40 protein-coding genes and 1 pseudogene (2 of these 41 cut by a window edge) are annotated in these 57671 nt (G+C 71.4%); 20 read left to right on the top strand and 21 right to left on the bottom strand.

Annotated features, from left to right (window positions below):
- Positions 1-137: pseudogene (locus ACX80K_RS10535) on the bottom strand (CpaF family protein); its annotated part reaches 790 nt to the left of the window's first position; the annotation flags it as partial.
- A gap of 318 nt (positions 138-455) precedes the next feature.
- On the opposite strand from ACX80K_RS10535, the gene ACX80K_RS10530 reads away from it, so the two are divergent.
- The 8 genes from ACX80K_RS10530 to ACX80K_RS10495 all read left to right on the top strand — a co-directional run bounded on the left by ACX80K_RS10530 (position 456) and on the right by ACX80K_RS10495 (position 11672).
- Positions 456-3383 (top strand): hypothetical protein, encoded by a 2928-nt coding sequence (locus ACX80K_RS10530; protein WP_459271820.1) that lies wholly within the window; start codon positions 456-458, stop codon positions 3381-3383.
- Between the two features lie 36 nt (positions 3384-3419).
- Complete coding sequence (locus ACX80K_RS10525; protein WP_459271819.1) at positions 3420-5942, top strand: GH25 family lysozyme; 2523 nt, start codon at positions 3420-3422, stop codon at positions 5940-5942.
- A gap of 78 nt (positions 5943-6020) precedes the next feature.
- Positions 6021-7343 (top strand): hypothetical protein, encoded by a 1323-nt coding sequence (locus ACX80K_RS10520; RefSeq protein WP_459271818.1) that lies wholly within the window; start codon positions 6021-6023, stop codon positions 7341-7343.
- Complete coding sequence (locus ACX80K_RS10515) at positions 7340-8335, top strand: glycosyltransferase family 2 protein (RefSeq protein ID WP_459271817.1); 996 nt, start codon at positions 7340-7342, stop codon at positions 8333-8335. Before ACX80K_RS10520 ends, ACX80K_RS10515 begins: the two co-directional genes overlap by 4 nt.
- Positions 8336-8391: 56 nt before the next feature.
- A complete protein-coding gene (locus ACX80K_RS10510) occupies positions 8392-9129 on the top strand; it encodes a glycosyltransferase family 2 protein (protein ID WP_459271816.1) in 738 nt (245 codons plus the stop codon).
- A 3-nt stretch (positions 9130-9132) separates the two neighbouring features.
- A complete protein-coding gene (locus ACX80K_RS10505) occupies positions 9133-9606 on the top strand; it encodes a DUF2304 domain-containing protein (protein ID WP_459271815.1) in 474 nt (157 codons plus the stop codon).
- Between the two features lie 58 nt (positions 9607-9664).
- Positions 9665-10552 carry a glycosyltransferase family 2 protein gene (locus tag ACX80K_RS10500; protein ID WP_459271814.1) on the top strand — a complete coding sequence of 296 codons (888 nt, stop codon included), beginning with the start codon at positions 9665-9667 and terminating at the stop codon, positions 10550-10552.
- A gap of 22 nt (positions 10553-10574) precedes the next feature.
- On the top strand, positions 10575-11672 hold the full coding sequence (locus ACX80K_RS10495) for an NAD-dependent epimerase/dehydratase family protein (RefSeq protein WP_459271813.1): 1098 nt from the start codon (positions 10575-10577) through the stop codon (positions 11670-11672).
- 94 nt (positions 11673-11766) lie between these two features.
- Here ACX80K_RS10495 and ACX80K_RS10490 read toward each other — a convergent pair whose 3' ends face one another.
- The gene (locus tag ACX80K_RS10490; protein WP_459271812.1) at positions 11767-12993 is read right to left on the bottom strand and encodes an acyltransferase family protein; all 1227 of its coding nucleotides are present in this window, start codon (positions 12991-12993) and stop codon (positions 11767-11769) included.
- 115 nt (positions 12994-13108) lie between these two features.
- Between ACX80K_RS10490 and rfbA the strand changes: the two genes are divergently transcribed.
- Positions 13109-13978 (top strand): glucose-1-phosphate thymidylyltransferase RfbA, encoded by an 870-nt coding sequence (gene rfbA / locus ACX80K_RS10485; protein WP_459271811.1) that lies wholly within the window; start codon positions 13109-13111, stop codon positions 13976-13978.
- Between the two features lie 71 nt (positions 13979-14049).
- Here the strand turns inward: rfbA and ACX80K_RS10480 are convergent, their stop codons facing one another.
- From ACX80K_RS10480 to ACX80K_RS10455, 6 genes are all read right to left on the bottom strand, one after another.
- A complete protein-coding gene (locus ACX80K_RS10480) occupies positions 14050-16038 on the bottom strand; it encodes a DUF6541 family protein (protein WP_459271810.1) in 1989 nt (662 codons plus the stop codon).
- Between the two features lie 80 nt (positions 16039-16118).
- Entirely contained in the window at positions 16119-16847 is a 729-nt protein-coding gene (locus ACX80K_RS10475; protein WP_459271809.1) for an ABC transporter ATP-binding protein, read from the bottom strand.
- A 3-nt stretch (positions 16848-16850) separates the two neighbouring features.
- Positions 16851-17750: an ABC transporter permease gene (locus ACX80K_RS10470; RefSeq protein WP_459271927.1), complete on the bottom strand. Its 900-nt coding sequence runs from the start codon at positions 17748-17750 to the stop codon at positions 16851-16853.
- A gap of 5 nt (positions 17751-17755) precedes the next feature.
- Positions 17756-19783, bottom strand: coding sequence for a glycosyltransferase (locus ACX80K_RS10465; protein WP_459271808.1), 2028 nt, complete (start codon positions 19781-19783; stop codon positions 17756-17758).
- Positions 19780-20967, bottom strand: a complete 1188-nt coding sequence (gene glf / locus ACX80K_RS10460) for a UDP-galactopyranose mutase (RefSeq protein ID WP_459271807.1) — start codon at positions 20965-20967, stop codon at positions 19780-19782. Before glf ends, ACX80K_RS10465 begins: the two co-directional genes overlap by 4 nt.
- A gap of 147 nt (positions 20968-21114) precedes the next feature.
- A complete protein-coding gene (locus ACX80K_RS10455; RefSeq protein WP_459271806.1) occupies positions 21115-23172 on the bottom strand; it encodes an acyltransferase family protein in 2058 nt (685 codons plus the stop codon).
- A gap of 194 nt (positions 23173-23366) precedes the next feature.
- Here ACX80K_RS10455 and ACX80K_RS10450 point away from each other — a divergent pair, with 194 nt between their 5' ends.
- Entirely contained in the window at positions 23367-27674 is a 4308-nt protein-coding gene (locus tag ACX80K_RS10450) for an FtsK/SpoIIIE domain-containing protein (protein WP_459271805.1), read from the top strand.
- Positions 27675-28205: 531 nt separating this feature from the next.
- Positions 28206-28454 carry a WhiB family transcriptional regulator gene (locus ACX80K_RS10445; RefSeq protein ID WP_055769355.1) on the top strand — a complete coding sequence of 83 codons (249 nt, stop codon included), beginning with the start codon at positions 28206-28208 and terminating at the stop codon, positions 28452-28454.
- A gap of 112 nt (positions 28455-28566) precedes the next feature.
- Here ACX80K_RS10445 and ACX80K_RS10440 read toward each other — a convergent pair whose 3' ends face one another.
- The 4 genes from ACX80K_RS10440 to ACX80K_RS10425 all read right to left on the bottom strand — a co-directional run bounded on the left by ACX80K_RS10440 (position 28567) and on the right by ACX80K_RS10425 (position 37037).
- The gene (locus ACX80K_RS10440) at positions 28567-30045 is read right to left on the bottom strand and encodes a sensor histidine kinase (RefSeq protein WP_459271804.1); all 1479 of its coding nucleotides are present in this window, start codon (positions 30043-30045) and stop codon (positions 28567-28569) included.
- A gap of 136 nt (positions 30046-30181) precedes the next feature.
- Positions 30182-35017: an NAD-glutamate dehydrogenase gene (locus ACX80K_RS10435; protein WP_459271803.1), complete on the bottom strand. Its 4836-nt coding sequence runs from the start codon at positions 35015-35017 to the stop codon at positions 30182-30184.
- Between the two features lie 47 nt (positions 35018-35064).
- Positions 35065-36387, bottom strand: coding sequence for an AAA family ATPase (locus tag ACX80K_RS10430; RefSeq protein WP_459271802.1), 1323 nt, complete (start codon positions 36385-36387; stop codon positions 35065-35067).
- Complete coding sequence (locus ACX80K_RS10425) at positions 36384-37037, bottom strand: CpaB family protein (RefSeq protein WP_459271801.1); 654 nt, start codon at positions 37035-37037, stop codon at positions 36384-36386. The genes ACX80K_RS10430 and ACX80K_RS10425 overlap by 4 nt, the downstream gene beginning before the upstream one ends.
- 182 nt (positions 37038-37219) lie before the next feature.
- Here ACX80K_RS10425 and ACX80K_RS10420 point away from each other — a divergent pair, with 182 nt between their 5' ends.
- Positions 37220-37447, top strand: a complete 228-nt coding sequence (locus ACX80K_RS10420) for a helix-turn-helix domain-containing protein (RefSeq protein ID WP_459271800.1) — start codon at positions 37220-37222, stop codon at positions 37445-37447.
- 89 nt (positions 37448-37536) lie between these two features.
- On the opposite strand, the gene ACX80K_RS10415 is transcribed toward ACX80K_RS10420, so the two are convergent.
- Positions 37537-38094 carry a hypothetical protein gene (locus tag ACX80K_RS10415; protein WP_459271799.1) on the bottom strand — a complete coding sequence of 186 codons (558 nt, stop codon included), beginning with the start codon at positions 38092-38094 and terminating at the stop codon, positions 37537-37539.
- Positions 38095-38212: 118 nt separating this feature from the next.
- Between ACX80K_RS10415 and ACX80K_RS10410 the strand changes: the two genes are divergently transcribed.
- Both ACX80K_RS10410 and ACX80K_RS10405 read left to right on the top strand, forming a co-directional pair.
- Complete coding sequence (locus tag ACX80K_RS10410) at positions 38213-39133, top strand: LysM peptidoglycan-binding domain-containing protein (protein WP_459271798.1); 921 nt, start codon at positions 38213-38215, stop codon at positions 39131-39133.
- A 168-nt stretch (positions 39134-39301) separates the two neighbouring features.
- Positions 39302-39937 (top strand): Rv3235 family protein, encoded by a 636-nt coding sequence (locus tag ACX80K_RS10405; protein ID WP_459271797.1) that lies wholly within the window; start codon positions 39302-39304, stop codon positions 39935-39937.
- On the opposite strand, the gene secA is transcribed toward ACX80K_RS10405, so the two are convergent.
- The 7 genes from secA to mtrA all read right to left on the bottom strand — a co-directional run bounded on the left by secA (position 39938) and on the right by mtrA (position 50233).
- Positions 39938-42646 (bottom strand): preprotein translocase subunit SecA, encoded by a 2709-nt coding sequence (gene secA / locus ACX80K_RS10400; RefSeq protein ID WP_459271796.1) that lies wholly within the window; start codon positions 42644-42646, stop codon positions 39938-39940.
- Positions 42647-42765: 119 nt separating this feature from the next.
- Positions 42766-43983 carry a winged helix-turn-helix domain-containing protein gene (locus tag ACX80K_RS10395; protein ID WP_459271795.1) on the bottom strand — a complete coding sequence of 406 codons (1218 nt, stop codon included), beginning with the start codon at positions 43981-43983 and terminating at the stop codon, positions 42766-42768.
- 94 nt (positions 43984-44077) lie between these two features.
- Positions 44078-44812: a ribosome hibernation-promoting factor, HPF/YfiA family gene (gene hpf, locus ACX80K_RS10390; protein WP_459271794.1), complete on the bottom strand. Its 735-nt coding sequence runs from the start codon at positions 44810-44812 to the stop codon at positions 44078-44080.
- A gap of 105 nt (positions 44813-44917) precedes the next feature.
- On the bottom strand, positions 44918-45958 hold the full coding sequence (locus ACX80K_RS10385; protein WP_459271793.1) for a ComF family protein: 1041 nt from the start codon (positions 45956-45958) through the stop codon (positions 44918-44920).
- 61 nt (positions 45959-46019) lie between these two features.
- Positions 46020-47789 (bottom strand): LpqB family beta-propeller domain-containing protein, encoded by a 1770-nt coding sequence (locus ACX80K_RS10380; RefSeq protein WP_459271792.1) that lies wholly within the window; start codon positions 47787-47789, stop codon positions 46020-46022.
- Positions 47776-49587, bottom strand: a complete 1812-nt coding sequence (gene mtrB / locus ACX80K_RS10375; protein WP_459271791.1) for an MtrAB system histidine kinase MtrB — start codon at positions 49585-49587, stop codon at positions 47776-47778. The genes ACX80K_RS10380 and mtrB overlap by 14 nt, the downstream gene beginning before the upstream one ends.
- Positions 49556-50233, bottom strand: a complete 678-nt coding sequence (gene mtrA / locus ACX80K_RS10370; RefSeq protein ID WP_459271790.1) for an MtrAB system response regulator MtrA — start codon at positions 50231-50233, stop codon at positions 49556-49558. Before mtrA ends, mtrB begins: the two co-directional genes overlap by 32 nt.
- A gap of 310 nt (positions 50234-50543) precedes the next feature.
- Here mtrA and ACX80K_RS10365 point away from each other — a divergent pair, with 310 nt between their 5' ends.
- From ACX80K_RS10365 to ACX80K_RS10340, 6 genes are all read left to right on the top strand, one after another.
- Positions 50544-51929 (top strand): proline-rich domain-containing protein, encoded by a 1386-nt coding sequence (locus tag ACX80K_RS10365; RefSeq protein ID WP_459271789.1) that lies wholly within the window; start codon positions 50544-50546, stop codon positions 51927-51929.
- Positions 51930-51972: 43 nt separating this feature from the next.
- Complete coding sequence (locus ACX80K_RS10360) at positions 51973-52629, top strand: DUF4129 domain-containing protein (RefSeq protein ID WP_459271788.1); 657 nt, start codon at positions 51973-51975, stop codon at positions 52627-52629.
- Positions 52626-53864, top strand: coding sequence for a DUF4350 domain-containing protein (locus ACX80K_RS10355; protein ID WP_459271787.1), 1239 nt, complete (start codon positions 52626-52628; stop codon positions 53862-53864). Before ACX80K_RS10360 ends, ACX80K_RS10355 begins: the two co-directional genes overlap by 4 nt.
- Positions 53861-54958 (top strand): AAA family ATPase, encoded by a 1098-nt coding sequence (locus ACX80K_RS10350; RefSeq protein WP_459271786.1) that lies wholly within the window; start codon positions 53861-53863, stop codon positions 54956-54958. The genes ACX80K_RS10355 and ACX80K_RS10350 overlap by 4 nt, the downstream gene beginning before the upstream one ends.
- A 53-nt stretch (positions 54959-55011) precedes the next feature.
- A complete protein-coding gene (locus tag ACX80K_RS10345) occupies positions 55012-56304 on the top strand; it encodes a DUF58 domain-containing protein (protein WP_459271785.1) in 1293 nt (430 codons plus the stop codon).
- Between the two features lie 97 nt (positions 56305-56401).
- Complete coding sequence (locus ACX80K_RS10340) at positions 56402-57070, top strand: DUF4166 domain-containing protein (protein ID WP_459271784.1); 669 nt, start codon at positions 56402-56404, stop codon at positions 57068-57070.
- Positions 57071-57131: 61 nt separating this feature from the next.
- Here ACX80K_RS10340 and ACX80K_RS10335 read toward each other — a convergent pair whose 3' ends face one another.
- Positions 57132-57671, bottom strand: the 3' portion of a protein-coding gene (locus ACX80K_RS10335) for a uroporphyrinogen decarboxylase/cobalamine-independent methonine synthase family protein (protein ID WP_459271783.1). The gene runs 495 nt beyond the window's last position; only the last 540 of its 1035 coding nucleotides appear in the window; the start codon falls outside the window, past its right edge; its stop codon occupies positions 57132-57134.

Here is a 57671-nt window from a genome sequence, read left to right as displayed (position 1 = left end):
AGGACCGAACGCTCGTCGTAGTCGGCCACGGCGTCGTCGACCAGGTGCTGGACCTCCGCGATCTGGAGGGCAGGATCGAGACCGCGCCTGCGGATGAGCTCGCGCACCTCGCCCTCGACCATGCCCACAGCATCCATCGACATCCCCCATTGGTCGTCGGTCCGCCGTCGGCGCGGTGGCGGTCCTCCGGTTGCCCCTGCTCCGCCTCACCCTACTGAAGGAGACCCGGCCGGACCAGAGTCCCGGACACCTGTGGATACCGCCCGGCTGCTTGGATCTACACCCGCTCCTACCCCAGGGACACGCGACACGCCGGGCGCACCGCAGGCGAAGGCGCAGGTTTTGCCTAAGATTCTGCAGTCACTTCCGAATCGTTAGTCACACAGGTCACATCTCCGTAGTCTTTCCGGGATTTCACTTAGCTGGCTAACGCCCGGATTCTGCTGGAGAAACCCGTGACCCTGCCCTCCCCCGTTCGGCTCCTGTGCGCCGCCCTCCTGTCCTTCGGTCTCGTGGGCAGCGCGGTTCCCGCACTCGCCGACGACGTCCTGCCGACACCGGCGACCACCGCCCCGGCCCCCTCGGCGACAACCGCTCCGGCTGTCCCGTCCACTCCACCTACCTCACCGGCGTCCCCGACGCCGCCGGCGGCACCGACACCCCCCGTTCCGACGGCCCCCGCAGCGCTGCCGACGGACATCCCGGCGAGCGAACCCGCGCCGGCCGCCACGGCACCCGCTACGGCACCCGCGCAGGACGAGGTCACCTCGTTCGTGCCGGACCTGAACTGGAACCCTCTCGCCGACCCCGATTCCAACGCGCGGTACGGCGAGCACTACACGAAGCCCGTCACCCCTTTGAAGGCGGCATCGCCGCTGAGCGCGGACGGCAGTTCGGGCACCGCGGCCATCGCGCCCCGAGCCGGCGAGTTCAAGGTCACGCTGGTCACCGTGCAACTGTCGGGGAAGACAGTTGCGGACACCAACGCGATCAACATGACGGCGGCACGCAACTCGATCACGAGCGCCAATGCCTATTGGAACTCCGCCACCGCCGGACGCCTCTCGATGAGGAATGTGAGCGAGTACCGCCACGTCTCCGCCGCGAAGATCACCGATTCGTACGGCACGATCATGGCGACCGTGACGAAGGAACTGAACTGGCAGTACCGGGCGTACGAGTCCCTCGTGATCTTCGTGCCCCACGCGGACCTCAACTACAGCGGCTCCTGGGGCATCCTCGGTGGCGGTTTCACCGACGGGCCGACCAGCGGGCGCGTCATCATGCCCTACCCCTCCGCGCTGACGAACAACGTCGTGACGCACGAGTTCGGCCACGTCCTCGGGCTGCACCACGCCAACTCGCTCTCCTGCTCCAACGCCCGCTCCGACGTCGCCCGCTCGGGGTCGTCCTGGGCCGACTCGGCCTGCTACTCGGCCGAATACAGCGACACGTCCGACCTCATGGGCTACGCCCAGATCAGCTCCCCCCGGATCAACGCCTTCCTGTGGGAGTACGGGGGCTTCGGCCGCGGCGACGAGATCCAGGACCTGGGCCGGGTGTCCGACAGCCGCCAGGTGACCCTGCGCCCGTGGGCGGGCACCTCGTCCGACCGGGCGGCGAAGTTCACCGACCCGGTGAGCGGCGAGGTCTACTACCTCGAACTCCGGGCACCCGAGGGCTACGACGCCCAGACGGCCGTGAACGGGAACCGCGGGGTGAAGATCACGAAGCAGGACATCCTCGGGTGGTCCGGGAACGCATCCATCGTGCTCACCCCCAACAGCCGCGTCTCGGGCTGGGGCAACGGCTCCCTGACCTGGCAGGCAGGGCAGACCTTCACGGCGCACTCGGGCACCAAGATCCGCATCGACGCCGTCAGCAACACGGACGCCCGCATCACGATCGAGCCCATGCAGTCGTCGGTGACGGTGGCGGGGCCGTTGGTGGCGGCTTCTGCCGCGCGGACGCCCGCGATCGGCGGTGCCGTGTCGGGGCTGGTGTGCGGGATCAGTGGTGGCGGCTGCTACCAGAACTACCAGTACGGCCAGGTGCACTGGACGAAGGCCACCGGGGCGCACGCCACGCAGGGCGCCGTCAACACCGCCTGGGGCAGGACCGGATGGGAGAAGGGCATCCTGGGCTACCCGGCCAGCGACCTCACCTGCGGCCTGAAGGACAGCGGCTGCGTCCAGTCCTTCCAGGGCGGCAACATCTACTGGAGCCCGGCCACCGGGGCCACGCTGACCCTCGGCGCGATCGACGGCGCCTGGAGCGCCCTGGGCCGCGAACGCAGCACCCTGGGCTACCCCACCGGCAACGAGAACTGCGGCCTGACCGGCGGCGGCTGCTACCAGAACTTCCAGGGCGGCCAGATCCACTGGTCCGCCACCACCGGCGCGTCCGCGACCTGGGGCCCCCTGGCCCAGGCCTGGGGACAGGCCGGCTGGGAGAAGGGCACCCTGGGCTACCCCACCAGCAACGAGATCTGCGGCCTGACCGGCGGCGGCTGCTACCAGAACTTCCAGAACGGCCAGATCCACCGCTCGGACACGACCAACCCCTACGCCACCACCGGCACCATCGCCCGCGTCTGGGCCGGCAGCGGCTGGGAGAAGGGCAAGCTCGGCTACCCGACCAGCAACACCATCTGCGGGCTCGTCGGCAACGGCTGCCTCCAGACCTTCCAGAAAGGCAACATCTACACCTCCCCCGCCACCGGAGCAGCACTGACCTCCGGCGCGATCGACACGACCTGGAGCGCGCTCGGCCGCGAACGCGGGAAACTCGGCTACCCCACCGGCAACGAGAACTGCGGACTCACCGGCGGCGGCTGCTACCAGAACTACCAGGGCGGCCAGATCCACTGGTCCCCCACCACCGGCGCCCAGCCCACCTACGGCACCATCGCCTCCGCCTGGGCCAACTCCGGCTGGGAGAACGGCACCCTCGGCTACCCCACCAGCAACGAGATCTGCGGACTCGCCGGCAACGGCTGCTACCAGAACTACCAGAAGGGCCAGATCCACTGGTCCCCCGGCACCGGCGCCTACGCCACCCGCGGCGTCTTCAACACCGCCTGGAGCAAAGCCGGCTGGGAAACCGGCAGCCTCGGCTACCCCACCGGCAACCAGTCCTGCGGACTCACCAACGGCGGCTGCTACCAGGACTTCCAGAAGGGCCAGATCCACTGGTCCCCCACCACCGGCGCCCACCCCACCACCGGCGCCATCGGAACCGCCTGGCGCGCCACCGGCTGGGAGACCGGCAGCCTCGGCTACCCCACCACCGACGAAACCTGCACCACCAGCAAGACCTGCACCCAGAAATTCCAGAAAGGCCAACTCAGCTGGTCACCCACCCGCGGCATCACCCGCCTCTAACCACCACCAGGCGCGTCGACCCCAAGGACTCCTGACATGAAACCGTTTCCCCGCACTTCCCGGTTGGCCACCGCCGCCTTCGTGGTGGCGCTCGCCCTTGCGCCGCTGCCCGCCGTCGCAGCGGAGGTGACCGGTCCGCCTCCTTCGGCACCGGCCACGCAGCCCGAGCAGGCGCAGTCCACTCCGGAGCCGGAAGCATCACCCGGACCCGACGCCACTGCCGGTCCTCCCGCCACCGCGGAGCCGACAGGGCCCGCCGCCCTCCCGACGGAGCCGGGCCAGGCGTCCGTCGCGTCTCCGACGATGGCGGACGCCATCCAGGGATTCGGCAACGCCACCATGGGGCAGGGCCTCGACCGGCTGAGGGCGACCGGCGATGCGCAGGTGCCGGCCGCCCCCGCGGAGCAGGAGTCCGCGACGACCCAGGCGGAGGGCCTTGCCGCCACCTGGCGACCGGCCGGCATCCAGGGGATCGACGTCAGCAGCCACCAGGGAGCCGTCGACTGGCGCACGGCCAGGGCACAGGGCTCCGAGTTCGCGTACGTCAAGGCGACCGAGGGCACGGGCTACGTGAACCCGTTCTACGGACAGCAGTACGGCGGAGCGGCCTCCGTGGGGATGGTCCGCGGTGCCTACCACTTCGCGATCCCGACCACGTCGTCCTCCGGCGCCGAACAGGCGACGTACTTCGTGGAGAACGGCGGAGGCTGGTCCTCGGACGGACGGACCCTGCCCCCGCTGCTGGACATCGAGTACAACCCCTACCCGTCGCTCGGGAACACCTGCTACAACCTGTCGGCAGCGCAGATGGTGTCCTGGATCCGGGACTTCTCCTCGACGATCCGGAACCTCACGGGCCGGGTACCGATGATCTACACGACGACGGACTGGTGGGCCACCTGCACCGGCAACTCGAGTGCATTCGCCGACCACCCGCTGCACATCGCCGCGTACGGCCAGACGACGGCCGGGGTCCTGCCGAACGGCTGGTCGTCCTACGCCGTCTGGCAGTACAGCAGCACCGGCCCGTTCGTCGGCGACTCGAACGTCTGGCGCGGATCGGCCGCGGAGCTCGCCGCCTTCGCGACGAACTCCCAGGTGTCATCGGTGGCGGGGCCGTTGGTGGCGGCTTCTGCCGCGCGGACGCCCGCGATCGGCGGTGCCGTGTCGGGGCTGGTGTGCGGGATCAGTGGTGGCGGCTGCTACCAGAACTACCAGTACGGCCAGGTGCACTGGACGAAGGCCACCGGGGCGCACGCCACGCAGGGCGCCGTCAACACCGCCTGGGGCAGGACCGGATGGGAGAAGGGCATCCTGGGCTACCCGGCCAGCGACCTCACCTGCGGCCTGAAGGACAGCGGCTGCGTCCAGTCCTTCCAGGGCGGCAACATCTACTGGAGCCCGGCCACCGGGGCCACGCTGACCCTCGGCGCGATCGACGGCGCCTGGAGCGCCCTGGGCCGCGAACGCAGCACCCTGGGCTACCCCACCGGCAACGAGAACTGCGGCCTGACCGGCGGCGGCTGCTACCAGAACTTCCAGGGCGGCCAGATCCACTGGTCCGCCACCACCGGCGCGTCCGCGACCTGGGGCCCCCTGGCCCAGGCCTGGGGACAGGCCGGCTGGGAGAAGGGCACCCTGGGCTACCCCACCAGCAACGAGATCTGCGGCCTGACCGGCGGCGGCTGCTACCAGAACTTCCAGAACGGCCAGATCCACCGCTCGGACACGACCAACCCCTACGCCACCACCGGCACCATCGCCCGCGTCTGGGCCGGCAGCGGCTGGGAGAAGGGCAAGCTCGGCTACCCGACCAGCAACACCATCTGCGGGCTCGTCGGCAACGGCTGCCTCCAGACCTTCCAGAAAGGCAACATCTACACCTCCCCCGCCACCGGAGCAGCACTGACCTCCGGCGCGATCGACACGACCTGGAGCGCGCTCGGCCGCGAACGCGGGAAACTCGGCTACCCCACCGGCAACGAGAACTGCGGACTCACCGGCGGCGGCTGCTACCAGAACTACCAGGGCGGCCAGATCCACTGGTCCCCCACCACCGGCGCCCAGCCCACCTACGGCACCATCGCCTCCGCCTGGGCCAACTCCGGCTGGGAGAACGGCACCCTCGGCTACCCCACCAGCAACGAGATCTGCGGACTCGCCGGCAACGGCTGCTACCAGAACTACCAGAAGGGCCAGATCCACTGGTCCCCCGGCACCGGCGCCTACGCCACCCGCGGCGTCTTCAACACCGCCTGGAGCAAAGCCGGCTGGGAAACCGGCAGCCTCGGCTACCCCACCGGCAACCAGTCCTGCGGACTCACCAACGGCGGCTGCTACCAGGACTTCCAGAAGGGCCAGATCCACTGGTCCCCCACCACCGGCGCCCACCCCACCACCGGCGCCATCGGAACCGCCTGGCGCGCCACCGGCTGGGAGACCGGCAGCCTCGGCTACCCCACCACCGACGAAACCTGCACCACCAGCAAGACCTGCACCCAGAAATTCCAGAAAGGCCAACTCAGCTGGTCACCCACCCGCGGCATCACCCGCCTCTAACCACCACCAGGCGCGCCCGGGCACGATCCTTCCAGCGGATTGTGTCCGGGCGGAACGGCCTCGCTATGATCGGGGCTTATGTCCCTGAGTAACCCGGCCGGGTCCGCGGCCGACCCCGCGCACGGGAAGGCCGGACGACCGCGGGCCAGGGGACTCCCGGCCGTGGGCGTGGCGTCGGTGATCGCCGCAGCCGCGAGCTACCTGATCCTCTTCCTCGCCGCCCGTGCACTAACCCCCGAGGAGAACGCCCAGTTCCTCACCTTCTGGGCCGTCCTGTTCTTCGTCCTCGGTGTGCTCGCGGGCATCATCAGCGAGTTCACCCGGGCCGTGCGGTCGGCGGCGACGGGCACCGGCCAGGCAGGGCGGGTGCGGGGGGCGGCGGTCTTCCCCCTCGGACTCCTGATCGGCTGCGGCGCTGCGGCCGTGATCGCTGCGTCGTCGCCGCTCTGGGCGCCGTCGATCCTGCCGGACGACACCGTCCTGCTGGTGGCCGTCCTCTCGGTGGCTGCGATCGCGTACGCCGGTCACTGCTCCGTCGCGGGAGCCGCGGGAGGGTCGCAGCGGTGGTCGCTGTTCGCGGGACTCGCCGGCTCCGAAGCGCTGCTCCGCCTGCTCCTCGTCGTCGTCGTCGCCCTCGCCGTGTCCACCCGGCTCGGGCTGGAGATCGCCAGCGCCGCCGGGGCGCTGACCTGGCTGCTCATCCTCCTGTTCACGCGATCCTCGCGGTCCGCGGTCCGGGCGCGGGCCGACGTCGGCAGGGCCACGCTGCTGTCCAACACCGCCCATGCGATGCTGTCGGCGGCCGCCACGGCGGCCCTCGTCACCGGGTTCCCCATCCTGCTGCGCCTGACCACGTCCCTCGAGCAGTACGCCGGGGCGGCGCCCCTCCTCCTCGCCATCTCCCTCACCCGCGCGCCGATCATGATCCCCCTCCAGGCCTTCCAGTCCGTGCTGATCGCGCGGTTCGTCGGCGTGACGGGCACGTCGCTCGTCCGGGCCATCGCCGGTCCCGCCGCGGGACTGATCGCGCTCGGCGGCGTCGGCGCGGTCGCGGCCGGACTGCTCGGCCCCTGGATCATGCTGGTGTTCGGGCCCGCCTATGTCGTCGCGCCCCTGACCATGGCAGCCCTGACCTTCGCCGGGTGCCTGATGGCCGTCCTGACCGTGACGGGGACCGCCTGCCTGGCGCGCGGCGCGCACGCCGCCTACTCCGTGGGCTGGGTGGTCGCGACCGCGTCGACCTTCCTCGTGCTCCTGCTGCCCGGGTCCCTCGAAGGGCGGGTGATCCTCAGCCTGCTGGTGGGGCCCGTCGTGGGAGTCCTCGTCCATCTCGCGGCCCTCCTGACCCTCGTCCGGGGCGGGAAGGCCGGGTCTCCCCAGGAAGAAGGTACCGCGCAGTGACCTCCGGATCGCCCCTCGTCAGTGTCATCGTCCCCGTCTACAACAGCGCCGCGACGATCGAACGCGCACTGGCCAGCGTCCTCGCCCAGGGCTACGGGAACTGGGAGCTGCTGGTCGTCGACGACGCCTCCACGGACGACTCCGCCCGTCGCGCCCGGACCGTCACGGCGCCCCTCCCCGACCGGCAGGCGCGCGTCCTCGAGGCGCCCGAGAACCGCGGCAGCTCCGCCGCCCGGAACACGGGCCTCGACGCGGCGACGGGCGAGTTCGTGGTGTTCCTGGACGCCGACGACGAACTGCTGCCCGACTACCTCGAGGTGCTGACGACCGCCTGCGACGCGGGGACCGACATCGTGGTGTGCGGTCATGTCGTCGCCGTGGACGGGGCCGAGGACCGGCCCCGGTCGAGCCGCCGCCCCGGACTGATGGACGGCCGGACCGCGCTGCGCCACGCGCTGGCGGACGGCATCACACCGTTCCCCTGGGACAAGCTGTACCGCCGGAGCCTGTTCGAGGGCGTCCGCTACCCGGAGGGCCTCAAGCGCTTCGAGGACATGGTGATGAACCTCTCCCTGTATCCCAGGGCGCGACAGGTCGTCGTCCTGGAGCAGCCCCTGTACCGCTACCGGATCTCCGCCGGCTCCCTCACGTGGGGGCGGGTGCCGTCCCCGGACGACGTCGGGCAGGCCCTCGCGCACCTCGACGACCACCTCGGCGCGGACTTCCGGCGGGGCCCGTTCCGCGCGCCGTTCCAGGCGATGCTGACACTCCTGACGCTCCTCGTGGCGCAGAGCGCCGCAGCATCGGGGGACGGCACCTCGGGACGTGCCGACCTCCGCCGGTACGCCGCGGACCTGCCCCTCCGGCGCCTGGCCGGCTGTGCCCGGGTACGACCCGACCTCGCGGCCGCGGGACTCCTGCTCAAGGCCGCCCCGCCGCTCTTCGGGGCGGTGTACCGGCGCTACGCACGCCGTTCCTACGGCGCGGAGTAGGCAGGGCGCGCGGCCGCGCAGCCGGGCCCCGGCCGTCTTGGTATATCTTTGAAGTCATGCCCACGCCGTCCTACTCCCGCGCGCTCGTCATCATGCCGGCGTGGAACGAGGCCCAGACCGTCGGCAACACGGTCCGCGAGACGCTCGCCCTCGAACAGCGCTACGACGTGCTCGTCGTCGACGACGGCTCCTCCGACGAGACCGCGGCGGAGGCCGCCGCCGCCGGCGCCACCGTCCTGCGGCTGCCGTTCAACCTCGGCGTCGGTGGAGCCATGCGTGCGGGCTTCAAGTACGCAGCCCGCACGGGCTACGACGCCGTCGTCCAGGTGGACGCCGACGGCCAGCACGACCCCCGGGACATCGAGAGGGTACTGCGCGGACTCGACGACGCCGACATCTCCATCGGGGCGCGCTTCGCCGAACGGGGCGAGTACCAGGTCTCCGGGCCGCGCAAATGGGCCATGCAGTTCCTCGCAGGAGTCATCTCCGCCCTGGCCAAGACCCGCCTGACGGACGTGACCAGCGGCTTCCGGGCCGGCAACACCCGGGCCATCGCCCAGTACCTCGATCACTACCCTGCCGAATACCTCGGCGACACCATCGATTCGCTCGTCGTCGCCATCAAGTCGGGCTGCCGGGTGGTCCAGGTCCCCGTGGAGATGCGCGTCCGCCAGGGCGGCACACCGAGCCACAATCCGACGAAGGCGGCCATCTACCTCGGCCGCTCCGTCTTCGCCCTGCTCTTCGCACTGACGCGCAGGAAATCCGGACCAGTTCACCTCGTGGGAGCCTGACTCGTGGAAACCATCGCAGCCTTCGTGCTCGCCATCGTCATCGTGGCCCTCGTCCTCGACCTCCTGCGACGCAAGAAGATCCGCGAGAAGTACGCCGCCCTCTGGCTGATCGTCGGTGCGGCCACCGTCGTCCTCGGCGCGTTCCCGCAGCTCCTGCGGATCGCCGCCGAGACCGTGGGCGTCACCATCCCGTCCAACCTGCTGTTCGCCCTGGGGATCCTCTTCGTGCTCGGCGTCCTGCTCCACCTCTCCGTCGAGATCTCCTCGGTCGAGGACGAGACGCGCGCACTCGCCGAGGAGGTCGCGATCCTGCGCGCACAGCTCGAGGCCCTCGCCCCGGCCCGGACCCTGCCCTCCGATCAGGGTGCAGCCAAGGCCCTGACCGCCCCGGTGGACACCCGCACCCCCGGGCACGGCTCCACGGGAGGGGCCGGTGCGTCCGCTGTGCATCCCCCGCAGAAGCAGAAACACCCCTGACATCGCGCTGCACGGCGGGACCACCCGCCGCACCAACCCACGGAAGGCCGATCGACCCATGCTACTGGACATCTTCATCCCCTACTGGGGCGACCCCGGCTACATGAAGGAAACGGTCCGGAGCGTCCTGGCCCAGGAGTCCGACGACTGGAGGCTGACCGTCGTCGACGACGCCTACCCCGACCTGGCGGTGAAGGAGTACGTCGACGGCATCGACGACGAGCGGATCACCTACATCCGCAAGGACCGGAACGAGGGCATCACCGCGAACTACCGGACCTGCGTGTCCCTGGCCACGCAGGACCTCATGACGATCCTCGGCTGCGACGACGTCCTCCTGCCGAACTACGTCGACACGATCCTCGCCGCGCACCACCGTTTCCCCGAGGCCGCGATCATCCAGCCCGGGGTGCGGATCATCGACGAGGCCGGCACGGTCGTGACGACCCTCACCGACACCGCCAAGCAGAAGCTGGTCCGCCCGCGCGGTTCCGGGCTCCAGCTCGTCTCCGGCGAGGCCATCGCGGCCAACCTGATGCACGGCGACTGGCTGTACTGGCCCTCGCTCGCGTTCCGGACCGACAAGATCCGCGAGGTCGACTTCCGCGAGGGCTTCCCCATCATCCAGGACCTCGCCCTCGTGATGGACATGGTCTACAAGGGCGACCAGCTGCTCATCGAGCCGACCCTGTGCTTCTCCTACCGGCGCCACTCCGCCAGCGCCTCATCCGCCAAGCTCGTCGACGGCTCCCGGTTCGCCGGGGAGCGCGAGTACTTCAGCCTCGCGGCCGGCCAGGCGAGGGAACTCGACTGGAAGCGGGCCGAACGCGCCGCCCGACTCCGCCTCACCTCGCGGGCCCATGCCGCGACCCTGCTGCCCGGCGCGCTCCTCCGCCGCAACCGCACCGCGGCGAAGGCGCTCGCGCGCCACATCTTCGGCCTCTAACGGCCCCTTCAGGAAGGCTTCCATGACCCACGCACCACGTTCCGGCGAATCGGAACAGACAGTCCTCGTCACCGGCGGAGCCGGCTTCATCGGGACCGCGATCTCCGGCGCCCTGGCGGCCGCCTTCGGCCGCGTCGTCGTCGTCGACAACCTCCACCCCCAGATCCACGCCACGGGCGAGCGCCCGGCGGACCTCCACGCCGCGGCGGAGCTGGTCAAGGGGGACATCACCGACGCGGCCGTCTGGGACGGCCTCCTCGCCACGGTGACCCCGGACGTCATCATCCACCTCGCCGCCGAGACCGGCACGGGGCAGTCCCTCGAGGAGTCGACCCGGCACACGATGACGAACGTCGTCGGCACCTCCCAGATGCTCGATGCACTCAACCGCCACCGCAAACTGCCGCGCCGCATCGTGCTCTCCAGCAGCCGCGCCGTGTACGGGGAGGGCGCATGGCGCCGCGCGGGAGCGGACTCGCTCTTCTACCCGGGACAGCGCACCAGCACGACCCTCGACCAGGCACAGTGGGACTTCGCCGGCGCCGAACCGACCGCGATGAAGGCCGACGACGTCTTCCCCGCCCCGGTGAGCGTGTACGGGGCCACGAAGCTCGCCCAGGAGAACATCCTCCTGGCGTGGGGCAAGTCCTACGGCGTCGAGACGGCGATCCTGCGGCTCCAGAACGTGTACGGGCCGGGCCAATCCCTCATCAACCCCTACACCGGCATCATGTCGCTGTTCTGCAGGATGGCGAAGTCCGGCACCTCCATCCCGCTGTACGAGGACGGGGAGGTGCGCCGCGACTTCATCCTGATCGACGACGTCGCCTCGGCGCTCGTGGCCGCGGCCACGTCGCCGTCCGTCAGCGACACGCCCCTGGACATCGGCTCCGGGGAGTTCCAGACCATCGGGACCGCGGCGGCGATCATCGCCGGGTACTACGGCGCCCCGACCCCGCACGTCACGGGCCAGTACCGGCAGGGCGACGTCCGGCACGCCTGGGCCGACGTCAGCGCGGCCGAGCAGGTGCTCGGCTGGACCCCCCGGTACGACCTCGAGCAGGGCATCGCCCGCCTCGCCCGGTGGATCGACTCCCAGGCCGACGTCCGGCCGGCCTGACGCGTACCGACGTACGGCCCACTGAATGAGAGAAGTCCCCGCGCACTGCGCGGGGACTTCTCTGTTCACGGGTCGCCTCCCGGGATCCGGGGTGTCACCCGCCGGTCGCGCGGGTCCCGACGACCGAGGGCTCCTGCGGGACGTGCGGGACCTCCTGCCCCCCCGGGAGGGCCGCCGTGGCCGACGCGGCCCCCTGACCGGGCGCGGGCCCGCCGGGATGCGCGGGGACTGCGGCAGGCCCGGGAGCGGTCTTCCCGTGCCGGCGCACGGCGCGCATCACGGGGCGCTCGACGAGGAGCCAGCTGGCGATGCCCGCGGCGACCGTGAGGACCGCGGCCACGAGCATGTACACGGCCAGCCCACGCTCGTGGACCCCATGGATCGCGAGCAGCTGCTGGATGGGGAAGGCGTAGATGTACACGCCGTAGGAGACATCGTTCTTGCGGATCAGCAGCGGTGAGGGCAGCAGCGTCGAGATCCACAGGATGCCGTAGGCGATGAAGACCGCCGAGGCCGCACCGCCCCAGTTCGGCACCAGGGCCGTGATCGCCACCGACGCCGCCACGGAGACCGCGCCGGGCAGCCAGTGGATGCCGATCCGGTCCTTCCAGGCCTGCACGACGGCGCCGCCGAGGAAGAAGGGCAGGAGGCGGAACAGGAGGTCGAAGTCGAAGTTCCCCTGCGTGTACGCGGTGATGTCCCCGATGGACGCATGGGCGACCACGCTCGCGACGAAGAGGAGGGTCAGGGGCCACGGGGACTTGCGGATGATCGCGAAGACCCCGATGAAGGCGAGGATCGCGTAGCAGTAGAACTCGTAGTAGAGGCTCCACAGTGAGCCGTTCCAGGCACCCGGGTAGGGCACGTCCGCGGGCGTCCCGGCCACGTCGTACGTGACCATCTTCAGCCCGAGGTTGGAGAACACGTAGTTGAAGGGGGTCGTACCGGTCGTCAGGAAGCCGTCGAGGGTGCCCCTGGCGGCGAGATAGCCGAGCGGGGCGAAGACGCCCGCGACGACGACCAGGCAGACGATGAAGGCCGGCATGATGCGGGCGATGCGGTGGACCAGGTAGTCCCCCAGCGAGTGGCTGAACCGGCTCGCGGTGATGAGGTACCCGCTGACGACGAAGAAGCCTGCCACGGCCCACCCGCCGAGGGTGTCCCCGGCGAAGGCGGGTTCCTCCGGCCGCCCGGACAGCGGCCAGCTGTGGTGCACGAGCACCGTGAGGGCGAGCACCAGGCGGATCAGGTTCAGGCTGTTGTTCCGGGTGTCGAACGGTCGGCCGAACCACAGGCCGGACTGGTTTTTCCTCCGTGGCACAATCACTCCATCAGCACGACCGACACTGGGACAACCCGGCCATCCTACCGCAGCGCCCGTGCCGGGCCCGGGGAGCGATTTGGCCGTGCAGTGCCGCACGGCAATAATTCGAAGCATGCGCGGGATAATCCTTGCCGGGGGCACCGGATCCAGACTCCACCCGATCACCTTCGGCGTCAGCAAGCAGCTGATGCCGGTCTACGACAAGCCGATGATCTACTACCCGCTGTCCACGCTCATCCTCGCCGGCATCAGGGACATCCTGATCATCACGACGCCCCAGGACGCGGACCAGTTCCGGCACCTGCTCGGCGACGGCAGCAAGTTCGGTGTCTCCCTCACCTACGTCCAGCAGCCCTCCCCCGACGGCCTCGCCCAGGCGTTCATCCTCGGCGCGGACCACATCGGCCAGGAGACGGTCGCCCTGGTCCTCGGTGACAACATCTTCTACGGCCAGGGCATGGGCACCCAGCTGCGCCGCTTCGCCGACGTCGACGGCGGCGCCGTGTTCGGGTACTGGGTGGCCGAACCCTCCGCCTACGGCGTCGTGGAGTTCGACCGGGACGGCCGGGCGCTGTCGCTGGAGGAGAAACCGGAGAACCCCAAGAGCAACTACGCGGTCCCGGGCCTGTACTTCTACGACAACGACGTCATCTCGATCGCCCGGGAGCTGAAGCCCTCACCCCGCGGCGAACTGGAGATCACCGACGTCAACAAGGCCTACCTCGAGGCAGGGCGCCTGCAGGTGGAGATCCTGCCGCGCGGCACGGCCTGGCTCGACACCGGGACCTTCGAATCCCTCAGCGACGCCTCGAACTTCATCCGCACCGTCGAGCACCGACAGGGACTGAAGATCGGCTCCCCCGAGGAGATCGCCTGGCGCCAGGGCTTCCTCAGCGACGACGACCTGCGCCGCCGCGCCGAACCCCTCATCAAGAGCGGCTACGGGCACTACCTCCTCGGGCTCCTCGCCCGCGGCAAGTAACACCGCACACACACCCGCGGCGGGCGCCTCCAACCGCTGGACCCGCCCGACAGGCGGGTCCCGCGGTCGGGTTACTGGCAGACGACGACCTCGTACAGCCTGGCCGCCCCCTGCTCGTCGACCAGCCGCACCGCGTCGGACGTGGCGAGGTCGGCGAGGCCGGGGTACCCCCGGGCCTCCTCACCGTCGATGAGGTACTGCGTGCCGAAGTCGAGGGCGTAGGAGACGTTCTCGTCCCGGATCGCCTGGCATGCCTCGGCGGACTCCGCGGCATCGTCGAGGCTCCGGGCGAGGACGAGCGCCTGCGGCGTCGACGTCTCGAAGAGGTGGTGCACCAGGGTGTCGCGACCCGTGTAGGCGTAGGCGAGCGAGCTGCCGTTCCACGGGTTGACCGCGATGACCGCGTCCTCGGGGACCTCCCCGTCGAAGCGGTCCAGGAGCGCCTGCTCGTCGGTCGAGAGGATCGAGGACGGCGAATCGGGGATGTAGTGGATCTTCGCCCACGAGACGTACTCGTTCACGGCGCCGGGCTGGGTGGCGGGTACCAGGAGTCCGGCCAGCGCGGCCAGGCCCAGGCCGGCGGCGACACCCTGCAGCACCGGCCGGCGGCCGGAGGTCTCGAGCCGCCGTCCTGCGACGCGCCGGACGATGCGGGACGACGCGTCCACGACGACGACCGCGCCGAGGGCGGCGAGGGCGACCGACAGGACCGGCAGCACCGCGGCCAGCCTGTTGGTGTCCGCGTACCAGATCCCGGTCAGCACGGCGCGCCACGGCCCCCGCTCGATGCTGGCGTCGACGAGGTAGAGGTAGCCGATGACGACGAAGCTGACGATCAGCCAGGCCGAACGGCGGTTCCGTGCAGCGTGGATCAGGCCCAGGAGGGCCAGGGCCGACACGGTGTAGGCCATCAGTCGGTAGTCCATCGGTGCGTTGCCGAGCACCTCGCCCACCGCCCCGGCGGTCGTCTGGTGCGGACCCCAGACGTCGTACGGGACGGGCCGGAGCTTCAGCCAGACGACGACGAACACGGCGAGCCCGAGGACCGTCCCGGCCACCCACGGCAGGTAGCGCCGCGGTGCCGCACCGCTGCGGGCGAGGGAGGCGAACTGCCGGGACACGGACCAGAGCACCACCGGCAGGCCCAGTGCCAGGAGCGTGTTGACGCTGCTCATGTGCGAGAACCCGAGGCTCGCGAAGGCTGCGGCCAGGGCGATCCATACCCGTGCCGGCGCCTCGGTCATGGAGGCGCCCATCCTGCTGGCGAGGACCACGAGGGCCAGTGCGGCCGGCAGGAGCGCGACGGAGAGCATGTAGGGGAAGAGCGGGCCCCAGGCCATGAGCAGGTAGGGGAACGCCATGTACCCGGCGGAGACCACCCCCGCCGTCACCAGCCCCACCATGCGCGGTCCGACGACGACGCGGGCGAGGAAGAGTGCCGAGATCGGCCAGACCACCGCTGCGGTGACGATGTTGACGGCGTTGACGGCCAGGGGGACGGAGGCCCCCGTCAGCTGCATCGCGAGGGCGCCGAAGGAGTGCCAGGCCGCCGGGTAGACCGCGGCGAAGCCGGAATTCCCCGTCATGGTGCCGAGCGTGAGGGTCGAGGCATCGCCGGTCTCGAAGATGTAGCGGACGGCGTTGAGGTGGAACACGTTGTCGAACCGCTGGGAGATGTGCTCGGGGGCTCCGATCATCCGGACGGTGCTCCGGGCGATCAGCACCCCGCCGATCACCGCGCCCGCGACGCCGGCAGCCACCAGTACCCAGCTGTCACGCCGGCGTGCGGGACCAGCGGACGTCCGGGCCGCCAGGCGGGAGATGAGCAGGCCGATCGCTGCGGTCACCACCGTGACGGCGAGCAGGAGCCAGACGGTCCACGGGACCCCCACGACGGAACCGAGCACCGCGGCGACTCCCGCGATACCCACCGAGAACACGGGCGCCGCGCCGAGGAGCGCGAGCCGGCGGAATCCGAGCGACAGGCCGATCAACAGACCCGGGCCGACCATCACGGCGATCGTCGCCGCCAGCACCGGCGCAGTACTCCACCAGGACACAAATCCTCCAAAAATCAGCACAACACGGGATGCCGGGCCCGGAGGCCGGCGGGGCGCCCTCGGCGCCCGGGTCGGTGTTCCTAGCCCTGCCTCAGGCGTTTGACGACCTCGTCGACGGGTCCGTCGAGCAGGACCCGGCCGTGGTCGAGCAGGACCCCGCGCTCGCAGATCTTCGCGACCATGTCGAGGTCGTGGCTCACGACGACGAGGGTCTTCCCCTCCGCGGCCAGCTCCGCGATCTTCGCCAGGCACTTCTTCTGAAACGGTTCGTCCCCGACCGCGAGGATCTCGTCGATCAGGAAGACCTCCGGGTCCGTGTGGACGGCGACGGAGAACGCCAGCCGGAGGTACATGCCCGAGGAGTAGAACTTGACCTCGGTGTCGATGAACTGGCCGATCTCGGAGAACTCGACGATCGAGTCGAACCGCTCCTCGATCGCCGCGCGGTCCATGCCGAGGATCGCCCCGTTGAGGTAGACGTTGTCCCGACCGCTGAGGTCGGGGTGGAAGCCTGCTCCCACCTCGATCAGGCCCGCCACCCGGCCCCGCGTGTGCACGCTGCCGGTATCCGGGCGCATCACGCCCGAGATGTGCTTCAGCAGGGTCGACTTGCCGGAGCCGTTGAACCCCAGCAGGGCCACGGTCTCCCCCTCCTCGATCGTCAGCGACACGTCCGCCAGCGCGTGGAAGCGCTCGGAGAGGTCACCCTTCCGTCCCTTCATTAGCCAGACGAAGGCCTCCTTCATGGACCGGGTGTGCCGGAGGACGAACTGCTTGTTGACGTTGCGGATCTCGATCGCGGTGGTCACGTGTCACAACTCCTGGGCGAAGCGGCCCTCGAGCCGCCGGAAGACGAGCTGGCCGATGACGAGCATCAGACCCGAGGTCACGAGTGCGACCGGTATCCACAGGGACAGCAGGTTCGGGGGGATCGCCTCGGCCCGCTCCGTGGTGGGCAGCCAGAACGCGAAGTGGAACGTCTCGACGGCCACCGTGATCGGATTGAGCTGGTAGATCAGGAAGAACGTCTCGCCCAGCTTCTCGCGCACGAGCAGCCAGGGGTAGAGCACGGGGGACGCCCAGGTGGCGACCATCAGCAGCATGTCGACGAGGTTCTCCGCGTCGCGGAAGTACACGTTGACGGCACCGAACAGCAGGCCCAGCCCGATCGCGAACATCGTCACGATCAGGAACCCGGCGACGGCCGCCGCGAGCTGGAGCACGGTGGGCGACCACCCGGAGAACAGGCAGGCGACGAGGAGGATGAGGATCTGCGGGACGAAGTGCACCGCGGACACCCAGGTCGAGGCGATCGGGAAGAGCTCGCGCGGCAGGTAGATCTTCTTGATCAGCCCGCCGTTCGACACGATGGCGCGCGACGCATTGCCCAGCGCCTCGTTGAAGTAGTTGATGAGCACGATGCCCGAGAACAGGTAGATGGCGTAGTTCGGCAGGCCGGCGGGGTTGCGCTCGCTCTGCTCGAGTCCCAGGAAGACACCGAGGGCGACGTAGAACACGACGAACTGCACCCCGGGCTTGACGTACGACCAGAGCAGCCCGAGGACCGATCCCCGGTAGCGGACACGCAGCTCCTTCTGCACCAGCAGCTTGAGCAGGTAGCGGGACCGCAGGACGTCGCGGAGACCGTGTCCGTAGCCGGGGGCCACGAGCTCTCCGCGCGGCCCCCCTCCGGCCGCCGAGCGGTCCGTCATACTGCTCACTGCGACGACTTCCCCGCGCTTCCGGCCGGCCTGGCGTTCTCGAAGGTCTCGGCCCAGGCCTCCTGCGACGTGAACTCCGGCAGCGCCCGCTGGTACTCCTCCGCGAGGTCGTCCCAGCGGCTCAGCAGCCGCTGGTGGAGGACCACGCTCCGCCGGAGCATGGACTGGAACTTGGCGGAATCGCGCTTGTACCAGGAGGCACCCGACCCGTCGGCCGAGGACACGAGCGCCGAGTCGAGCTGCGAGAGCCTCCACCACCGGGCGTCCATGGCGGGGACGTTGGCTTCGGGGCGCACGCTCGCCTCGGGGCGGGCGGGCCGCACCTGGCGGAGGGCTCCCGTGCCGGCCTTGACGAGCGCGCTCCGCAGGGTACGCGGCGGCGTCGGCTTCAGGCCCTTCTTCGGGGGCTTCACCCGCTTGATGTCGGGGAACTCGGCGATGTTCTTGTTGATGCGCGCGTCGTCGAAGTCGGCGCGGCGCCGGCGGATCTCGGGCAGCTTCGCGCCGATGGTCGCGTGCAGGTGGGAAGGACCGTCGAGCAGGTCCTCGAGCGCGTTCAGGCGGAGCTCGACGGCGGAGTACTGCATCGACAGGAGGTGGCGGACGTCCACCGCGAAGCTCTCGCGCGGCATCCGGCCCCCGCGCTTGTACGGCGAGTACAGCATCGCCGCGAGCCAGCGGTTGCGCTGGTGGTAGTAGGCCTGCCAGTCGATGGTGTCGTCCTTCTCGGTCCAGGGCATGTGCCAGACCGCCGCGCCGGGGAGGGAGACGGTGCGGTAGCCGTGGGCCTTCGCCCGGATCCCGTACTCGGCGTCGTCCCACTTGATGAAGACGGGGAGCGCCAGACCGATCTCGCGGATGATGCTGGTCGGGATGAGGCACATCCACCAGCCGTTGAAGTCGACGTCGACGCGGCGGTGCATCCACGGCGTCGTCCTGAGGTTGCTCGACGAGAAGTCGTGCGCCTCGAAGGTGTTCGACACGGGCCCCCAGAAGTAGCGGTACTCGTTGACCTCCTCGCCGAAGCTGTGGAGGACCGACCGCTCGTACAGGTTGAACATGTGCCCGCCGACGATGGTCGGCCTGCGGGTGAAGTCGGCGAAGTTCGCAGCCCGCAGGATGCCCTCGGTCTCGACCAGCACGTCGTCGTCGAGCAGCATGACGTACTTGCTCCGCCCGTCGTCGACGGTCTCGTGCATGCCGCGGGCGAACCCGCCCGATCCGCCGAGGTTGCCCTGCTCGAGCAGCGTGAACTTGTCGCCGAGCGTCGCTGCGGCCTCGTCGAAACCGTCCTGGTCCCGCACCTTCTGGGTCCCCTGGTCGGTGATGATGAGGCGGTCCAGGACGCCGAGCAGGTCCTCGGACTCCGCGAAGGTGGACAGGTGGCGGACGCAGTAGTCCGGGCGGTTGAAGGTGGTGACGGCGACCGACAGGGTCCCGGCCTCGAACCCCTCGGGCTGCGGCACGGCCCATTCGGCCCGCTGCAGGGTGACGTCCTCCTCCGAGGCGACGAGGTCGAACCAGTACCAGCCGCCGTCGCCGAACGCCGTGATCGGCAGGTCGACGGCCACCGGGCTGCCCGCGTCGACGTGGACGCTCTGGACGCGGTTGGACGTGCCGCGTGCGCTCGAACGGTAGATGACGACCGACGCCTCGGCATCGACCTCGACGGTCAGCCGCACCTGTGCGACGTCGGTGTGCGCCCGCCAGTAGCTCGCCGGGAAGGCGTTGAAGTACGTGCCGAAGGAGACACGCCGGTAGGCGGGGAGGCGCAGGCTCCGCCGGTCGAGGATGAAGTCGGAGCGCTGCGTGCTGTGCTGCGCGACGACGGCGGTCGTCCCCGCGCCGGCGCGGGCCGAGCGGTGCTGGTCGTCCACGACGCGCTGCGCGGCGTTGAAGTCGACGTAGAGGGGCAGGGTGTCGGTGTCGCCGTCGGTCGGGAACACCACGCGGTGGACGGTCTTCCAGAGGACGGCGCTGGTCTCGTCCGTCGCCGCGTCCATCTCCTTGGAAACGATGCTCATGCTTCCACTCCTCCGCTTTCCAGCTTTGCGCCCGACGTGAAGTGGGGTGCGATCTTGTTGTCGAACGCCGACAGTGCGGACCCGATGGCCATGTGCATGTCGAGGTACTTGTAGGTGCCCAGGCGCCCGCCGAACAGCACCGACTCCTCGCCCTTGGCGAGGTCGCGGTAGGCGAGCAGCTTCGCCCTGTCGTCGGCGGTGTTGATCGGGTAGTAGGGCTCGTCGCCCTTCTCGGCGAAACGCGAGTACTCGCGCATGATGACCGTCGCGTCCTTCGTGTAGTCCCGCTCCGGGTGGAAGTGACGGAACTCGTGGATCCGCGTGTAGGGCGCGTCCTCGTCCGGGTAGTTCATCACCGAGCACCCCTGGAAGTCCTCGATCGGCAGGACCTCCTCCTCGAGGTCGATGGTCCGCCAGGAGAGGTCGCCCTCGGCGAAGTCGAAGTACCGGTCGACCGGGCCCGTGTAGACGACGGGCACCTGGCCGAGCGTGGTCGCACGGGAGTACTCGTGGCCCTCGTCGAAGAAGTCCGTGTCGAGGTGGACGTCGATGTTGGGGTGGTCCGCCATCCGCTCGATCCAGGCCGTGTAGCCGTTGACGGGCAGACCCTCGTACTTGTCGTTGAAGTACCGGTTGTCGTACGTGTAGCGGACGGGGAGCCGGGAGATGATCTCCGCCGGCAGGTCCTTCGGGTCGGTCTGCCACTGCTTGCCCGTGTAGTACTTGATGAACGCCTCGTACAGGGGCCGGCCGATCAGCTGGATGCCCTTGTCGTTGAGGTTCTGCGGATCCGTCCCGGCGAGCTCGCCCGCCTGCTCCTGGATCAGGGCGCGGGCCTCGGCCGGACCGAGCGCGGCGCGGAAGAACTGGTTGATGGTGCCGAGGTTGATCGGCATCGGGTACACCTCGCCCTTGTGGCGTGTGTAGACCTTGTGCACGTAGCTCGTGAACTCGGTGAAGTTGTGGACGTAGTCCCAGACGCGCTCGTTCGAGGTGTGGAACAGGTGCGCACCGTAGCGGTGCACCTCGATCCCGGTGCGAGCTTCGTTCTCGCTGTAGGCGTTCCCACCGATGTGGTGGCGCCGGTCGAGCACCGCCACCTTGAGGCCGAGCTGGGTGGCCGCCCGTTCAGCAATGGTCAGGCCGAAGAAGCCCGATCCAACGACAACGAGGTCAACGTTCACAAATGCTCCTGAATTGATTCGAACCACGGACATGCCCGCTTAAGGCTACCCGAGAGTGGTCCTCCACCTCGCCGGACACCGCGCGCGGCGCCTCCGCGGAGGGGAGGTGGGGCTGCACGACGCCGGTCGGCGACGGTGCGGGAGCGATCAGGCCGGCTCGAGGACGGACACGCCGAACAGTCGCTCCTCGAACTGCGGGACCATCGTGCGCCAGTACGTCGCGCTGACGTGGTTGTTGTCGATGTACACGTACACGTTACCGATGATGGGCGGGCAGGTGTCGCCGGGACAGATCACGTCCGTCATGTCGACCGACCTGTAGAGCGGGGTCCCGGGGTCGAACCCCTCGAGGGGTGAGACCGCCGGGAGCAGGTCCGTCTTGACGGGGCTGCAGGCGGCGAGGGCGTCCTCGTTCTCCTGGATGCAGGCGGGCATGTTGAAGTCGAAGCGCGCGTTGTCGCGCACCCCGATGACCTCGATCCCGCGCTCGGTGTACCGCCTCACCGTGTTCTCGAAGTCCGGCACGATCTTCTCGTCGGTCGAGCCGAACTCGGTCTTCGTCGCGATGGTGAAGACGGCGTCGGGCCCCAGGTCCTCGATGTAGGCACTCGAGTCCTCGAAGAAGTCGGCGCACTCGGGAGTGCTGTCGGGGCCCTCCGGCGCGAAGACGCAGCCGAGGGAGACCAGCTCGATCACCGTCCAGTCGTGCTTCTCCGCCAGCGCGACGACCGCAGCGGACATGTGCTGAGCGTGGCTGTTGCCCACCACGACGACCGTCCTGCTCGGCTCGCCCTCGGCGAGCCTCTGGGTGCAGAAACCCTCCAGGTCGGACGGGACGCCCGTCGCTTCCGCGTCGCAGGCCTCCAGCCGGGGGAAGTCGCCCCGGATGGTGCTCAGTTCGGGCAGGATCACCGCGTCGTCGGACACCTCGTCCTGGTAGCCCGGTAGCAGGGACACCGCCCCGGGATTGTCGGCACTCGTCTGCGCCGCGGCGCGCGCCGCCTGCGCCCGCAGGTCCAGCTGCCAGGCCGTGAGCGGCACGGCGACGAGGCCCAGGCACACGAGCAGGACGACACCGGCACGACGGCGCCTCTTGTCGGCCCACACGAGCGCCCGCACGGGCCGTTCGACGAAGCGCATCGTCAGGTAGGCCAGCACCAGCGACACGCCGATGACCAGGAACCCTCCGAGCACACCGGGCGACGGCCGGTCCTGCCAGACGAGGGCCAGCACGAGCACCGGCCAATGCCACAGGTACAGCGCGTAGGAGAGGTCGCCCATGCGCACGAGCGGCCCGGCGGACAGGAACCGGTCGGCTCCGAACCGGCTGCCGGTCTGCCCGGCGACGATCACCAGGGCAGCGGCCCCGAGGGGCCAGAGCGCGACATAGCCCGGGAACTGGCCCTGCACGTCGAGGAGGAAGCCGCCGCTGAGCATCGCGGCGACGCCGATCCAGCCCGCTGCGATCCGCAGCGGGCGAGGGAGGCGGATGAACGGCAGTGCCAGCGCCAGGAGCGTCCCGAACGCGAACTCCCACAGGCGGGCCCGTGTGTCGAAGTACGCGTACGCCTGGTTGGTGGACGTCTCCCACATCGAGAACGCCAGGGAACCCGCGAATAGCGCACCGAACACGAGCAGGACGACGCCGCGGAACCGCAGCCGGAAGCGGCGCGCCAGGAGGGAGCTGGCGAGGAACAGCAGCGGCCAGAGGATGAACACCTGGCCCTGGACGGAGAGCGACCAGAAGTGCTGGAGCGGACTGGCGAGGCTGTGGTCCTCGGCGTAGTAGTCGACGGCGTTCGAGGCGAGGACCCAGTTCTGCACGTAGAGCAGCGACGCCCACGACTGCTCGATGATGTCGGTCCACCGGGACCGCGGCACCAGCAGGTAGCTGGCCGCCAGCGTCGCGAGGATCACGACGACGACGGCCGGCAGCAGCCGCTTGAACTGGTGGAGCCAGTGCCGGACGAGATCGAACGGCTTGCCCGCCTCCGCCTTGCGCAGGAACGACAGCGCCAGCAGGAAGGCAGAGATCAGCAGGAAGACGTCCACGCCGCCGGAGACCCGGCCGAACCAGATGTGGTACGAGACCACCATCAGGACGGCCAGGGCGCGGAGACCCTGCACCTCCGGGCGGAAGCCGCGATTCGCGCCGTCGGCCGCGGCGGGGGGAGCCGCGGAACGGCTCGCTTCAGCGACGGACATGGAGGACTTCAGGGGTAGACACGATGGTCAAGTGTAGCGGGAGCACCCGGGGAAGCCCGGGACATCCACTGCCCGCGCGGAGGGTCGCGCGGACCGGTCCGTGGACGCCCCCTGTCCACAACCCGCGATTCCCCCGCCCTCCTGGACCCCTTCCTCCCTAGCCTCGGAGGCAGTCCCCACCCGAGGAGGCCTCCGTGGACCTGCACGTCACGCTCGCGAGCGCTCCCCCGTGCGCCTTCCCCGCCCGGGAGATCGTGGTGGACACCCTCGCCCTGCCCACGGGCGCGGCGCTCGCCGCCCGGCTGGCGGCGGCGGGATACCGGGGGCCCTTCGCGATCGCCGGCGTGCCGCTCGCGGCGATGACGGCATGCGTGGGGGACCTGACGGACGGCGCGGTCATCGTCTGCGGGCCGTCCCCGCCCCAGGACGAGGGGCCGCCGGTGCCGCATCTCGTCTTCGTCGTCCGATCGGGCCCCGACGCGGGCCAGGTGGTCCCGCTGCCCCGCGGCGGCTGCACGATCGGGCGGGCGGAATGCGACATCGTGATCGCCGACCCTGCACTCTCACGCCGGCACGCCCTCCTCACCGTGACCGGGGACGCCGTCGTGCTGGAGGATCTGGCGTCGGTGAACGGCACCTTCGTCGACGGCCGACGCATTAGCACGGCGGAGGTCACGGTGTCGGCGACCCTTCGACTCGGCGGGAGCCGGTGCAGCATCGAACTGGCCGACGACGACGGCTGGCACTACGTCCGGCCCGCCGACGTCCTCGTGCCCGTGCAGGTCGGACGCGAACCCCCGCGGACACCGTCCCGCCTCCTGGTCCTCACCGCCGTCCTGCCGCTGGTCCTCGGCATCGGCCTGGCGGCGACGACGGGCATGTGGTTCTTCCTGGCCTTCAGCGCCCTGTCCGCGGTGACCGGATCGGTCCCCCTCGTCGTCCATCGGCGGAACGTCCGGGCCTTCGCGGCTGCGCTTCGCGCCGCGGCCGAGCGGGACCGCGAGCGCCGGCTGCTGGCCGTGCCCGACCCCGGGCAGACCGCCCTCGACGCCGTGCGCGCCTGTCGGCCGGTCCCCCGACGGCCCCCGGTGGCGCAGCCGTTCCCCGCGGAGATCCTGCTGCGGCTCGGCGTCGCGGACCAGCCGGCGAACCTCAGCACGGTGCGGGATTCCACCTTCGTCCTGCCGGTCCTCCACGACCTGCCGCTGGTCCTGCCCTGTCGGGCGGACCGAGCCGGTGCGACATCGGGCGCGGCAGCGGTCGCGACCTCCGGCAGCGGAGGCGCGGCCGGGGAGTGCTTCACCGTCGCGGGCGACCCCGCCGCCGTCCGGGGGGCCCTGCGCGCCCTGCTGCTCCAGGTCGCACACCCCGAGCAGGGATCGCCTCCCGTGATCTGCTGGGGTTCGGCCCGGCACCTCCCGGTCCACGCGAGGTTCCTCCCGAACGTCCTGCTCACCAGGGACCCCCGGGTCCTCGCCGGGATCGGCCGGCAGGCCGGCGTCCTGCTCGTCTTCCAGGTCGCGGAGGACCTTCCCGAGGGCGCCCGACGCCCCGGCACCGTCGTCGTCCGCTTCCGGCTGGACGGGGCCGGCGCCGGCCCCTCGACATCAGGGACGGCCCTGCTCGCGGCGGGCATGGTGATGGCGCCCGGCGGCGCCCGTGCGCGCATCGACGGGCGGGAGTACCGCGTCCTTCCCGACGCCGTCTCCGAGCGGACGTTCGAGCGGATCGCCCGGGCCCTCGCCCGCGCCGCGCGGACCCGGCCGGGCGCCGGGACCCGTACCCGCCCGGGGACGGGGGACGGATCGGGCGTGCCGTCCTCGGTCTCCCTCTGGTCCGGGCAGCCCGGGCCGGACACCTTCGCCTCGTCGGTCCCCGGCCGCTGGGCGGCGGCCGACGCCCGACGGCCGACCGCGTTCGTCGGTCGGTCGGGTACCGGGCCCGTGGCGATCGACCTGGTCAGGGACGGCCCCCACCTCCTGGTCGCCGGCACCACGGGCTCCGGCAAGTCCGAGTTCCTGAGGACCCTGGTGCTCGGACTGGCACTCGACCAGCCTCCCCGGCACCTGTCCCTGCTCCTCATCGACTACAAGGGCGGCTCCGGGCTCGGCGCACTCGCCGCGCTCCCCCACTGCGTGGGGCTCCTCACGGACCTGTCCGCGGAATCGACGGCCAGGGCCCTGACCTCGCTGCGGGCGGAACTGCGACGCCGGGAACTCCTCTGCGCCGGCCACGGCGCCCGTGACCTCGACGGGCTGCGCAGGGTCTCGCCGTCCACCTGCCCGGCCCGGCTGGTCGTGGTGATCGACGAGTTCCGGGCCCTCGGCGACGCGGTGCCGACCGCCGTGCCGGACCTGATGAGGATCGCCGCCCTCGGCCGGTCGTTGGGTGTCCATCTCGTGCTCGCCACCCAGCGGGTCCAGGGGGCGGTGACGCCCGATCTGAGGGCGAACATCACGACGTCGGTGCTGCTCCGGGTCCAGAGCACGGTGGAGTCGCAGGACCTGCTCGGGTCCGGCGCGGCCGCGGAGATACCGGTCGACGCCCCGGGGCGGGCCTTCCTGCGCCGTGGGGCCGAAGCACCCGTCGCCGTGCAGGTCGCCTCGCCGTCCGCACCCCCGACGGCGGACCGGACGCCCGGCTGGCAGGACGTCGCGGCCTACCTCGGAGAGGCGGCAGCGGATCCTTCCCCGGCGGAGGCCGACGGCACCGACGACACCGACGACACCGACGATGCGGGAGGTCGTCCCCGGGAGGCCCTCGCGGAGGCGGTCGCCGGACTCGTGGCGGCCGCCCGGGGTGCTGCGGCCGGGCGACAGCCCCGCCCCGTGCTGCCGCCGCTGCCCACCCGCCTCACCCCCGCGGCGTGTGCTGCCTTCCGTCCGGTCGGGCCTGACCCGTCCCCCGCCGCCGTCGGGGTGGCGCTCGGGATCGTCGATCTCCCCGGGCGCCAGGCACAGCACGTGCTGCGCTGGCACCCGGACCGCCACTCCCACCTCGCCCTCGTCGGTCTTCCCGGCAGCGGCGTCGCAGAGGCACTCGCAGCCGTCGTGTCCGCCCTGCCCCGGAGCGACCCGGATCTCCACCTGTACGTGCTGGACGGCGACGGGACGCTGGGGCGGTGCTCCGCGGACCCCCACGTCGGTGCGTACGTCCTGCCGCAGGAGACGAGGCGGGCCGGCCGCGTCCTCGAACGGCTGGCGGCGCCGGGGCCCGGTGGGAGGGCCACCGGCCGGATCGTGCTCGTGATCACCGGCTGGGCGCGATGGAGCAGCCAGTTCCGCAACGGACGCCTCGCGCGGGCCGAGGACGATCTGCAGGCGCTGGTCCGGGACGGCGCCGGGAGCGGGGTGAGTGTCCTCGTCGACGGGGACCGGGACGTGACCACGTCACGGTTCTTCCCCCTGCTGCCGAACCGCGTCTACCTGCCCCTCGGTGCGCATCAGGAGACGACCATGACGTGGCCGGCGATGCCGCCGATCGATGCCCTTCCCGGTCGGGGGTTCGCCCAGGGACCGATCACGGGCAGCTGGGGTGACGCCACGTGCCAGCTGCTCACGCATCCCCCAGCTCCCCCGGCTCCCACGGCTCCCCCGGCTCCCACCTCTCCTGCGGGCCCTACGACTCCCGCGGATCCCGCCGGCGCCGAGCTGGCGGTCCGCCCACCGGCCCGGGCCCCCTTCCCCGTGCATGCCCTCCCCCGCGAGGTCGGCCTGGCCGGCACCGCTGCGGCAGGGACACCGGACCGGCTGGTGGCGGGCGTGTACGGCGACGACCTGCTGGCGTTCTCCATCGCCCTTGCTCCCGGCGACGTCTACCTGGTCCTGGGCCAGCGGGGGTCGGGACGCACGAACACCCTGCGCGTGCTGGCGGAGTCGGCGGGGCACCTGATCCCGCCCCGATCCGTCCTTGTCCCACCCGCCGGCACACCGGGACTGCCCGCGCCCGCCTACTGGCGGGACGTCGCCGGCGGCACGGGGCCGGGACCCCTGCACGGGTACATCCTCGTGGTCGACGACGCGGACCGGTTGCCCGCGGACGTGCAGCAGGCGCTGGCGGGCTTCGTGGCGCGGGGCGCCGCGTGCGTCCTGTCGGCCCTCCCGGGCCCGGCCCTCCTGACGCGCGTCCCCCTCGCCCTGCAGGCCCGCGCAGCCGGGCGCGGTCTCGTCCTGGCGCCGAGGACGGCAGGCGACGGCGACTTCTTCGGAGCGCGGCTCGACACGGACGGGGAGCCCGTCGCGGGCCGGGGCTTCGCCTGCGACCCCGGAGGAGTCGTCGAGGTGCAGATCGCCCGCGCACCCGGCGGGACGGACGGACCGGAGGGCATCCGCGGGCCGTCGACGGGCGACACCACGGGACGGGGCGGTCCCTACAGAGCCTTCCCGGACGCCGTGGTGCGCACCGTGTACCCGACGACCGGTCCGGAGAAGAGCGTCACGATGACGACGGCGGCGGGGACGAGGAGCGCCACCCCGAGGAGCGGTGAACCGGTGGAGAAGTAGGGGAACGCCAGGATCACCAGGAACAGCTGGACGACGAGCGAGGGTGATCTCGGCCAGCGGAAGCCGGCGGCGAGCTGCCGGGCGAGGGCGACGAGGCCCGCGCCGACCAGCAGCAGGAGGACCGCCATGAAGACCGATCCCCCGACGGAGAGGGCATCGGCGCTGAAGGCGCTCGCCACGAAGCCGGCGGCGACCGCGAGCAACGCGACCGCCTCGAGCACCAGGATCGCCGCGATCAGGAGGACGCCGCGGGGGCGGCTCGAGGGGGTCAGGGCTGGGTCGGGAACCACCCTCGAACCCTACCCGACGTGCTGCGCCCTCCCCGGAGACCTCGACACCGCGCCTCTGCTGTGACTAACCCCTCACGTGCACGGTCAATCGGACCTGTAAAACCCTTGTTTACCCGCTGGTAACGTGACAGCCTTAAAAGCAGTGGATACCCGGGGGCCCAGAGTCGGCCCCCTTTACTATGAGCCCGCTCGTGAATCTTTTCACAAACGAAGAGCGAGGCCGAAGGAGAATGTGATCATCATGGATTGGCGTAGTCGCGCAGCCTGCCTGGACAAGGACCCGGAACTGTTCTTCCCGGTCGGCAACACCGGACCGGCCCTCCTCCAGATCGAGGAGGCCAAGAGCGTCTGCCGCCGCTGCCAGGTGCAGGACACCTGCCTGCAGTGGGCCATCGAGTCCGGGCAGGATGCCGGGGTATGGGGCGGACTGAGCGAGGACGAGCGTCGGGCGCTGAAGCGCCGGGCCGCGAGGGCGCGCCGCGCCTCCTGACCCGGACCGGGAGCACCCGGATCAGCCGATCGGCGTACCGGCAGACGACCAAGGGCCGCCCATCGGGCGGCCCTTCGTCGTCTGCGCCGCGGTCACCCTCCCGGGGCAGGCGTCAGGGGCCCTGGTTCAGGCGCAGCGGGAGTTCGATGGTCACCGAGGTCCCGCCACCACCCCGCGTACGCCACTCGATCGTCCCGCCGAGTTCACTCGTGACCAGCGTCCGGACGATCTGCAGTCCCAGTCCCTCCGCGTGGCCGCCGGCCGGCAGACCGACGCCGTCGTCGGCGATCGTCACCCGCAGGATCTCCTCCTCGTCGATCACGGCCCGCCGGTTGGCCATGAGCCACACGGTGCCGGCGCGGCCGGAGAGACCGTGTTCGACGGCGTTCGTCACGAGTTCGTTGATCACGAGGGCGAGCGGCGTCGCGAGATCGCTGGGGAGTTCGCCGAAGTCCCCGCTGCGCTCGGTCCGTACCGCCTGGGACGGCGACGCCACCTCGGCGGACAGGCGGAACTGCCGCGAGATGAGCTCGTCGAAGTCGACGCTCTGCGCGAGGCCCTGCGACAGCGTCTCGTGGACGAGGGCGATGGTCGACACGCGGCGCATGGCCTGCTCGAGGCCCAGCTTGCCCTCCTCGCTGACCATCCGGCGGGACTGCATCCGGAGCAGCGCCGCCACCGTCTGGAGGTTGTTCTTCACCCGGTGGTGGATCTCGCGGATCGTCGCGTCCTTGGACACCAGTTCCATCTCCCGGCGACGGAGCTCCGAGACGTCCCGGCAGAGGACGAGGGCGCCGAAGCGCTCCTTCTCGTCACGCAGGGGGATGGCCCGCAGCGACAGGCTGACCCCGCGCGAGCCGATCTCGGTGCGCCAGGGCATGCGCCCCGTGACGACGAGGGGAAGCGTCTCATCGACCATCCGACGGTCCTTCAGCAGCGCCGTCGTGATCTCCGCGAGAGGGCGTCCCTCGAGGGTCTCGACGTCGCCGAGCCGGCGGAATGCCGACACCCCGTTCGGGCTCGCGTACTGCACGATCCCGTCCACGTCCAGCCGGATCAGCCCGTCGCCCACGCGGGGGGCGCCCCGGCGGGAACCGGTCGGCGTCGCGAAGTCGGGCCACAACCCGAGCGTGCCCATGCGCAGGAGATCATAGGCGCACTGCCGGTAGGTCAGCTCGAGCCGCGACGGCATCCTCGAACTGGACAGGTCCATGTGGGTCGTGACGACGGCGAGCGTGCGCCCGTTCCGCACCATCGGCACGGCCTCCACGCGCATCGCCATCTCCGTGGTCCAGTTCGTCTCGCCGGAGCGTTCGATCTTCTGCGTCTCCCAGGCCACGTCCACGAGCGGCTGCAGGTCGGCGCGGATCCGCTCGCCCACGAAGTCGCTGTGGAAGACGGTGTGCGACGTCGACGGCCGGGCGTGGGCCAGGGCGACGTAGCCGCCGCCGTCCAGCGGGAACCACAGGGCCAGGTCCGCGAAGGCGAGGTCGGCCACCATCTGCCAGTCGCCGACGAGGAGGTGGAGCCACTCCGCGTCGCCGGGTTCGAACCCTGTGTACTCGCGGATGGGGTCGGTGAAGATTGCCATGGGATCTCTCTGTTGCTCGGGACGAACGCGGCAGCCCGCTCCGCACGCGGTGCGCGACGACAGGCCGGACCCGCGGATCGAGGAACCGCAGGTCCAGTCTGTCACCCGCCGCGGTCGACGCCGACAGGACGGGCCGCTACCGGACGATGGAGCGCAGGAGGCGAAGGGCCACGGACAGGGACGAGATGTCGTCCTGCTCCAGCAGGTTGACCTCGGCGAACATGTTGCTCGCGCGCTGCAGCTGGTCGGCGTTCAGCTCCTGCCAGGCGAGGAGCCGCTCCCCCGCGTCGCGGTCCTGCAGGTCGCCGGTGGCCCGCATGACGGCGACCGTGATGTCGGCCACCGTCGAGTACAGGTCGTCGCGCAGTGCGGCCCGGGCGAGGGCCTGCCAGCGGTCCGTCCGCGGCAGCTTGGTGATGCGCTCGAGCAGGTTGTCGACCTCGAAGCGGTCGTACACCGCGTAGTAGACCTTCGCGATGTTCTCGACCGGCTCGTCGACGCGGCGGGTGCTGTAGGCGATGTCCAGCAGCGCGAAGGACTCGAACTGCTCGGCCCAGTGCCGCCCGAGCTCCGCCGGCAGGTCCCAGGCCGTGGCGGTCGCCGTCGCCTCGCGTGCCCGCTCGAGGTCGCAGCCGCGCAGGTACTCCCCGAGGCGCGAGCGGAAGGGTGCGACGAGCGGCTTGAACGCGTCGATGTCCTCGCCCACCGCCGTGCCCTGCTCCACGTGGTTGACGAACCACCGCACCGCGCGGTCCAGGAGCCGGCGCAGGTCCAGGTGGACGGTGGTCCAGTGGTCCGTGGGGAAGTCCGCGGGCAGGGCCGCGAGCGCGTCGACGGTCTCGTCGAGTGAGTAGATCTCCCGCAGGGCCACGAAGGCGCGGGCCACCACGGGCTCGGGTACCGACGTCTCCTCCATCACGCGGAAGGCGAACGTGATCCCGCCGAGGTTGATGATGTCGTTGGCGATGACGGTGGAGATGATCTCCCGGCGCAGCGGATGCGTGTCGAGCAGGTCGTCGAAACGCTCCACGAGCCGGCGCGGGAAGTAGCGCCGGAGGGTGCCCCTGAAGTACGGGTCGTCGGCGAGGCCGCTGGCGGACAGGACCTTCGTCAGTTCGATCTTCGCGTAGGCGGCGAGCACCGACAGCTCCGGGGAGGTGAGTCCCTGGCCCGCGTCGATCCGGCGCCGCAGCTCCGCCGTCGTCGGGAGTGCCTCGAGGTCCCGGTCGAGGTCGGCCTTCTTCTCCAGCCAGTCCATCATCCGCTCGTAGCTCGGACTCCACTCGATGACCCGCTGGCGGTCGTTGAGCAGGAGGACGTTCTGGTCGATGTTGTCCTGCAGGACGAGGCGGCCGACCTCGTCGGTCATCGACTGCAGGAACTCCGTGCGTTCCGCGGGCTGCAGGCGTCCGGCGCGCACCATCCGGTCGACGAAGATCTTGATGTTGACCTCGTGGTCGGAGCAGTCGACGCCGGCGCTGTTGTCGATCGCGTCGGTGTTGAGGAGGACGGCGGCCAGCGCGGCCTCGATCCGGCCCCGCTGCGTCATGCCGAGATTGCCGCCCTCGCCCACCACGCGGGCGCGCAGTTCACTGCCGTCGACGCGGATGGCGTCGTTCGCGCGGTCGCCGACGTCGCCGTGGGTCTCGTCCGTGGCCTTGACGTAGGTGCCGATGCCGCCGTTGTAGAGCAGGTCGGCGGGCGCGCGGAGGATGGCCTTCAGCACCTCCGGGGGGCTGAGCCGTGTCACCCCTGCGTCGAGGCCGAGCGCTTCCTGCACCTCCGGGGAGATGGGGATGGACTTGGCCTGCCGCGGGTACACGCCGCCCCCGCGGCTGATGAGGCTGCTGTCGTAGTCCTCCCAGCTCGATCGCGGGAGGTCGAACAGCCGTCGGCGCTCCGCGAAGGACCGGGCCGCATCGGGGTTCGGATCGAGGAAGATGTGACGGTGGTCGAAGGCCGCGAGGAGGCGGATGTGCTCGGACAGGAGCATGCCGTTGCCGAACACGTCGCCGCTCATGTCGCCCACACCGACCACCGTGAAGTCGTCGGTCTGCGTGTCGACGTCGAACTCGCTGAAGTGACGCTTCACGGACTCCCACGCACCCCGGGCGGTGATGCCCATGGCCTTGTGGTCGTAGCCGACGGAGCCCCCGGAGGCGAACGCGTCGCCGAGCCAGAAGTCGTACTCGGCGGAGAGTTCGTTGGCGATGTCGGAGAACGACGCCGTGCCCTTGTCGGCCGCGACCACCAGGTAGGTGTCGTCGTCGTCGTGCCGGACCACGCGGGCGGGAGGCAGCACCGATTCGGTGGTGCCGTCGGTGGCGAGGTTGTCCGTGATGTCGAGCAGCCCGCGGATGAACGTGCGGTAGCTCGCCTGGCCCTCGGCGAGCCACGCCTGGCGGTCGACCGACGGGTCGGGCAGCTGCTTGGCGAAGAAGCCGCCCTTCGCGCCGGTCGGCACGATCACGGCGTTCTTCACGGTCTGCGCCTTCACGAGCCCGAGCACCTCGGTGCGGAAGTCCTCGCGCCGGTCGGACCAGCGGAGGCCGCCGCGGGCCACCTTGCCGAACCGGAGATGGACGCCTTCGACCTGGGGCGAGTAGACCCAGATCTCGAACTTCGGCCGCGGGAACGGCGCGCCGTCGATCCGGGAGGTGTCGAACTTGATGCTGACGTGCCGCTTGTCCTGGAAGTAGTTGGTGCGGAGGCTCGCACCGATGAGGTTCGCGAAGGTCCTCAGGACGCGGTCCGCGTCGAGGGTCGGCACACCCTCCAGTCCCTCGTCGAGCGCCGTCCGCGCCGCGTCCACCGCGGCCGGCCGGTCGCCGTCGAGGTCGGGATCGAAGCGGGCACTGAACAGGGCGACGAGCGCCCGGCTGACCTCGCCGTTGCGCAGCAGGGTGTCGGCGACGAAACCGTAGGAGTTCGTGTTGCCCATCTGCCGCATGTACTTGGCGTAGGCGCGGAGGATCAGCACCTGGCGCCAGCCGAGCTCGTCGCTCAGCACGAGCCTGTCGAACGCGTCGGACTCGCTGTTGCCCGTGACGGCGGCACTGAAGGCATCCTGCAGCAGGGCTGCGGTGCCGAGCGGGGAGATGCCCGCCGGGTACTTGAGGCCGAGGTCGTAGAGGAAGAAGGCCCGGCCGTCCGACCGCGTGATCTCGAAGGGCCTCTCGTCGAGCACTTCGAGGCCCAGGTTGTGGAAGTACGGCAGGATCTGGGTGAGGCTCTTGGCCTCGGTCAGGTAGAGCTTGAGGCGCGCATCGGCGGCATCGGCGGACGAGCTCTCGGGGACGTAGACGTGCAGCTGGGGCGCTCCGGTATCCGCGGAGGCCAGCTGCTCGAACCGGGAGATGTCCTCCAGGGCGTCCTCGACCTCGTAGTCGACCCGGTAGCCGGCCGGGAACGACTCCGCCCACAGCGCGGCCAGGCGCTGGGCGGTGTCCTGCTCGAACCTCCCCTGCGCGACCTCCACGATCCCCTCGGGCCAGGACCGGGCCGCGCGGACGAGGCGGTCCTCGAGCTCGGCGGCGTCGACGACGGGGATCTCGGCCCCGCGCTGCAGCCGGATGCGGAAGAACAGGCGTGCGAGGGCCGATTCGCTCATCCGGGCCTCGAAGTCGATCGAGTCGGCGTCGAGCGCCGTCCGGAGCTCCTGCTCGATCCGCAGGCGCACGCTCGTCGTGTAGCGGTCGCGCGGCAGGTAGACGAGGGCGGACATGAAGCGCCCGTAGACGTCCGGTCGCAGGAAGAGCCGGGTGCGGCGCCGCTCCTGGAGGCGCAGGATCCCGAGGGCCGTGGACACGAGGTCCGCGACCTCGATCTGGAACAGCTCGTCGCGGGGGTAGGTCTCGAGGATGGAGAGCAGGTCCTTGCCCGAGTGGGAATCCGACGGGAAGCCGCACAGGCGGAGGACCTCGGAGACCTTGTCGCGGACGAGCGGCACGTTGCGGACGGAGCCGGTGTACGCACTGGTCGCGAACAGGCCGATGAAGCGCCGCTCGCCGTTCACGTTGCCCTGTGCGTCGAAGCTCTTGATGCCGATGTAGTCCAGGTAGGCGGCGCGGTGCACGGTCGACCGCGAGTTGGCCTTGGTGATCACGAGCGTGCGGCGTTCCCGTGCCTTCGCGCGTCCTGCCTCGGTGAGCTGCTGCACCTGCCCGGGACCGATGCCATGACGCAGCAGGCCCAGCCCGCTGCCGTCCCGCACCCGGAGGGCGTCGGCGCCCTCCTCGTCGCTCACGAGCTCGTATTCCTTGTAGCCGAGGAAGGTGAAGTTGCCGCTGTCGAGCCAGCGCAGCAGTTCCTGCGCCTGCCGCAGGTCGGGGATCGCCTCCGCGCCGACGATCGAGTCGAGCGACGCCTCGATGGAGCGGACCGTCTGCCGCATGGCAGGCCAGTCCTCGACGGCGGAGCGGACGTCTCCCAGCACCCGGTGGAGGCCGTCGATGATCGACGCCTTGGCCCCGGCGTCGGGAAGCCTCGTGACCTCGACCGAGATCCAGGACTCGATGTGGGTGGTGCGGCCGGCCAGCCCCGCGAACTCGCCGATGTTGGGGAGCGCCGCGGTGTCCCCACTCGACGCTCCGGCCGTGGACGGGACGCGCTTCAGTGCCGTGAGCGAGTGCGACCCGTCCTCGCGGACCGCGAGGAACGTCGGGTGGACCACGAGCTGGATGGCCGCGTCCTGCCGCACGAGCTCGGCGGTGACGGAGTCGACGAGGAAGGGCATGTCGTCGGTGACGATCATGACGATGCTGGAGTTCCCCTGGTCCATGACCCCGATGGCGGCGGTGCCGGGTTCGCGGGCTTCGGCCAGGTCGCGGTGGGCGAAGGCCCGCTGGCGGAGATCGGTGGGCAGGTATCCGACGGCGTCCTCGCGTGCGAGATGCTCGAAGTAGTGCTCTACGAAATCCTCCCGTGACGTGTCCGAGCTTGACTGATCCGTTGTCCTGGATCCAGACGACATGGGGAGGGCCTCCGTAACGAAATGAAAGGCCGCGTCATTGCGACCTCTTACCGGGGAAGCCTATCCGGCTTGCCTGGAAATCTCACGTCGCGCAGGCGCCGTCCCAGCGGCCGGCGCCGCCTCTCGCCGACGGGCACCTCGGCGAGGTCCGCGATGGCGATTCGAAGCGCGGAGGCCGGCGCCGTCTCCAGCAGGGCCGTGCCCGCCAGCAGGGCCTGGTCGGCGGCCGCGTGGTCGACCGGCAGGAAGGCGGTGATCGGCGTCACCGGGCCGAAACGCTCCCATGCCTCCCGCAACTGCGCCTCCGGGGCGCGCCCCGCCGCCGGCGCCCGTACCTTGTTGAAGACGACGCGGGGCACGGCGGTCGGCACCCTGTCGGCGAGTTCGGCGAGGGCCTTGACCATGCGCGGGACGCCGATCGCGTCGGCTCCCCCGACCGCGATGACCGCGTCGGCTGCCTCGAGACACCGGAGCGCTGCGCCGTTGCGGCGCGGCGCGAGGGTGTCGAAACTGAGTTCCTCGTCCGCCTCGAGGCAGAACCCGCAGTCCACGACCGTGACGTCCGCGAGGGAACGGGCGGCGTCGAGCACCTGCCCGAGGGCTGCGGGACGCAGTTCGGGCCAGCGGTCCGGCCGCGTGATGCCCGTCAGGACACGCAAGCGCCCGCCCTTGATGGCGACGCTCACGGCGACCCGGCCGAGCGCCGAGCCGGAGAAGCCGCCCTGGTCGGCGATCCGGCAGGCCTGGGCGAGGCCTGCGGATTCGTCGAGCAGCCCGAGCGACGCCCCGATGCTCGCGCCGTAGGTATCGGCGTCGACCAGCAGGACCGACCCGCCGGCCGCCGCCAGTTCCGCGGCGATGTTGACCGCGACGGTGGTACGCCCCGGGCTGCCGGACGGTCCCCACACCGCCACGATCCTCCCGTCCCCAGGCCCTTCGACAGGTGCGACGGGTGCGGGCGAGGCGGTCTCCGGCAGGTGCAGCGGGTCGGCGTAGGCGAGGGATCCCTGTGGGCGACCGGAGCCGTCGCCGATCCTCTCGACGGCCCGTGCCACCGCCTCGGCGAGCACCTCCGGCCCGACCGCCGAGCCCACGTACTCGACCCCGGCGATGCCGTCCGTGATCGGTGCGCCGTCCGTCAGCGCGACGACGGCGACCCCGGCGAACCGCAGGCGGTCGACCAGGGAGGCTGTCAGCCCTGCCGTTCCGGGCGCGATGACGGCCGCACGTGCGAGCCCGGTCTGACAGGCGGCGACGAGCTCCGGCAGGTCCTGGCAGCGGCGCACCACCGTGACCGGGCCGCGCAGCTGCTCGAGCCCCGGCACGTAGGCGCTCGCCTCGGCTCCGAGCGTGATGACGGGAATGCTCACGAACCGGCACCGGGGTTCAGGACGACGGCGATGCGCGCGTCGTTGGACAGGGCACCGAGGAGGTCCGGCATCGCCTCGTCGTCGACCAGCACCTGGACCAGCGTCGAGGCACGAGCGCCCAGGGCCGACTCCCCCACCGTCAGCTCCGCCACCTCGGCGGCCTCGAGCAGGAGCAGAGGCTCCTCGTAGGTGTTCGCGTCGGTCCTGAGCGACACCCAGACGTCGACGCGGTCGCCGGCGGCCGTCCCGGTGGGGAGCGGGTCCTCGACCGAGAGTCCCACGGGCTTCCGGCCGAGCTCGTCCGCGCTCCCGAGGGCTGCGGACGGGACCAGCTCGCCCTGCGTGACCAGCCTCGTGGCGACCGCGTCGTCCGGGATCCCCTCGGAGACGGGCAGATATGCCCCGGCGGATTCACCCAGGCGGACGGGAACGGCCACCAGGTCCTCGGCGGACAGCGCGGAACCGACCGGGATGTCCCTGCGCGCCGAGTACACCTCCGTGGTGGTGTCCTGGCTGTCCAGCAGCGCGATGACACCGGCCGTCGAGGCGAGCACCAGCAGCAGCCCGACGAGGAGGCGGGGATCCTTCCAGGACGGCTTCTTCAGCCGCGGGGCCTCGCCGGGCAGTCGGGCGCGCGTATCGGTGCTCACTGTCGTCCCCCCACCAGACCGGTGCCGCCCGATCGGGCTGCTCAGTCCTGTCATTCTGGCCCAGCGGGGGGCCGAAGGGAACCGATCGGGGGCAAATCAGGTCGAAGTGTGGAAATCAGCTCCGATCGGCACCGCCGGTGGCAGACTGGACATCTACCCGCAGTACCAGGAAAGGCGGACCCGTGGCCGAGCGCCGCTTCCTCACCCTCGCCGATGTGGCCGAGGTGCTCAACATCAGTTCATCCCAGACCTACGCCCTCGTCCGGTCCGGCGAACTGCCGGCCATCCAGGTGGGCGGCCGGGGCCAGTGGCGCGTGGAGACGCGAATCCTCGAGGAGTACATCGCGAAGGCCTACGAGAAGACCGCTTCCGCCCTGCGGAACGATACGGAAAGTACACCTGTCCTCTGACGGGCAGGTGTTCCGGTGCCTGCCCGCTGCGGTCCGGTAGCCCCGACGGCGTCGGTCGCGACGGTGTCACTGCCGGATCGGTCCTCTGCTCATTCCGGAGAGGCCGCTGACTCGAGCGCATCGATCGCCGCGAACGGCACCGTGAGTGCGTCGCGGACAGCCGCTGCGCGCCTCTCGTCGCCGGCGGCCACCAGCCCCAGTTCGAAGAAGTCCGCCCCGACCCTGTCGATCACTCCGGCATGGCGGGACGTGGACCCCAGCCACAGCGACACCTGGGCCCTGTCACGGGACAGTGCCCGCAGGGCGGCGCCCAGTCCGAGCTTCGTCCGGACGCCCGACGGCACCTGACCCACTCCGCGTCCCAGTCCACGGAGGGACTGCAGTGACGCGAGCGGCACGATGACCGACCGCCCCTCCACCGCCAGCGAGATCCACTGCGATCCGACGTGCGTCAGGGTGCCCGAGAGGAAACGCCCGCCGGAGGTGGAGGCGTGGACGGGGGTGCCCACCGAACCGAGCAGTCTCTGGCCCAGTGTCAGCCGCGACTGTTCCACGCGGGTCCGTTCCCTGATCTCGCTCTCCAGGCCGGCGGCGGTGGCCGCTTCCAGTTGCGACTCCAAATCGTCGAAGAGGGCATCCCAGCGCATCCCCCCAACGTAGGAGGCACCCAGCCCGACGTCAATGACCCCCGAGGAAATTAAACTGGGTCAAATATAGACAAACGACTTTAAAACGGCTCAAACTGGTTGCTCGAGGGGAGCGACGATGAAGAGCACCGATGCGGTACAGGCCGGCCTGGTCCTCGCATGCGGCGGGGTGATGGTGGCGGCGGGGCGGTCCCTGCTCGCTGCGCCGCAGGGACCGCCGGGGATGGACCGCACCGTCGGCGTCGTCCTGTCGGCCCTGGGCGTCGGGACCGTGGGTCTCTGGGTGCTCGCGTTCGTGGCGGCCGTCCTCGCCGAACTGCTCGAGCGCCGCGGTGCGTCGTCCGCGGCAGCACTCGCCCGCCGCTGTACCCCTGCGGTCCTGCGCCGGATCGCTGCCGCTCTCCTCGGAGTCCACCTCCTCGCCGTGCCCGCCGCGGGGCAGGCCGCGCCGCACGGATCGCCCGCCGGCAGCGTCGCTCCCGTCGCCGGAGCAGCCGCAGCGGACGGGACCGACGTCCCGCGTGCCGGAGAGGGGGCTGCGGTGGACCCCGGTGTGCAGGTTCCCCCGGGCTCGCCCTCCTGGTCGCCGACGACCGTCCTCGAACGGGCAGCCGACGGATCCGGGCGACGCGTACCCTCGACCGCGCCCTCGGGCACCGTGGAGCCGACGGGCACTCCGGACCCGGCGGGCCCGGCCGCGGCACCCGCGGCGCGGGCCTCCCCGGGATCCGCCGAACCGCCGTCGCCGCCGGTGTCCGTCGCCGCCCCGGTGTCGCCCGCCTGGGAGCCGACCCCGATGCCCGTCGACGGAGGACTCCTGGTCCGGCCGGAGACCAGGCCGACGGCCGGCAGGACCGAGGTCGTCGTCGCTCCGGGGGACTCCCTGTGGTCCATCGTGGCCGCCCGTCTGGGGCCGCTCGCGACCGCGGCGGAGGTGGCCGAATCGTGGCCGGCCTGGTACGAGGCCAACCGCGCCGTGATCGGGCAGGATCCGTCCCTGCTGATACCGGGTCAGGTCCTGGCTGCTCCCCTGCGCTGAACAGGACGGGCGGTTCCGGCTCCGGTGCACGTCCCGGCGACGGCGCCACGGCTTCACCGCACGTGCGGATGTCCGCCGCGATGCCACGACCACCGTGGAACCCGCTGGTCGCGTCGAAACCGCGTGAACCCCGCAGAAGCCCGTGAACACCTCACGAGAGGACACACCATGCCTGCAGCAACCCGGCTCGCCGACACCGTGACGATCCGACCCGCCGACGCCGGAGTCCCCGGCTCCCTGGCGCCGCCACCCGGACCGGCCGCAGGGGCTGCACGCGGCGTCGGACCCCGGCCTCCGGCCGACCCGCCGGACCTCGCCCGCTCCGACAGCGCAACCCGGGAACCGACCCCCGGCGGTGCCGTGCAGGAGATCCGCCCCGACGGGGCCGGAGTCCTCGAGGAGGACGGGCGCCGGCGGGAAGCACCCTGGACGGATACGGACGCCGAGGCCGTCCGCCGCATCTCCGGCATCGCGCGGTCCGTGGCACAGGGGGCGCTCGAGGTGCTGGGCGGGTCCCGACCCCTCCAGCAGATGGCGCGCTGGCTCGACCCCGAGAACTACGAGCGGCTCCACCTGCGCGCGAATCTCGTGCGCTGCATCAACGATGCCCCGGTGGGCCGGGGCATCGCCCTGCCCCGGGCGCACCGCCACATCATCGTCCGCTCCGCACGGGTATGTTCCGTCGGCCCCGGCATCTACGAGGCGTCGGTCGTCGCCTATGACCAGAAACGGGTCCGCGCCGTCGCTCTTCGGATCGAGCGACGGCGCGGAGCATGGCGGGTGACCGCCCTGGAGATCGGCTGACTACTTGCGCTTGGCCTTCTTGCCGCCCGCGGGCGCCGCCTGCGTCCTGTTGCGTTCGACGTGCACCTCCGCCTCGCCCTGTGCGTTGGGCGCGATGAAGTTGAGCGTCGCGGGCTTGGCCGGGGCGTCGAGCCCGGCGGCCCTGATGGTCGGGGCCTGCACCACGTTCCGCCCGTCCGTCACGCCCGGGAGTCCTGTCTGCGCGGGTGCCGATGTCTCGACCTCGAGGTTGAAGAGGTAGCCGATGCTCTCCTCCCGGATCGATTCCATCATCGCCTGGAAGAGGATGAAGCCCTCGCGCTGGTACTCGACGAGGGGGTCCCTCTGGGCCATCGCCCGCAGGCCGATGCCCTCCTTGAGGTAGTCCATCTCGTAGAGGTGCTCCTGCCACTTCCGGCCGATCACCGAGAGGACGACGCGGCGCTCCAGCTCACGCATGGTCTGCTCGCCGAGGGCCTCCTCGCGTGCCTGGTAGGCGAGCCTGGCGTCGGAGAGGATCTCCCCGTGCAGGAAGTCGCGCGTCAGCCGCGACGTGCCGCCGGCCTCCTCGATGACCTCGTCCGCGGTCAGCGTGATCGGGTAGAGGGTCCTGAGGTTCGTCCACAGCAGCTCGTAGTCCCAGTCGTCGCCGTGACCCTGCTCGGTGGCCTCGTCGACCATCGCCGTGATGACGTCCTCGAGGAAGAACTGGACCTTCTCCTTGAGGTCCCCACCCTCGAGGATCCTGCGGCGGTCGCCGTAGATCGCCTCGCGCTGGCGGTTCAGGACGTCGTCGTACTTCAGCACGTTCTTGCGCTGCTCTGCGTTGCGGCCCTCGACCTGGCCCTGGGCGTTCTCGATCGCCTTCGAGACGAGCTTGGACTCGAGGGCGACGTCGTCCGGCATGGTGGCGCTGTTCATGATGCGCTCCGCCCCGCCGGAGTTGAACAGCCGCATGAGATCGTCGGTCAGCGAGAGGTAGAAGCGTGACCGTCCCGGGTCACCCTGGCGTCCCGACCGGCCGCGCAGCTGGTTGTCGATGCGCCGCGACTCGTGGCGCTCCGTGCCGAGCACGTAGAGGCCACCGAGGTCGCGGACCTCGTCCTGCTCCGCCTTCACGGCGTCCTTGGCCGACTCGAGGGCGCCGGGCCACTCGGCCTCGTACTCGTCGGGGTTGTCCGCCGGGTCGAGCCCCCGCTTCTCCAGGGCGGCGACGGCGTTGAACTCGGCGTTCCCGCCGAGCATGATGTCGGTGCCTCGTCCGGCCATGTTGGTGGCGACGGTGACGGCACCCTTCCGGCCGGCCTGCGCGATGATGGCGGCCTCGCGCGCGTGGTTCTTCGCATTCAGGACCTCATGGCGGACTCCCGCCTTCGCGAGCTGCTTCGAGAGGTATTCGCTCTTCTCCACGCTCGTGGTGCCGACGAGGACCGGCTGACCGGTCTCATGGCGCTCGATGATGTCCTTGACGACGGCGTCGAACTTGGCGACCTCGTTCTTGTAGATGAGGTCGGACAGGTCCTGGCGGGCCATGTCCTTGTTGGTCGGGATGGGGACCACGCCGAGCTTGTACGTCGACATGAACTCCGCCGCCTCGGTCTCGGCGGTGCCCGTCATGCCCGAGAGCTTCTCGTACAGGCGGAAGTAGTTCTGGAGGGTGACGGTCGCGAGGGTCTGGTTCTCCGCCTTGATCTCCACCCCCTCCTTCGCCTCGATGGCCTGGTGCATGCCCTCGTTGTAGCGCCGGCCGGCGAGGATCCGCCCGGTGTGCTCGTCGACGATCATGACCTCGCCGTTGAGGACCACGTAGTCCTTGTCGCGCTTGAACAGCTCCTTGGCCTTGATCGCGTTGTTCAGGAAACCGATCAGCGGCGTGTTGGCGGATTCGTACAGATTGGAGATGCCGAGGTAGTCCTCGACCTTCTCGATCCCGTCCTCGAGCACGCCCACGGTGCGCTTCTTCTCGTCGACCTCGTAGTCGGCCTCGATGGCCAGTTTCTGGACCACCTTCGCGAACTCGTTGTACCAGCGGTTGACGTCACCGGATGCCTGGCCGCTGATGATGAGCGGCGTGCGGGCCTCGTCGATGAGGATCGAGTCGACCTCGTCGACGATGGCGAAGTTGTGTCCGCGCTGCACGAGCTCGGCGGCACTCCACGCCATGTTGTCGCGCAGGTAGTCGAAGCCGAATTCGTTGTTGGTGCCGTACGTGATGTCGGCCGCGTACTGCTCGCGGCGCATGGCCGGGTCCTGCTTGGAGAGGATGCACCCGCTCGTCAGGCCGAGGAAGCGGTAGACGCGCCCCATCAGGTCCGACTGGTACTCGGCGAGGTAGTCGTTGACCGTGACGACGTGCACGCCCTTGCCGGTCAGGGCGTTCAGGTAGGCGGGGGCTGTCGCGACGAGGGTCTTGCCCTCGCCGGTCTTCATCTCGGCGATGTTGCCCAGGTGGAGGGCGGCGCCGCCCATGAGCTGGACGTCGAAGTGGCGGAGGCCCAGGGTCCGGCTCGAGGCCTCGCGCACGGCGGCGAACGCTTCCGGCAGCAGGTCGTCCAGGGTGGCGCCATCGGCGTAGCGCTTCTTCAGCCGCTCCGTCTCGCCCCGCAGCTCTGCGTCGGACATCTCGCGGAATTCGTCCTCGAGGACATTGATCGCGTCAGCGTAGTTCCGGAGTCGCTTCAGTGTCTTCTTATCGCCGGTGCGTAGAACTCGTTCAAGAAGTGATGGCACTGGTATCTGCTCCCAATCTGATGCTGCCCAAAGATGGCGTCTCTAGTCTACGTGAGTGACGTCCGGTGCCCCGGTTTCGTTCCCCGGCAGGGACCGACGTCGCCGCACCACGTGTCCGCTCAGAGTAGCCTGCCGACCTGCGCGGTGAGCGCGCCCGCGAGGTTACCCCGGTCCGCGACGACGACGTCGGCGAGGTTCAGCCACCGCGCGAGCAGGCGCAGCTCGTCGGCGAGCTCGGCCGCCGTGTCCGAGGGGGCACCGGGCTCCATGTGGCTCGCCTGCACCATCAGGCGGTTCGTGGCGCGGTCGGCCTTCAGGTCCACGCGCGCCACGATGGCATCCCGCAGGAGGAACGGCAGCACGTAGTAGCCGTGGACCCGCCGCTCCGCAGGGGTGTAGATCTCGATGCGGTAGTGGACGCCGAAGAGCCGGTCGAGTCTCCCCCGATCGAACACCAGGGAGTCGAACGGGCTCAGCAGGGCCCTCCCCCGGGCCTGCCGCGGCAGGGTGGCCGCCGCGTCGAGGTACCAGGCCTCCGCGCCGCCGTCGACGGACACCGCCTGCACGGCGCCGTCGCGCACGAGACCGTCGAGTGCCGCCCGCGTCTCGCGCACCGGCGTCCGGAAGTAGTCGGCGACCGAACGGGCGGGCGCGACGCCGAGCGCCCCCACGGCGCGCCCCGCCAGCACGGTGAGGGCCTCGGCGCGGTCGGGCTCGGCCACGGCGAGTGCCGCGTCGGGCAGTACCGAGGCGATGGGGGCATAGAGGCGCTCGAACTGGGCCGTCCGGCCGGCCGACCCGATCTCACCCCGCGCGAACAGGTCCTCCAGGACCCGTTTGGCTGCCGTCCAGCGCCATCCCCAGCCGTCCGGAGGTCGTGCGGTGTCCGCGCCGAGCCGACGCTGGATGCCGGCCGCGGTCAGCGGCGTGCCGTGGCCGAGGACCTCGCCGATACCCGCCTCGAGGGCGTCCCTCTCGTCGGCGGGGATGCTCGCGGCCCCCATCCACGTCCGCCGCTGCCACACCCGCAGGTGCGGGAACAGCTCCGGGGGGACGAGGCTCGCCTCGTGGGCCCAGTACTCGACGAGCCTGCGCGGTCCGCGGGAGAACAGGGCGTCGAGGTCCGCCGGGTCGTAGGAGCCGAGGCGTGAGAACAGGGGGAGGTAGTGGGACCGGGCGAGGACGTTGACCGAGTCCAGCTGGAGCACCTGCAGTCGCTGGACGGCGGAGTTGACGGCACGGCGCGACGACGGCGCCTCGATGCGCGGGCGGTGCAGGCCCTGCGCGGCGAGGAGGATGCGCCTGGCCTGGGCGGTCGTGAGGGGCAGAGGTGGCATGGTCTCCTGCACGGCACTGCCTCCGCGCGCGGCGCGGAGGCAGTGGCGATCGGGTTCCGGGGAGCGCAGGGGCGCTTCCCGCTGGCGGTGGTGCCTAGGCGGAGGCGGCCTCCCTGGCCCGGTAGGCGAGCAGTTCCTCGTGGGGCTCCTCGGTGCCTTCGGCGCACTTCGAGTCGAGGGTGATCACGCCGTACGTCCATCCCTGCCGGCGGTAGACCACCGAGGGCGCGCCGGTGGCGGAGTCGACGAAGAGGTAGAAGTCGTGACCGACGAGCTCCATGTTGTCGACGGCGTCGTCCAGGGTCATCGGGATGCCGGAGAAGACCTTGCGGCGGATCAGCACGGGGGAATCGCCCGCGGGGACGTCGTCCGGGGAGGAGTACGCGTCGATCTCGTCGGGCTGCGCGGCGGGCTGGTCGGTCGTCGGCTCGATGCTCGACGTCTCGAGGTAGAGGGGCTGGGCCGGATCGGCGGGTTCGAGGTCGGCGGTCGCCACGCGGACGGCCACGGGGGTGTGCCGGCCGTGGTGGACCTTCCGCCGGTCCCGCGCCCGGCGCAGGCGCTCGAGGAGTTTTGCGTAGGCGAGGTCGAAGGCCGCGAACTTGTCGGCCGCGGAGGCCTCGGCCCGGACGACCGGGCCCCGGCAGAGGACGGTCAGCTCGACCGTGAGCGAGGTGTCCGCCATGCGCGCGCTGGGCTCCTTGGTGATCTTCGCGTCGACGCGCTGCACCTTGTCGCCGAGCTGCTCTATCTTGTCGATCTTCTCCGTCGCGTACTCACGGAAACGGTCCGATACCGCCAGGTTTCGACCATTGATGACAAATTCCATGGTGCCCTCCACATCGCTAGGTGACACGACGGCGGCCGAGGCATTGAGCAGAGCCGCCGCCGACGGGTACGGCCCATCTCTGGGTACCCGTCTCATCACGGTAGTTCACGCCTGTCCTTTATTCACCCTCCGACGCTCTCGAACTTCCGGTAGCCCGTCGGGTGCCCGAGAGGCACCATCCCCTGCTCCGGGGGCCGTCCCGGGATCCCCTCCGGCGGGCGGGGACGTCGCGGCGATGACCACGGCCCCGAGGACCCGCGCACCGGCAGCAGCCAGCACACGGTGCACCTCGCCGATCGTCGCGCCCGTGGTCAGGACGTCGTCCACGATGAGGCAGTCCCGCCCCACGAGCGCCCTGCCCGCGTGTCCGGCGGTGCCCATGGAATCCAGCACGCCGGCCCGCCGTCGCCTCCGGCCGAGGCCCTTCTGCCCTCCGCGCAGACCGGGAAGGACCGCCGAGGCCGTGCGGAGGAGCGCGGGCACCCCGCCCCGCGTGAGGGCGGCCGTCAGCCGCCGGGTCACCGGGAGCTGCCGGACCGCGGGGGCGAGCACCGTGGCCGCCGGCAGCCGGCCGCTCCGGTCGAGGCGCGACAGGAGCAGCATCAGCGGATCGTAGCCGCGCCTGCGGCGCGACGACGCCCGGGTGGGCACGGGCACCAGGAGGACGGGCCCGGCGAACGACGGGGCCGCCGCCCCGGCCGCGGCGTGGAGCGCACCGCCGAGGGCTGCCGCGACGGGTACCGCCAGATCGACGTGCCCGTGGTTCTTGAACGCGAGCAGCACCACGGACACCGCGCGGCCGTACCGGCCCGCCGCGAGGACGGGCAGCGGACCGAAGGCGGGAGCGCCTGCACCCGGCGGGTGGCGACCGCGCCCGGGTGCTCCGGCCCCCCTCCGCTCCCCCGGCGCCAGGAACTCCACGTCGGGCAGCGATTCCGCCCCCGCCTCGGCGCGGAACGGCCGCGCCGTCGCCCGCCGGAACGCACCGAGGCACCCCGGGCACAGCGAGGTGTCCCACCGGCCGCAGACCACGCACGACGACGGCAGGACGAGGGCCGCGAAGGCCGACAGCGCGCGGGCCGCCCGCTGGCAGGCCCGGCCGAACACGAGCCCGTCGAGGAGGCGGGCGAGAGGCGTGGAGCGCATGCCTCCAGCGCATCATGCCGGAACCGGGCGGCCGTCCGCGGGGTCCCCTATGTGGACATCCCTAGCCGGGGAACGTCGGGTCCCGGACGTCCAGCTGCTCGTCCACCCAGCTGCTGCCGATGCGGCGGTACAGGGTGCCGCCGGCCTGCGCGTAGAGCGTGTCCTCCGCGTCGGACCCGGCGCTGATGCCCTGCACCCCTGCCAGGGCCGCCATGGTCTCCTGTTCACCGTCCAGCTGCAGGATGACCGGGGCCGCTTCCTCGTCGGCGGCCAGCGAGGACACGACGATGGTGCTCTGCCCCGCCCAGGCGGCGGTGTCGATGGTCCCCGCCACGGGCAGGGCGAGCGGCGTCGTGAGTGTCTGCGGCGTCCCGTCCGCCGACCGGGTGATCCCGGCGAGCAGCAGCTCGCTCGTCCCGCCGCGGTCCGCGACGATCAGCAGCCGCGAGCCGTCCCGCGAGATCCGCAGTTCCTCCACCCTGCGGTCGCCGAGCCAGCCGGCGGCGAGGACTGCCGCGTTCTCCTCCGTCCCGCCGGGCGGGACGGCCAGGATGGAGCTGCGCCCTCCGGAGGCTCTGCTGGTCCAGACCCAGTTCTCCGGGTCGAAGGAGGGCCGGGTCAGCCCGGTCCCCGTCACGACCTCGCGGGCCTCGCTGCCCGGCGCCGTCACGAACAGCGTGGTCCCGCCCTCGTCCACGAAGGCGTAGGCACTCCCCGACACCGAGGCCGCGGGGGTGCGCGGCTTCAGCTCGGCGACGGTGGGCATGCCGTCGATCGGGACGACGGCGCCGTTGCGCACGCGGACCAGCTCCCCGTCCGCGACGGCGACCTGCTCCCCCCCGACGTCGGGCGTCAGTTCGGGGACCACGAGGTCCGGGGCGGGATCACCGAGTTCGATGGGCTGACCGCTGGTCATCTCCACCGAGGTGACGTCGTTCAGGCCGAGCAGGTTGGCGCTGAGCTGCTGGTTCATCTGCTGCAGGCCGAGGTTGGTGGCGTCCTCGAGGACCTCCGACGAGAACTCGACGGACGCCGTGCCGGACGTGATGGGCACCGAGTCCCGCGCCAGCGTCACCCCTTCGGGGAAGGCGCTGGTCACGGCGCCCTGCAGGTAGGGGGCCGGGCCGGCGAGCATGGCGCCGACGATCCTGGCCGTCACGCCGGTCCGCCGCACGAACCAGCGGGCATCCGGGACCCAGTAGCGGTAGTTGCTGCTGTAGAAGTAGAGGTTGTGCGAGATCAGCAGGTCACGGGCGCTGCTCTGGGCGAGCATGATGCCGTCCGGGATCTCGTCGATCCGCCACTCTCCCCCCACCTGCACCATCCGGACGCCGAGCGTCTCCGGGGCGGGGAGCATGCTGTTCGTGCGCAGGCCCCGCGAGTCGACGGTCCCCGTCGTCTCCAGCTGGATCTGGTAGACCCCCTCGGTCTCGCGCTTCTCGACGCGCGGATCGGACCGGAACAGGACGATCCTCTCCTCGGGCTTCCAGGTCTTCGCCAGTTCGGTGGTGAGGAACTGGCGGGCCACGCTGTACCCGTCGCCGGCCCCCGTCCCGGCGGTGATGAAATCACGCAGGATCCTCTCGGGCGTGGCACCGGGGGCGGGGCCCTCCGGGTCGAAGGCGGGCGCGACGGCGTCGACCTCCGCCTCGGCGGCGGGGATCACTCCGACGGGTCCCCTCGTGGGGATCGCCGAACAGGCCGTGAGCACCAGGAGGCACATCACCAGCACGGCGGCGACGAGCGCCCCGGGCGTCCTGCCGAAGGTGGAGGTGGGGGGATGTGACCGGCCGGTGGCCCGGTCGCCGAGCCTGGTCCTACTGCGTCGCATTGCTCTCCCTCGCTTCGGTCCCGGTGCCGTCCGGTGCTGCGTGCCGGTACTCCACTGCTGCGGCCTCCACCCGGCCCTCCGGCGCCGCGGGCGGCAGGGCCAGGGGCGACGCCGCCAGTTCGGCGCCCTTGTGCCGCGGCAGGGTCAGCCGGAAGCACGCGCCCTCGCCCGGCAGGCCCCACGCCTCCAGCCAGGCGCCGTGGAGCCGTGCGTCCTCGGTCGCGATCGACAGCCCGAGTCCGCTGCCCCCCGTGGTCCGGGCACGCGCGGGGTCCGCCCGCCAGAAGCGGTCGAACACGCGGGAGGCCTCGAGCGGCGTCATCCCGATCCCGTGGTCGCGCACGGCGACGGCGACGGCCTCGGGGTTGCAGGCGATGTGGACCTCCACGGGCCGCCCCTCGCCGTGCTCGAGCGCGTTGACGATCAGGTTGCGCAGGATCCGGTCGATGCGGCGGGCATCGGCGTCGGCGATGCACCGGGATCCGGCGGACACGATGGACAGGTCGGTGCCGAGCCTGTCGGCGAGCGGACGAGCCCCGTCGATCGCGTGCTGGACGAGCTGTACGATGTCGACCGATTCCGCTTCCAGCTCGGCGGCTCCCGCGTCGAACCGCGAGATCTCCAGCAGGTCCGCGAGCAGCGCCTGGAAGCGCTCCACCTGATCGAAGAGGATCTCCGCGGACCGCTTGTTCACGGGATTGAACTCGTCGCGCGCATCGTGCAGCACCTCCGCCGCCATCCGCACCGTGGTCAGGGGCGTCCGGAGCTCGTGGGACACGTCGGAGACGAAACGCTGCTGCATCTGCGACAGCTGGGCCAGCTGGGTGATCTGGTCCTGCAGGTTCCCCGCCATGCGGTTGAAGGAGGCCCCGAGCCGGGCCACCTCGTCCTCGCCGGTGACCTCCATGCGTTCCTGGAGCTGTCCGGCCGCGAGCTTCTCCGAGACGGACGCGGCATGGCCGACCGGCAGCACCACGCTGCGCGTCACGTACCAGGTGACGCCGCCGATGACGAGCAGGAGGACGACACCCGCCAGCCACAGGACGCCGTGGATGTAGTCGAGGGTGGCCTGCATCGAGGAGAGGTCGTAGTACACGTACAGGGCGTAGGGGCTGCGGTCGGGTGGCAGCTGGACCTGCGTGCCGAACGCGATGCCGGGCGCGTCCGGATCACCGTCCTGCGTCACGGGGATGGTGATCGGCGCCCAGTACACGTCCTGGCCCCCGGCCACCGCCTGCTGGAGGTCGTCCGGGAGCATGCCCGCCGTCGCCCCGTCCTGGGTCACCGTCGTCGGGATGAACAGCCCTTCACCGCCGGCGATCGGTACCAGCATGGCCTGGCGCGGCGCGTTCGTCCTGCTCCCGACGATGGCGTTGACGGAGTCCAGGACCAGCCGGCTCGTCGTGTCCCGGTCCGTCGCCGAGGAGTCCCGGAAGACGGCCTTGGTGGAGATGAGGGCGGAACGGGCCTCCGCGCTGAACTGGTCGAACCGCTCGTCGTAGAGCGCGCTCGCGATCTGGTTGGAGAGGAACCCTCCGACGGCCACGAAGGAGACGGAGGTGAGGAGCATCGTCGCGACGACGGTGCGGAACTGCAGCGATCGACGCCAGCTGCGTGCGACGGCGCGGAGCGAGGCACGGACGCGATCGGCCCCGTCCTGCAGTCGGCGGCCGGCGGGCGGCGACGCGACACCGTCGGGTAGCTGTGACGCACCGTCCGCCGGAGGACCGCCGGGACCGGGGGCGCGGAACGCCGCGCCCTCCGCGTCAGCCCTGTCCGGCCTTGTAGCCGACACCACGCACCGTCAGGACGATCTCGGGTGCCTCGGGATCACGCTCGATCTTCGAGCGCAGCCGCTGCACGTGGACATTGACGAGCCGGGTGTCGGCGGCGTGCCGGTAGCCCCAGACCTGTTCGAGGAGCAGTTCGCGGGTGAACACCTGCCACGGCTTCCGCGCCAGGGCCACGAGCAGGTCGAACTCGAGCGGGGTCAGCGAGACCCGCTCGCCGGCCCGGGTGACCTCGTGACCGGCGACGTCGATGCCCACGTCACCGATCCGGAGCGTCTCCGGGGCCTTCGACTCCGCCGGCCGCAGCCGGGCGCGCACGCGGGCGACGAGTTCGGCCGGTTTGAACGGCTTGGGGACGTAGTCGTCGGCTCCGGATTCCAGGCCCCGGACGACGTCGGACGTGTCCGACTTCGCGGTCAGCATCACGATGGGGAGATCCGATTCGCTGCGGATCTGGCGACACACCTCGATGCCGTCCATGCCCGGCAGCATCAGGTCCAGCAGCACGAGGTCGGGCTGCGTCGAGCGGAATACGCCGAGCGCAGCTGCGCCGTCGGCGCAGAAGACGGGGTCGAATCCGTCGTTGCGGAGGACGATGCCGATCATCTCGGACAGGGCCTCGTCGTCGTCGATGACCAGTATGCGAGCCTTCATACCCCCATACTGTCCCATCGGGCGTGCAAAGTCCCATCAGCCCCACCGTGCGCTGCGTGGGGAGGGATGCAGGGGCGATGGAGGAGCGCTGCACGAGCGATCGGGGAGCGGCCCCGGGGAGCCGTCCGGGACCCGTGCGGGAGCACGGCGGGATCGGGGTGGGCGCGGTGGACGACGGGACCGGCCACCGGACCGGCAGGCGCGGGTGACAGACGGACCGGCGAGCGGGTGGCAGGCGGGGGCACCCGGCCTATGATGCAGGAGGGGAGCTGCGGACGGACCTCTCCGGAGCATCGACCAAGGGGACGCCATGAGCGATCAGGTGAAGGGTCAGCAGGACGACGGGACGCCGGAAGGCGTACCGGGCATACCGGGCGGACACGGCGACGACGGACCCGCCCGGCCCGTCGCCGCACCGGCGGAGTGGCAACCCCCCGGCGCTCCCACTCAGGCCACACACGGCCGGCCCGCGCAGTCCTGGCCATCCCCTCCCCCGCCGCAGAACCAGGGCAGCCGACCCGGCGGCTGGGGCACCCCCTACCCGCCGCAGAACCAGGGCGGCCGACCCGGCGGCTGGGGCACCCCCCACCCGCCGCAGAACCAGGGCGGCCGACCCGCCGGCTGGGGACCGGGCCCGGCGGCTGGACCCTACGGCGGCCGGCCGTTCCCCCCGGGCCCCCTGTACCAGGCGCCCCCCAAGCCGGGCGTCATCCCGCTCCGGCCGTTGGGACTCGGCGAGATCCTCGACGGTGCCTTCCAGGCGTGCCGGAAGAATCCGCTGGCCACCTTCGGCATCGCGATCCTCCTGCAGGCAGTCGTCGCGCTGGTGACAGTCCTCCTGCTGGGGAACGTCCTCTCGTCCTTCGAGGCGCTCGAGGCCGAGAACCCGACACCGGACAGCATCATCGCGGCGGTCGCCGGCTTCGGCGTCGTCGCCACCGTGTCGGGCGTGGTGTCCGCTGCGGCGCTGCTCGTCCTGCAGGGCATCCTCGTCGTCCCGATCGCCCGGGCCGTCATCGACCAGCGGACGTCCTTCGGCCAGGCCTGGCGGCTCGCGCGCGGCCGCATCCTCCCGCTCCTCGGGTTCGGCCTCCTCTCCTTCGCGGCCGGCCTCGTGGGCCTCGTCCTCGTGGTGGGGATCTCGGCGCTGGCGGTCCTGGGGCTGGAGGAGTACTCGGCCCTCGTCATCGTGCCGCTCGTGCTCGGCGCCGTGGCCCTGCTGGTGTGGGTCAGCATCAAGATCGTGGTCGCGCCCGCTGCCCTCATGCTCGAGGGGACCGGACCGTGGACGTCGGTGAAGCGGTCGTGGGCACTCACCCGCGGCACCTGGTGGCGGACGTTCGGCATCGTCCTGCTGACGAGCATCATCGTGTCGATCATCGCGTCCGTCATCTCCGCACCCCTCACCTTCGCCGTCTCGCTGATCGTCGGCTTCGGATCGACGGCCTCCGCCACCCCCGACGTCCTCGATTCGCTGCCCGTGCTCCTCGCCACGCAGGCCATCACGGCCCTCTTCTCGGCCATCGGCTACGCCTTCCAGGCGGGCGTGACCTCCCTGCTGTACGTCGACCTCCGCATCCGCCGCGAAGGCTTCGACGTCGTCCTCATGCGCGAGCACGAACAGGCGGGACCGGGGCCGAGCGACGTCGTGCCCGGTGGCACCTCGTTCGGCCACCAGCCGGGAGCACCTGCGTGACGCGGAGCCTTGCCGCTCCGCCGGCGCCCGGGCGGCGCCGCTCATGAGGGCCGCCCCGCGCGCGGTGGTCGCACCGGACGCGGACGAGGCCCGTCGGCTGCTGCAGGACGAGCTGGCCAGACCCGCCTACGTCGAGGCCCAGCCCAACATCTTCGAACGCCTCCTCGCCGACGTCCTGCGCAGCATCGGCAGGCTCCTCGACGGGGTGGGCGGCCTGGCGCCGGGGCCCGGGACCCTGGTGATCGCCCTCGGCGCGGCGCTGCTCGTCGTCGTCGCCGTCGTGCTCATCAGGCCGCGCCTCAACGCGCGCGGGCAGGAGCAGGAGGCCGCGGTCTTCGACGACGGCGCCCGGCGCCCGGCCGAGCACCACCGCCGCCGGTCCGCGGCGCTCGCGTCCGACCAGGACTGGAACGGGGCCGTGGCCGAACTGCTCCGCGCCGTCATCCGGTCGGCGGAGGAGCGTGTCGTCGTCGACGAGCAACCCGGCAGGACGGCGTCCGAGGCGGCGGGGCAGCTCGGGTCTGCGTCCCCGTCCCTGGCGCCGGACATCACCTGGCTCGCCGACCTCTTCAACGAGACCCACTACGGCAGCGGTACGGCCACGGCGGACGACTACCGGCGTGCCGCCGACGTCGACGCGCGGTTCCTCACCGAGCGGCCCGGAGCCGGGAGCACCACGACTCCGGCGGCACCACGATGAGGGACGCGCAGCCCGCGGCGGGGTCCGCCGCCCCGCCGCACGGGGGGACGGCGGGCGCGCCGCGGGTCGAGGTCATGGGCGACGGCGGGAGCGCGCTGGAGACCGCCCGCCGCCGCCTCCGGCGATCCCTGCCCCTGCTGGTGGGAGCGGTCGTCCTCGCGGTGATCGTCCTGCTCAACCTCCTGCCCGGCCCGGAGGAGGACGACGGACCGCTCTCCCCCGGCAATCCCGCGCCCTCGGGTGCTCGGGCGGTGGCGGAGGTCCTCGCTGCCCGGGGCGTCGACGTCGTCCGCGTCGATTCGTTCCGCACGGCGCTCGACGCATTGGACGCGGGGCCCGCCACGCTCCTGCTCAACGACGCGCGGCAGTACCTGAGCGCCACCCAGATCGCCGAACTGGCGGAGGCGTCGGAGCGCACGGTCCTCGCCGGACCGGGCGCCCGGCAGTTGACGGCCCTGGACGAGGAGTTCACGCTGCTCGGCCCTGCACCCCTCGACTTCGGCGACCCGCCGGTACTGGCCGCGGAGTGCGCCGACGACGCCGCCCGGGCCGCGGGCACGCTCTCCGCGACCGGGACGGCCTACACGGGCGCCGTCGAATGCTTCCCCACCACGATCGACGGCGTCCCGGGCGGCCTGTACACCACGAGTTCCGACGGGTCCGTCGCCGTCCTCGGGGCCCCGTCGATCCTGTCCAACGAGTCGATCGTCGACGAGGGCAACGCGGCCCTCGCGCTGCGGGCGCTCGGGACCGAACCGACGCTCGTCTGGTACGAGCCCACCGGTGCGGACATCGCCTCGAGCGGCGAGGGCATCGACCCGCGGACCCTCCTGCCCCCGTGGCTGGACCCGCTCCTGGTGTGGCTGCTCGTGTGCGGAGTCCTCGCCATGGCCTGGAAGAGCCGACGCCTCGGGCCGCTGGCAGTGGAGCCGTTGCCCGTCGTCGTCCGCGCGGCCGAGACGGCGGAGGGGCGCGCCCGGCTCTACCAGGACTCCCGGTCGGTGGCGCATGCCGCGGCGACCCTCCGGGCGGCGGCGCTCACCCGGATGGCCCGCCGGCTCCGGGTGGACCGCTCCGCCCCGCCGGCCGAGATCATCGACGCCGCAGCCCGCCACGGCGGGCGGCCCCGCATCGACCTCGAGCAGCGGCTGCTCGGCCACACCCCGACCACCGAACGCGAGCTTGTGCTCTGGGCACAGGAGATCCTCGACCTCGAGAAGGAGATTCGACCATGAACGATTCCGTCGACCGGCAGCACGCGTCCGCGCAGGCGCCGCCCGCCGACCCTCCCGGCGCCCACCAGGCGGTGCGCGTCGCGGAGCGGGACCAGGCCTCGGGCCAGGTCCCGGGCCGGACGTCCGGCGAGGCGGACAGCGACGGTGAGACGGCGCGGGCCGCGCTCCTGCGGGTGCGCGCTGAGGTCGGGAAGTCGATCGTGGGCCAGGACGCGGCCGTGACCGGGCTCCTCATCGGCCTCCTGGCCGACGGGCATGTCCTGCTGGAGGGCGTGCCCGGCGTCGCCAAGACCCTCCTCGTGCGCACCCTGGCCACCGCGCTGGACCTCGACACGAAGCGCGTGCAGTTCACGCCGGACCTCATGCCGGGCGACATCACGGGATCGCTGATCTACGAGTCGAAGACCGGTGAGTTCACCTTCCGCGAGGGCCCCGTCTTCACGAATATCCTCCTCGCCGACGAGATCAACCGCACACCGCCGAAGACGCAGGCCTCCCTGCTCGAGGCGATGGAGGAACGCCAGGTCTCGGTCGACGGCGTCTCGCGCCGCCTGCCCGCCCCCTTCATCGTCGCCGCCACGCAGAACCCGGTGGAGTACGAGGGCACCTACCCCCTGCCCGAAGCGCAGCTCGACCGCTTCCTGCTCAAGCTCACGCTGCCCCTCCCGGGACGCGACGACGAGATCGAGGTCATCCGCCGCCACAGCGTCGGCTTCGATCCCCGCGACCTCGGGGCCGCGGGTGTCCGGGCCGTCGCCGGTACGGAGGACGTCGACCGCGCCCGCGCAGCAGTCGCGCGCGTCGCGATCGCCCCGGAGGTCCTCGCGTACATCGTGGACATCGCCCGGGCCACCCGGTCCTCGCCGTCGTTCCAGCTCGGGGTGTCCCCCCGCGGTGCCACGGCCCTGCTGACCACGTCACGCGCCTGGGCCTGGCTCTCGGGCAGGTCCTTCGTGACCCCCGACGACGTCAAGGCCCTCACGCTCCCGGCGCTCAGGCACCGCGTGGCGCTGAGGCCCGAGGCGCAGATGGACGGCGTGGACGTCGACGACGTGCTCGGCGGCATCCTCAGCACCGTCCCCGTCCCGCGGTAGCGCCAACCCGTCCCTACCGGTCGCCGCCGCGACCGGACCCGAGAGGAGCTCCCGTGGTTGTCACCGGCCGCCTCGTCCTGCTGGCGCTGCTCGGCGTCGTGCCGGTCGTCCTGTACCCGGGCGCGACGTCGATCCTGCTGTGGGCGGCGCTCCTCGCCGCCCTGGCCGGCCTTGACGTGTCCCTCGCGGCGTCCCCCCGCCGCGTGGGGATCGTCCGCGAGCTCCCCGACGGCGTACGGCTCGGTGAGGAGTGCCGGAGTTCGCTGCTGCTGCGCAACGACACGCGCCGGCCGCTGCGGGCCACCGTGCGGGAGGCCTGGCAGCCCTCGGCAGGAGCCGTCGATCCCGAGCAGGTGCTCCTGGTGCCGCCCGGAGAGGCGCGTCGCATGGCGGTCCTCCTGCGCCCGGCACGCCGCGGCGTCCTCCACGTGGAGACCGTGACCGTCCGGAGCGCCGGCCCGCTGGGGGTTGCGGCCCGCCAGCTCACCGTCCCGGCACCCGGCGTGCTCCGGGTCCTGCCGGCCTTCGCCTCGAAACGCCACCTGCCCTCCAAGCTCCGCCGCCTGCGCGAGCTGGACGGCCGGACCGCCGTGCAGATCCGGGGGGCGGGCACGGAGTTCGACTCCCTGCGGGACTACGTCCGGGGCGACGACGTCCGGTCCATCGACTGGCGTGCGACGGCCCGTCGGCGCGACACCGTGGTGCGGACCTGGCGGCCGGAGCGGGACCGCCGCGTCGTCGTCGTGCTCGACACCTCGCGCACGTCGGCCGCGCGGGTACTCGACGAGCCGCGCCTCGACACCGGGATCGAAGCGGCGCTGCTGCTCTCCGTCCTCGCGGAGCGCGGCGGCGACAAGGTGCACTTCCTGGCGTTCGACCGCCGCCTGCGGGCCCGCGTGGACTCGACGGCGAAGGGCAACCTCCTCGGCTCGCTCGTGACGGCGATGGCGCCGCTGGAGGCCGAACTCATCGAGGCCGACTGGTCCCGCGTCCCGGCGCAGGTCCGTGCGGCGTCGCCCCACCGCAGCCTCGTCGTTCTCCTGACGTCGCTCGATGCGGGCGCCGTCGAGGAGGGCCTCCTGCCGGTGCTGCCGGCCCTCACCGGCCGCCACGTCGTCGTGGTCGCCTCGGTCCGTGATCCGCGGCTGGAGGAGATGGCAGCGGACCGGTCGACGGCGGCGGCCACGTTCCGTGCCGCGGCAGCTGAACGCGCCCTGCTGGACCGCGCGGCGGTGGCCGACCAGCTCCGCCTCGTCGGGGCCGAGGTCGTGGACGCGGTACCGGCCGAACTCCCGCCGCTGCTCGCCGACGCGTACATCAGGCTCAAGGCGGCCGGGCGCCTCTGAGGGGCGGCGCCCGTCACTCCACCGACAGGCTGCGCTCTCCCGGGTGATCCGCCGCCGGCATGGTTGACTGGTGGTCCGGACGACGGAAGCGGGCGGCATGACCTCGATCTACCAGCAGGCGATGGGCGGCGACTTCGGCCGCCTGCAGCCGGAGCTGCGCGAGTACTTCGGACTGCACGCCGGCAGCGGCCTCTCCGGCCGCGGACGCGGGGTGTTCGACGTCGCCGGGTGCCCTGCCTGGTTCGCCCGGCCGGCGTTCCGCCTCACGGCCCTCGAGAACGCGTTCTTCCCCGAGTACCGCGACGACGTCCCCTTCACGATCAGGAACTTCCCCCACACCGACCCGTTCGGCCGGCCGGCGCTCACCGCGCGCCGTGAACTGGACTTCGGGACCGCCCGGCGCGTCTTCGAGGACACGACCTCCCTGCAGGACGGCGTCCTCACCGACTACGTGGGCCGGCACCGGCGCATGGCCACCCTCCTGACCTGCACCGCCACCGCCGAGGGGCGCATGCGCATGGTGTCGTCCGGGACGCGCGTGTTCGCGGGCCTCCGCGTGCCCCTTCCCGACGCGGTCGGCGCGCTCGCCTACGTGGAGCAGTGGTGGGACGACGACGCCGGTGCGTTCCGGATCAAGACCCGGGTCGTCCACCGCCAGCTCGGGACCCTGCTGGTCTATGCCGGCGCCTTCGACTACGCGCTCGAGGAGTTCGACGGCGTCCTGCCCGCCGAGGTGCGTCCGCGCCGGTGGGAGCAACGCGTCTGACGCGCGCCAGGGTGGAGTGCGGCCGGGCACGGCCCCGCCGCACCGGCGCCGACAGGCCGGATCAGCTGTCGGCGCGGACCTGGTCCAGGGCGTCGGCGACCTGCGCCATGCGCGTCAGGGCGAGGACGGCGTCGGCCGGTGACCGGGATTCGAGGCCGGGCCGCGTCGTGGCAGTCAGCGACCCGAGCGCCGCCAGGGGCAGGCCGACGCGCCGCCAGGCGGCGAGCACCGACTCGGCGAGGACTTTCACCTGCGGGACCGGCCGGCGGGGATCGAGGATCGCGAGCTCCACTTCCCGCCCCGCCTCGATGTCCTCAGCGAGCGCTTCCCAGTGGCGGTCGGTGATCCCGGGCAGGTCCAGGGACACGGCCGACGCGGCACTGGAACGGGCGGCCTCGAGCGCGACGTCCCCGCCGCCGGGGGCCAGGACGGTACCGGCCGCGCCGGCGGCGACCACCGACGCGGTCACGAGGTCCCACGCCTCGGTGGCCTCCCGCCGGTCGATCGCGCGCAGCGTGCGGTAGCCGCTCGCGGTCGGCACGCGTCCCGTGAGGATCTGCTCGGCGTCGGGCTCGTCGAACTGCACCAGCACCTCTGCTCC

This window comes from Arthrobacter sorbitolis (assembly GCF_054510995.1).
Note: the sequence above shows the minus strand (reverse complement) of the source record. Positions and strands in the feature narration are given on the sequence as shown.

Excerpts from the sequence above, each read along its gene's own strand:
- ACX80K_RS10435 (WP_459271803.1), bottom strand. The coding sequence starts at position 35,017 with ATGTCGTCTGGATCCAGGACAACGGATCAGTCAAGCTCGGACACGTCA.
- ACX80K_RS10465 (WP_459271808.1), bottom strand. The coding sequence starts at position 19,783 with ATGAGCATCGTTTCCAAGGAGATGGACGCGGCGACGGACGAGACCAGC.
- rfbA (WP_459271811.1), top strand. The coding sequence starts at position 13,109 with ATGCGCGGGATAATCCTTGCCGGGGGCACCGGATCCAGACTCCACCCG.
- mtrA (WP_459271790.1), bottom strand. The coding sequence starts at position 50,233 with ATGAAGGCTCGCATACTGGTCATCGACGACGACGAGGCCCTGTCCGAG.
- ACX80K_RS10520 (WP_459271818.1), top strand. The coding sequence starts at position 6,021 with ATGTCCCTGAGTAACCCGGCCGGGTCCGCGGCCGACCCCGCGCACGGG.
- ACX80K_RS10395 (WP_459271795.1), bottom strand. The coding sequence starts at position 43,983 with ATGCCACCTCTGCCCCTCACGACCGCCCAGGCCAGGCGCATCCTCCTC.
- ACX80K_RS10440 (WP_459271804.1), bottom strand. The coding sequence starts at position 30,045 with ATGGCAATCTTCACCGACCCCATCCGCGAGTACACAGGGTTCGAACCC.
- ACX80K_RS10495 (WP_459271813.1), top strand. The coding sequence starts at position 10,575 with ATGACCCACGCACCACGTTCCGGCGAATCGGAACAGACAGTCCTCGTC.
- ACX80K_RS10340 (WP_459271784.1), top strand. The coding sequence starts at position 56,402 with ATGACCTCGATCTACCAGCAGGCGATGGGCGGCGACTTCGGCCGCCTG.
- ACX80K_RS10525 (WP_459271819.1), top strand. The coding sequence starts at position 3,420 with ATGAAACCGTTTCCCCGCACTTCCCGGTTGGCCACCGCCGCCTTCGTG.
- ACX80K_RS10410 (WP_459271798.1), top strand. The coding sequence starts at position 38,213 with ATGAAGAGCACCGATGCGGTACAGGCCGGCCTGGTCCTCGCATGCGGC.
- ACX80K_RS10355 (WP_459271787.1), top strand. The coding sequence starts at position 52,626 with ATGAGGGACGCGCAGCCCGCGGCGGGGTCCGCCGCCCCGCCGCACGGG.
- ACX80K_RS10415 (WP_459271799.1), bottom strand. The coding sequence starts at position 38,094 with ATGCGCTGGGATGCCCTCTTCGACGATTTGGAGTCGCAACTGGAAGCG.
- ACX80K_RS10385 (WP_459271793.1), bottom strand. The coding sequence starts at position 45,958 with ATGCGCTCCACGCCTCTCGCCCGCCTCCTCGACGGGCTCGTGTTCGGC.
- ACX80K_RS10445 (WP_055769355.1), top strand. The coding sequence starts at position 28,206 with ATGGATTGGCGTAGTCGCGCAGCCTGCCTGGACAAGGACCCGGAACTG.
- ACX80K_RS10350 (WP_459271786.1), top strand. The coding sequence starts at position 53,861 with ATGAACGATTCCGTCGACCGGCAGCACGCGTCCGCGCAGGCGCCGCCC.
- ACX80K_RS10455 (WP_459271806.1), bottom strand. The coding sequence starts at position 23,172 with ATGTCCGTCGCTGAAGCGAGCCGTTCCGCGGCTCCCCCCGCCGCGGCC.
- ACX80K_RS10360 (WP_459271788.1), top strand. The coding sequence starts at position 51,973 with ATGAGGGCCGCCCCGCGCGCGGTGGTCGCACCGGACGCGGACGAGGCC.
- ACX80K_RS10510 (WP_459271816.1), top strand. The coding sequence starts at position 8,392 with ATGCCCACGCCGTCCTACTCCCGCGCGCTCGTCATCATGCCGGCGTGG.
- ACX80K_RS10365 (WP_459271789.1), top strand. The coding sequence starts at position 50,544 with ATGAGCGATCAGGTGAAGGGTCAGCAGGACGACGGGACGCCGGAAGGC.
- ACX80K_RS10500 (WP_459271814.1), top strand. The coding sequence starts at position 9,665 with ATGCTACTGGACATCTTCATCCCCTACTGGGGCGACCCCGGCTACATG.
- ACX80K_RS10470 (WP_459271927.1), bottom strand. The coding sequence starts at position 17,750 with ATGACGGACCGCTCGGCGGCCGGAGGGGGGCCGCGCGGAGAGCTCGTG.
- hpf (WP_459271794.1), bottom strand. The coding sequence starts at position 44,812 with ATGGAATTTGTCATCAATGGTCGAAACCTGGCGGTATCGGACCGTTTC.
- ACX80K_RS10380 (WP_459271792.1), bottom strand. The coding sequence starts at position 47,789 with ATGCGACGCAGTAGGACCAGGCTCGGCGACCGGGCCACCGGCCGGTCA.
- ACX80K_RS10405 (WP_459271797.1), top strand. The coding sequence starts at position 39,302 with ATGCCTGCAGCAACCCGGCTCGCCGACACCGTGACGATCCGACCCGCC.